At 62.0% G+C, this 54789-nt stretch carries 65 protein-coding genes (1 of these 65 running past the window's edge); 13 read left to right on the forward strand and 52 right to left on the reverse strand.

All coding sequences use genetic code 11. The features are described from left to right. The first annotated feature begins 67 nt into the window (after positions 1-67). Positions 68-1072 (forward strand): alpha/beta fold hydrolase, encoded by a 1005-nt coding sequence (locus FGS76_RS12840; RefSeq protein ID WP_138773053.1) that lies wholly within the window; start codon positions 68-70, stop codon positions 1070-1072. A 127-nt stretch (positions 1073-1199) separates the two neighbouring features. On the opposite strand, the gene FGS76_RS12845 is transcribed toward FGS76_RS12840, so the two are convergent. Further along, the gene (locus FGS76_RS12845; protein ID WP_138773054.1) at positions 1200-2504 is read right to left on the reverse strand and encodes a peptidoglycan DD-metalloendopeptidase family protein; all 1305 of its coding nucleotides are present in this window, start codon (positions 2502-2504) and stop codon (positions 1200-1202) included. Between the two features lie 104 nt (positions 2505-2608). Then, positions 2609-3508 (reverse strand): LysR family transcriptional regulator, encoded by a 900-nt coding sequence (locus FGS76_RS12850; protein ID WP_138773055.1) that lies wholly within the window; start codon positions 3506-3508, stop codon positions 2609-2611. A 99-nt stretch (positions 3509-3607) separates the two neighbouring features. Between FGS76_RS12850 and FGS76_RS12855 the strand changes: the two genes are divergently transcribed. Beyond that, a complete protein-coding gene (locus FGS76_RS12855) occupies positions 3608-5176 on the forward strand; it encodes an NADH-quinone oxidoreductase subunit L (RefSeq protein WP_138773056.1) in 1569 nt (522 codons plus the stop codon). Then, positions 5173-7581, forward strand: coding sequence for a YbcC family protein (locus tag FGS76_RS12860; protein ID WP_138773057.1), 2409 nt, complete (start codon positions 5173-5175; stop codon positions 7579-7581). The genes FGS76_RS12855 and FGS76_RS12860 overlap by 4 nt, the downstream gene beginning before the upstream one ends. Before the next feature lie 32 nt (positions 7582-7613). On the opposite strand, the gene hpxZ is transcribed toward FGS76_RS12860, so the two are convergent. The 12 genes from hpxZ to FGS76_RS12920 form a co-directional block, all read right to left on the reverse strand. Next, on the reverse strand, positions 7614-8009 hold the full coding sequence (gene hpxZ, locus FGS76_RS12865; RefSeq protein WP_138773058.1) for an oxalurate catabolism protein HpxZ: 396 nt from the start codon (positions 8007-8009) through the stop codon (positions 7614-7616). Between the two features lies 1 nt (position 8010). Beyond that, complete coding sequence (locus FGS76_RS12870) at positions 8011-8685, reverse strand: cysteine hydrolase family protein (RefSeq protein WP_138773059.1); 675 nt, start codon at positions 8683-8685, stop codon at positions 8011-8013. Next, positions 8682-10214: an ABC transporter ATP-binding protein gene (locus FGS76_RS12875; protein WP_138773060.1), complete on the reverse strand. Its 1533-nt coding sequence runs from the start codon at positions 10212-10214 to the stop codon at positions 8682-8684. The genes FGS76_RS12870 and FGS76_RS12875 overlap by 4 nt, the downstream gene beginning before the upstream one ends. A gap of 2 nt (positions 10215-10216) precedes the next feature. Next, on the reverse strand, positions 10217-10906 hold the full coding sequence (gene biuH / locus FGS76_RS12880; RefSeq protein WP_138773061.1) for a biuret amidohydrolase: 690 nt from the start codon (positions 10904-10906) through the stop codon (positions 10217-10219). Between the two features lies 1 nt (position 10907). Then, positions 10908-11912, reverse strand: coding sequence for a formamidase (locus FGS76_RS12885; protein WP_138773062.1), 1005 nt, complete (start codon positions 11910-11912; stop codon positions 10908-10910). A gap of 20 nt (positions 11913-11932) precedes the next feature. Continuing rightward, complete coding sequence (locus FGS76_RS12890) at positions 11933-12853, reverse strand: ABC transporter permease (protein ID WP_138773063.1); 921 nt, start codon at positions 12851-12853, stop codon at positions 11933-11935. Then, on the reverse strand, positions 12846-13967 hold the full coding sequence (locus FGS76_RS12895) for an ABC transporter permease (protein ID WP_138773064.1): 1122 nt from the start codon (positions 13965-13967) through the stop codon (positions 12846-12848). The genes FGS76_RS12890 and FGS76_RS12895 overlap by 8 nt, the downstream gene beginning before the upstream one ends. 24 nt (positions 13968-13991) lie before the next feature. Continuing rightward, on the reverse strand, positions 13992-15101 hold the full coding sequence (locus FGS76_RS12900; protein WP_138773065.1) for a BMP family ABC transporter substrate-binding protein: 1110 nt from the start codon (positions 15099-15101) through the stop codon (positions 13992-13994). A gap of 231 nt (positions 15102-15332) precedes the next feature. Next, entirely contained in the window at positions 15333-16091 is a 759-nt protein-coding gene (locus tag FGS76_RS12905) for an ABC transporter permease (RefSeq protein ID WP_205717254.1), read from the reverse strand. Continuing rightward, the gene (locus FGS76_RS12910; protein WP_138773066.1) at positions 16084-16911 is read right to left on the reverse strand and encodes an ABC transporter ATP-binding protein; all 828 of its coding nucleotides are present in this window, start codon (positions 16909-16911) and stop codon (positions 16084-16086) included. The genes FGS76_RS12905 and FGS76_RS12910 overlap by 8 nt, the downstream gene beginning before the upstream one ends. Beyond that, positions 16908-17981 carry a cyanuric acid amidohydrolase gene (atzD, locus tag FGS76_RS12915; RefSeq protein WP_138773067.1) on the reverse strand — a complete coding sequence of 358 codons (1074 nt, stop codon included), beginning with the start codon at positions 17979-17981 and terminating at the stop codon, positions 16908-16910. The genes FGS76_RS12910 and atzD overlap by 4 nt, the downstream gene beginning before the upstream one ends. After that, a complete protein-coding gene (locus FGS76_RS12920; RefSeq protein ID WP_170214467.1) occupies positions 17978-19036 on the reverse strand; it encodes an ABC transporter substrate-binding protein in 1059 nt (352 codons plus the stop codon). The genes atzD and FGS76_RS12920 overlap by 4 nt, the downstream gene beginning before the upstream one ends. A 151-nt stretch (positions 19037-19187) precedes the next feature. Between FGS76_RS12920 and FGS76_RS12925 the strand changes: the two genes are divergently transcribed. The 4 genes from FGS76_RS12925 (at position 19188) to FGS76_RS12940 (ending at position 26700) form a co-directional block, all read left to right on the forward strand. After that, a complete protein-coding gene (locus tag FGS76_RS12925; RefSeq protein ID WP_170214468.1) occupies positions 19188-20084 on the forward strand; it encodes a LysR family transcriptional regulator in 897 nt (298 codons plus the stop codon). Positions 20085-20524: 440 nt separating this feature from the next. Continuing rightward, positions 20525-22294 (forward strand): allophanate hydrolase, encoded by a 1770-nt coding sequence (gene atzF, locus FGS76_RS12930; protein WP_138773070.1) that lies wholly within the window; start codon positions 20525-20527, stop codon positions 22292-22294. A gap of 1 nt (position 22295) precedes the next feature. After that, positions 22296-25946, forward strand: a complete 3651-nt coding sequence (uca, locus tag FGS76_RS12935) for an urea carboxylase (RefSeq protein WP_138773071.1) — start codon at positions 22296-22298, stop codon at positions 25944-25946. Between the two features lie 16 nt (positions 25947-25962). Then, entirely contained in the window at positions 25963-26700 is a 738-nt protein-coding gene (locus FGS76_RS12940) for a GntR family transcriptional regulator (protein WP_205717260.1), read from the forward strand. 183 nt (positions 26701-26883) lie between these two features. On the opposite strand, the gene map is transcribed toward FGS76_RS12940, so the two are convergent. From map to FGS76_RS13015, 15 genes are all read right to left on the reverse strand, one after another. Next, positions 26884-27675 (reverse strand): type I methionyl aminopeptidase, encoded by a 792-nt coding sequence (gene map, locus FGS76_RS12945; protein WP_138773073.1) that lies wholly within the window; start codon positions 27673-27675, stop codon positions 26884-26886. Next, the gene (locus FGS76_RS12950) at positions 27668-27874 is read right to left on the reverse strand and encodes a ParD-like family protein (protein ID WP_138773074.1); all 207 of its coding nucleotides are present in this window, start codon (positions 27872-27874) and stop codon (positions 27668-27670) included. The genes map and FGS76_RS12950 overlap by 8 nt, the downstream gene beginning before the upstream one ends. 76 nt (positions 27875-27950) lie before the next feature. Then, entirely contained in the window at positions 27951-28247 is a 297-nt protein-coding gene (locus FGS76_RS12955) for a hypothetical protein (protein WP_138773075.1), read from the reverse strand. Between the two features lie 5 nt (positions 28248-28252). Beyond that, positions 28253-28507, reverse strand: a complete 255-nt coding sequence (locus tag FGS76_RS12960; RefSeq protein ID WP_138773076.1) for a hypothetical protein — start codon at positions 28505-28507, stop codon at positions 28253-28255. A 58-nt stretch (positions 28508-28565) separates the two neighbouring features. Continuing rightward, positions 28566-28838, reverse strand: a complete 273-nt coding sequence (locus tag FGS76_RS12965) for an Imm32 family immunity protein (RefSeq protein WP_138773077.1) — start codon at positions 28836-28838, stop codon at positions 28566-28568. Between the two features lie 60 nt (positions 28839-28898). Next, positions 28899-29270: a hypothetical protein gene (locus tag FGS76_RS12970; protein ID WP_138773078.1), complete on the reverse strand. Its 372-nt coding sequence runs from the start codon at positions 29268-29270 to the stop codon at positions 28899-28901. A gap of 104 nt (positions 29271-29374) precedes the next feature. Then, the gene (locus tag FGS76_RS12975) at positions 29375-29941 is read right to left on the reverse strand and encodes an AAA family ATPase (protein ID WP_138773079.1); all 567 of its coding nucleotides are present in this window, start codon (positions 29939-29941) and stop codon (positions 29375-29377) included. 35 nt (positions 29942-29976) lie between these two features. Next, complete coding sequence (locus tag FGS76_RS12980) at positions 29977-30405, reverse strand: NUDIX hydrolase (RefSeq protein WP_240692540.1); 429 nt, start codon at positions 30403-30405, stop codon at positions 29977-29979. 145 nt (positions 30406-30550) lie between these two features. Then, the gene (locus FGS76_RS12985) at positions 30551-31045 is read right to left on the reverse strand and encodes a YcxB family protein (protein ID WP_138773081.1); all 495 of its coding nucleotides are present in this window, start codon (positions 31043-31045) and stop codon (positions 30551-30553) included. Positions 31046-31049: 4 nt separating this feature from the next. Then, a complete protein-coding gene (locus tag FGS76_RS12990) occupies positions 31050-31538 on the reverse strand; it encodes a hypothetical protein (RefSeq protein ID WP_138773082.1) in 489 nt (162 codons plus the stop codon). A gap of 129 nt (positions 31539-31667) precedes the next feature. After that, a complete protein-coding gene (locus tag FGS76_RS12995) occupies positions 31668-32252 on the reverse strand; it encodes a hypothetical protein (RefSeq protein WP_138773083.1) in 585 nt (194 codons plus the stop codon). 69 nt (positions 32253-32321) lie between these two features. Next, positions 32322-32894: a GNAT family N-acetyltransferase gene (locus FGS76_RS13000; RefSeq protein ID WP_138773084.1), complete on the reverse strand. Its 573-nt coding sequence runs from the start codon at positions 32892-32894 to the stop codon at positions 32322-32324. After that, positions 32891-33520, reverse strand: coding sequence for a type B chloramphenicol O-acetyltransferase (gene catB / locus FGS76_RS13005; protein ID WP_138773085.1), 630 nt, complete (start codon positions 33518-33520; stop codon positions 32891-32893). Before catB ends, FGS76_RS13000 begins: the two co-directional genes overlap by 4 nt. A 57-nt stretch (positions 33521-33577) precedes the next feature. After that, the gene (locus FGS76_RS13010; protein ID WP_138773086.1) at positions 33578-33973 is read right to left on the reverse strand and encodes a VOC family protein; all 396 of its coding nucleotides are present in this window, start codon (positions 33971-33973) and stop codon (positions 33578-33580) included. 122 nt (positions 33974-34095) lie between these two features. Then, the gene (locus FGS76_RS13015) at positions 34096-34617 is read right to left on the reverse strand and encodes a DMT family transporter (RefSeq protein ID WP_138773087.1); all 522 of its coding nucleotides are present in this window, start codon (positions 34615-34617) and stop codon (positions 34096-34098) included. Positions 34618-34711: 94 nt separating this feature from the next. On the opposite strand from FGS76_RS13015, the gene FGS76_RS13020 reads away from it, so the two are divergent. After that, positions 34712-35626 carry a LysR family transcriptional regulator gene (locus FGS76_RS13020; RefSeq protein WP_138773088.1) on the forward strand — a complete coding sequence of 305 codons (915 nt, stop codon included), beginning with the start codon at positions 34712-34714 and terminating at the stop codon, positions 35624-35626. Positions 35627-35672: 46 nt separating this feature from the next. On the opposite strand, the gene FGS76_RS13025 is transcribed toward FGS76_RS13020, so the two are convergent. Further along, the gene (locus tag FGS76_RS13025) at positions 35673-36221 is read right to left on the reverse strand and encodes a hypothetical protein (RefSeq protein ID WP_138773089.1); all 549 of its coding nucleotides are present in this window, start codon (positions 36219-36221) and stop codon (positions 35673-35675) included. Positions 36222-36525: 304 nt separating this feature from the next. Then, positions 36526-36951, reverse strand: coding sequence for an N-acetyltransferase (locus FGS76_RS13030; RefSeq protein ID WP_138773090.1), 426 nt, complete (start codon positions 36949-36951; stop codon positions 36526-36528). Positions 36952-37768: 817 nt separating this feature from the next. Here FGS76_RS13030 and FGS76_RS19795 point away from each other — a divergent pair. Beyond that, positions 37769-37891 (forward strand): hypothetical protein, encoded by a 123-nt coding sequence (locus FGS76_RS19795; protein WP_276607934.1) that lies wholly within the window; start codon positions 37769-37771, stop codon positions 37889-37891. Between the two features lie 25 nt (positions 37892-37916). Here FGS76_RS19795 and FGS76_RS13035 read toward each other — a convergent pair whose 3' ends face one another. The 19 genes from FGS76_RS13035 to pdxH all read right to left on the reverse strand — a co-directional run bounded on the left by FGS76_RS13035 (position 37917) and on the right by pdxH (position 49988). Then, positions 37917-38198 carry a putative quinol monooxygenase gene (locus tag FGS76_RS13035; protein WP_138773091.1) on the reverse strand — a complete coding sequence of 94 codons (282 nt, stop codon included), beginning with the start codon at positions 38196-38198 and terminating at the stop codon, positions 37917-37919. Between the two features lie 166 nt (positions 38199-38364). Next, entirely contained in the window at positions 38365-38961 is a 597-nt protein-coding gene (locus FGS76_RS13040) for an HD-GYP domain-containing protein (RefSeq protein WP_138773092.1), read from the reverse strand. 272 nt (positions 38962-39233) lie between these two features. Continuing rightward, the gene (locus FGS76_RS13045; protein WP_138773093.1) at positions 39234-39776 is read right to left on the reverse strand and encodes a GNAT family N-acetyltransferase; all 543 of its coding nucleotides are present in this window, start codon (positions 39774-39776) and stop codon (positions 39234-39236) included. A 265-nt stretch (positions 39777-40041) separates the two neighbouring features. Then, the gene (locus FGS76_RS13050) at positions 40042-40629 is read right to left on the reverse strand and encodes a hypothetical protein (RefSeq protein ID WP_138773094.1); all 588 of its coding nucleotides are present in this window, start codon (positions 40627-40629) and stop codon (positions 40042-40044) included. Then, positions 40626-40997 (reverse strand): hypothetical protein, encoded by a 372-nt coding sequence (locus FGS76_RS13055; RefSeq protein WP_138773095.1) that lies wholly within the window; start codon positions 40995-40997, stop codon positions 40626-40628. The genes FGS76_RS13050 and FGS76_RS13055 overlap by 4 nt, the downstream gene beginning before the upstream one ends. A gap of 38 nt (positions 40998-41035) precedes the next feature. After that, complete coding sequence (locus tag FGS76_RS13060; RefSeq protein WP_138773096.1) at positions 41036-41623, reverse strand: hypothetical protein; 588 nt, start codon at positions 41621-41623, stop codon at positions 41036-41038. A 96-nt stretch (positions 41624-41719) separates the two neighbouring features. Further along, positions 41720-42037: an antibiotic biosynthesis monooxygenase family protein gene (locus tag FGS76_RS13065; protein WP_138773097.1), complete on the reverse strand. Its 318-nt coding sequence runs from the start codon at positions 42035-42037 to the stop codon at positions 41720-41722. A 92-nt stretch (positions 42038-42129) separates the two neighbouring features. After that, positions 42130-42636, reverse strand: coding sequence for a P-loop nucleotide/nucleoside kinase family protein (locus tag FGS76_RS13070; RefSeq protein ID WP_138773098.1), 507 nt, complete (start codon positions 42634-42636; stop codon positions 42130-42132). A 77-nt stretch (positions 42637-42713) separates the two neighbouring features. Beyond that, positions 42714-43331: a LysE family translocator gene (locus tag FGS76_RS13075; protein WP_138773099.1), complete on the reverse strand. Its 618-nt coding sequence runs from the start codon at positions 43329-43331 to the stop codon at positions 42714-42716. A 91-nt stretch (positions 43332-43422) separates the two neighbouring features. After that, on the reverse strand, positions 43423-43809 hold the full coding sequence (locus FGS76_RS13080; RefSeq protein ID WP_138773100.1) for a tautomerase family protein: 387 nt from the start codon (positions 43807-43809) through the stop codon (positions 43423-43425). Positions 43810-43923: 114 nt separating this feature from the next. Next, entirely contained in the window at positions 43924-44640 is a 717-nt protein-coding gene (locus tag FGS76_RS13085; RefSeq protein ID WP_138773101.1) for an SDR family NAD(P)-dependent oxidoreductase, read from the reverse strand. A gap of 96 nt (positions 44641-44736) precedes the next feature. After that, entirely contained in the window at positions 44737-45153 is a 417-nt protein-coding gene (locus FGS76_RS13090) for a hypothetical protein (protein WP_138773102.1), read from the reverse strand. A gap of 147 nt (positions 45154-45300) precedes the next feature. After that, the gene (locus FGS76_RS13095) at positions 45301-45693 is read right to left on the reverse strand and encodes an IS3 family transposase (RefSeq protein WP_170214469.1); all 393 of its coding nucleotides are present in this window, start codon (positions 45691-45693) and stop codon (positions 45301-45303) included. Then, the gene (locus FGS76_RS13100; RefSeq protein ID WP_170214470.1) at positions 45680-46072 is read right to left on the reverse strand and encodes an IS3 family transposase; all 393 of its coding nucleotides are present in this window, start codon (positions 46070-46072) and stop codon (positions 45680-45682) included. Before FGS76_RS13100 ends, FGS76_RS13095 begins: the two co-directional genes overlap by 14 nt. A gap of 27 nt (positions 46073-46099) precedes the next feature. Next, positions 46100-46468, reverse strand: a complete 369-nt coding sequence (locus FGS76_RS13105) for a transposase (RefSeq protein ID WP_240692537.1) — start codon at positions 46466-46468, stop codon at positions 46100-46102. Positions 46469-46579: 111 nt separating this feature from the next. Continuing rightward, positions 46580-47386, reverse strand: a complete 807-nt coding sequence (locus tag FGS76_RS13110) for a DUF5677 domain-containing protein (protein WP_138773105.1) — start codon at positions 47384-47386, stop codon at positions 46580-46582. Positions 47387-47428: 42 nt separating this feature from the next. Further along, on the reverse strand, positions 47429-48199 hold the full coding sequence (locus FGS76_RS13115) for an IS3 family transposase (RefSeq protein WP_138773106.1): 771 nt from the start codon (positions 48197-48199) through the stop codon (positions 47429-47431). Between the two features lie 171 nt (positions 48200-48370). Further along, the gene (locus FGS76_RS13120) at positions 48371-48877 is read right to left on the reverse strand and encodes a hypothetical protein (RefSeq protein WP_138773107.1); all 507 of its coding nucleotides are present in this window, start codon (positions 48875-48877) and stop codon (positions 48371-48373) included. 481 nt (positions 48878-49358) lie between these two features. Further along, positions 49359-49988, reverse strand: a complete 630-nt coding sequence (pdxH, locus tag FGS76_RS13125) for a pyridoxamine 5'-phosphate oxidase (protein ID WP_138773108.1) — start codon at positions 49986-49988, stop codon at positions 49359-49361. 199 nt (positions 49989-50187) lie between these two features. Between pdxH and FGS76_RS13130 the strand changes: the two genes are divergently transcribed. Next, positions 50188-50748 (forward strand): gamma-glutamylcyclotransferase, encoded by a 561-nt coding sequence (locus FGS76_RS13130; protein WP_138773158.1) that lies wholly within the window; start codon positions 50188-50190, stop codon positions 50746-50748. On the opposite strand, the gene FGS76_RS13135 is transcribed toward FGS76_RS13130, so the two are convergent. Further along, positions 50658-51752: an AraC family transcriptional regulator gene (locus FGS76_RS13135; protein ID WP_138773109.1), complete on the reverse strand. Its 1095-nt coding sequence runs from the start codon at positions 51750-51752 to the stop codon at positions 50658-50660. The two genes, FGS76_RS13130 and FGS76_RS13135, sit on opposite strands and share 91 nt — an antisense overlap. Before the next feature lie 145 nt (positions 51753-51897). Here FGS76_RS13135 and FGS76_RS13140 point away from each other — a divergent pair, with 145 nt between their 5' ends. From FGS76_RS13140 to FGS76_RS13150, 3 genes are all read left to right on the forward strand, one after another. Then, positions 51898-53097 (forward strand): alkane 1-monooxygenase, encoded by a 1200-nt coding sequence (locus tag FGS76_RS13140; protein WP_138773110.1) that lies wholly within the window; start codon positions 51898-51900, stop codon positions 53095-53097. Between the two features lie 109 nt (positions 53098-53206). Further along, positions 53207-53833 (forward strand): flavin reductase family protein, encoded by a 627-nt coding sequence (locus FGS76_RS13145; RefSeq protein WP_138773111.1) that lies wholly within the window; start codon positions 53207-53209, stop codon positions 53831-53833. Between the two features lie 5 nt (positions 53834-53838). Next, entirely contained in the window at positions 53839-54282 is a 444-nt protein-coding gene (locus FGS76_RS13150; RefSeq protein ID WP_138773112.1) for a YchJ family protein, read from the forward strand. A 208-nt stretch (positions 54283-54490) separates the two neighbouring features. On the opposite strand, the gene FGS76_RS13155 is transcribed toward FGS76_RS13150, so the two are convergent. Next, positions 54491-54789, reverse strand: partial view of a siderophore-interacting protein gene (locus FGS76_RS13155; protein ID WP_138773113.1) — the 3' portion only. It continues 517 nt past the right edge of the window; only the last 299 of its 816 coding nucleotides appear in the window; its start codon lies off the right edge, out of view; it ends in the stop codon at positions 54491-54493.

A 54789-nucleotide genomic window follows, 5' to 3' on the forward strand; every position in this document is an offset into this window, starting at 1 on the left:
GAAAATCAGGTACAGGCTTTGCATTCAATATACATGCCAGCTTGTATATATAATCCGGAGACACGGCATGACTCTGACCAAACGGCACATCTCACTGGGCGACTGGCCCCTGAGCAACGGCGGCGTACTGCGCGACGCCCGCCTGACCGCACTGCAATATGGCACGCTCAATGCCCGGCGCGACAATCTGGTGCTGATCCCCTGCTATTACGGCGGCAGCGCCCGGGGCAGCGCGCCTCTTGTTGGTGCGGGCAGCCCCCTGGCCGACGGCGATTACTGCGTGGTGCTGTTCGATCTGTTCGGCAACGGCGTCGCCGCTTCCCCCAGCAACGCCCATCCCTCTCAACGTGGTCACCGCTTCCCGATGGTGACGCTGGAAGACAACGTGGCCGCCCAGGCCGCCGCCCTGGACGCCTGGTTCGGCCCGGTGGAGATCGCCCTGGCCACCGGCTGGTCCATGGGCGGCATGCAGTCCTATCAGTGGGCCATCCGTTACCCGGAACAGGTGCGGCGGCTGCTGCCGGTGTGCGCCACCGCCCGCTGCTGGCCCCACAACCGGGTGTTCCTGGACGGCGTGCGCAGCGCCCTCAAAGCGGACGCCACCTTTAACGGCGGCGACTATTCGCAGCCACCGCAAGCCGGCCTGCGCGCCTTCGCCCGGGTCTACGCCGGCTGGGCCTACAGCCAGGCGTTCTCCCGCCGCGAGCTGTATCGGGATCTGGGGTTCGACAGCATCGAAGCGCTGCTGCGTTTTTGGGAGGAGGACCACCTGGCCCAGGACGCCAATGACCTGCTGGCGGTGCTCGCCGCCTGGGAAGCGGCGGCCCCGGGTGACGGCGACCTGGCGGCCGCCCTCGGCACGATCCGCGCCCGCACCCTGGTGATGCCGTCACGGACCGATCTCTATTTCACCGTGGAAGACGCCCGCCACGAAGCCGCCCTGATCCCCGGCGCCACCCTGGAAATCCTGGACTCGGACCTGGGCCACGCCGCCGGCGCCCCCGGCCGCGACCCCGCCAGCACCACCGCCTGGTTCAACGCCATGGCCCGCCTGCTAAAAGCGCCTTCATAACACCACACCGAGCCCCGCAAAGGGTTTTGTAGGAGCGGCTTCAGCCGCGATCAGCCTGGGAGCCATCGCGGCTAAAGCCGCTCCTACAAAACCCACCTCTTACCTTTAAGCGCCACCCGACGAGGGGTTATTGCTCCGGGTCGCGGTGGGCCACTTCGGTGCCGTCGTTGGGGTTGGCGGGGAAGTCGAAGTAGGCGGCGTACTGGTTGCGGAAGCGCATCAGCTCATCCTTGGCCAGTTGCCCCTTGGTGGGCAGCGGCACCTTCATGGCGTTCACCGGGCGGCCGTTCATGCGCAGCTCGTAGTGCAGGTGCGGGCCGGTGCTGCGGCCGGTGTTGCCGCTGAGGGCGATCACCTGGCCTTGCTGGACGGTGTCGCCGGTGTGCACGCGCACCTTGCTGAGGTGCATGTAGCGGGTCTGGTAGCCGTTGCCGTGGTCGAGCACCACATAGTTGCCGGCCAGCAGGCCACGGGTGACGCGGCGTACCACGCCGTCCGCCGGGGCTTCCACGGCGGTGCCCACGGGCATGGCGAAGTCGGTGCCGTAGTGGGGGCTGATGCGGCCGGTGACCGGGTGGTGGCGGTGCAGGTTGAACGGTGAGCTGATCCGGTAGCGGAGCTTGTCCGGGAACGGGTGGCGCCAGAAGCTGGGCAGCAGGCTGGTGCCGTCCGGTTTGTAGAACCGGTCGTCGTCGAAGCGGGCGGCGCTGGCCCGCAGGCGCGCGCCCTGGTATTCGAAGCCCATCAGTTTGGCGGAGTAGGCGCGTTCGCTGCCTTCCAGGTTTTCCACGTCCACCAGCACCGAGAAGCGGTCGCCGTGGCGGGCCTGGCGGCCCACCGGCAGCAGTTCGGCGAGCTGCGCGCTCACCGAGCCGGCGGCGCCGGCCAGGGCCGGTTGCACGGACAGCGCCGCGCCCAGGGAAGTTTTGACCACGCCGGTGATGCGCACGCGCTGGCTGCTACGGGCTTTTTCCAGCGGCCGCGCGGTGATCGAATCCTGGTCCAGATTCCATTGATAACCTTTGGCCTCGTTCTCCCACAGCCGCAGGGCCAGCAGCTTGCCATCACTGTCCGCGCGCCACTCCAGGTGCTGGCCCGGGCGCAGGCGGTTGAGCAGCTCGCCATGGTCGGCGGTCTTGATCAGGCGGTAGAGGGTGGCGGCGGGCAGCTGCCATTGCTCCTGCCACAGATGGGTCAGGTAGTCCCCGGGGGCGATGGTGTAGTGCTCCCAGGGCAGCGGCGACGGCGCCGGCTCCAGGTTATGGAAGTCAGTGTCGGAGGCCAGGCGCAGCAGTGCCTGCCCGGTCATCGGCGGCGGTTCCGGGCGCGGGTGATAGCGCCACCAGAAGGCCACGGACAGAGCGATCAATAACGGTGGCAAAAGGATGCCAAGCGGCGGCCGCTTCGGGGCTTTCGCCGAAATCTCGGGCATGGGGGTCCCCAAGACGCAGAAAAGGATCGGGCGATGTTAGAGTATTACATCCCTTCAAGGAAGCCCGACGGCCCGGAACGGTACCATGGTGCCGCTTGCGCCGGTCAGTCCAGGCTGAGAATCTTCTCCGCCGGCGTGGCCATCAGCCGGTTGAGCAGCGGATTCTGGAAGCGCCGGTCGGCGGTGATGATATAGAAATCCTCGAACAGCCCGGGCAGCGCGCAATATTCCTGCAGCGCCCCGTTCTTCAGCTCATCACGCACCACCACCGGCGGCAGCAGGGCAATGGCGCCGGTGTCCCGGGCCAGCAGACGCATCATCGCCATATCGTCCACCTCGGCGATGATGTCCGGCCAGCGCTGGAGCTGTTCGCAAAGCAGGTCGAAACCGGTGCGAATACTGCTGCTGGGCCCCGGCACCACCAGCGGGCACTGGTCCAGATCCCCGGGAAACGCGAACTGTTTGCCGCGCCCCAGCGGCGGGCCCACCAGACTGATGGACTGACGGGCGATGCGCCGGCACCGCACCGGCGCCCGGGCGTTACCCTGAATCGCCTGGTTGGAAAGAATGGCATCCAGGTCGTGTACATAGAGCCGGCGGGTCAGCTCATCCAGCGTGCCGGATTGCAGCACCAGCTCCACGTCCGGTTTGCCCATCAACGGCTGAATCAGGTTCTCCTGAAAGTTCCGCGACAGGGTGGCGACACTGCCCAGCCGCAGCACCTGCCGCTGGCTGGTCTGGCCGTCGCGCAGCATGGCCTGCATCTCGCTGCCGGCGCGGAAGATGGTGTCCGCATAGTTCATGGCCACGTGCCCGGCCTCGGTGAGCACCAGTTTACGCCCTTCCCGGGTGAACAGCGGCTGCCCCAGCTGCTCCTCCAGTTGCTTGATCTGCGCGGACAGCGACGACTGCGACACATGCAGGCGCTCGGCGGCCCGGGTCAGGTGCTGTTCCCGGGCCACCGCCCAGAAATAGTAGAGATGGTTGTAATTGAGACGGGCCATTGCTGTTCGCTTTAAGAGAACGATTTCATCTTTTATTTGTATTTTACCGAACACCGGACCGGGCGCAAGAATAGCCTCCGTCATCGCACAGGAGGATTCATGGACGCGTTCACCGGCTTGTTGGAGCCACCCTGGCTCGCATCGCTCTGGCTCCCATCATCTTGGCTCCCATGGAGCATCCCCGGTCTTTACCTGCTCGCCGCCCTGATCACCGTGCTGGCGCGCCGCACCGAGACCGGCTGGCGCCTGGCGCGCGGCGCGTCCCTGATCGCCCTGTTGGCCGCCCTTTGCGCCCCGGCCCTGCTGGTGCTCTCGTCCTCGCCGCTGACCGCGACCCGGCTTGCCGGCACCGCCGGCCTGGTGCTGGTGACCTTTCTCGGCTGGGTGATAGTGCGCTTCTCCGGCCCCTACCTGGCCGGCGAGCCCTGCCAGAAACGTTTCCTGTCCGGCGCACTGGTGACGCTGGCCGGGGCCGCCCTGGTCAGCGCCACCGACCATCTGGCGGTGCTGGCCCTGGCCTGGAGCGCCACCGGCCTGGGGCTGCATCGGCTGCTGACGCTTTACCCCCACCGGCCCGGCGCGCAACGGGCGGCCCGCAAACACTTCGTCAGCGCCCGGCTCGCCGACCTCACCATGCTGGTGGCGGTGGTGTTGATCGCCCGGGACACCGGCACGCTTTCGCTAAGCGCCCTCTCCGCCAGCGGCGGCGCGGCACCGCTCACCGCCGGCCTCACCGCCGCCGCCGTGCTGCTGGCGATCACCGCGATCATCCGCTGCGCGCAACTGCCCCTGCACGGCTGGGTACTGCAAGTGATGGAAGCACCGACCCCGGTGTCCGCGCTGCTGCATGCCGGGGTGGTCAACCTGGGCGGCCTGGTACTGATCAAGATGGCCTGGCTGATCAACACCTCGCCGGCGGCGCAATGGCTACTGCTGCTGGCCGGCGGCCTGACCACGGCGATCGCCGCGCTGGCCATGATCGCCCAGTCCAACATCAAGGTGCGGCTGGCCTGGTCCACCTGCGCGCAGATGGGCTTCATGCTGGTGGAGTGCGCCCTGGGGGCCTGGCACCTGGCGCTGCTGCATCTGCTCGGGCACTCGCTCTACAAGGCCTTCGCTTTCCTCAATGCCGGCGACCGGGTGATGCGGGCACGTCGGGCACGGCTGAGCCCGAAGGTGTCCGGCGCCCTGTCACCGCTGCTGGTGGCGGCGCTGGTGGCGGTGGCGCTGCTGGTGCCCATCCTGCACGGCCTGCAATGGCTCCAGGGCAGTTGGGCGGTGTTCGCGCTGATCAGCCTGATCGCCCTGACCCCGTTGCTGGCCGGCCTGCGCCCGGGCCGGGGCGGCGCGGCGGCGCGCACCGGCCTCACCGCCCTGGCCGTTGTCGGCCTGGGCCTGGTCTGGCACCGGGTGTTCGGCGCCCTGCTGACACCGCTGCCGGGGGATCAGGCGACCACCGCACAGATTGTCTGGATCACCGCCCTGTTCGTGGCCCTGCTGGTGCTCCAGGCCCGGCTGCGCGCGGGCCACCACGACCAGCGACTGCACCGGGCCCTGGCCAACGGGCTCTACCTGGATCAATGGATCAATCGGCTGCCCGGCCTGCACCGGTTCGGCGGGCAACGGCCAGCCACACCGGCCTGGCGGGAACAGGAGCACACCTCATGAACGTTCAGACCTGCTATCAGCACCACACCTACCAAGCCATGATCGAGGCGGCCTGCGATGCCATCGCGCCGATCTGGCCTCTGGACAGCTTTATCGCGGTGAACCCTTACTGGAGCCACCGGGACCGGCCCATGCCGGAGGTGGCCGCCCGGCTCGGCGCCTTGAGCGGCACCACCATGTTGATGCCCCCGGCCTACTACCGGCAGGCCTGGCGGTCCGGGCGCATCAACCGGGATCATCTGGAGCGGGCCATCGCCGCCACCGGCTACCAGCGCGATACCGAGGCGCTGCTGCGCAGCCTGGAAGAGCCGGCCACGGAACCGGCGGCGCTGCCCACCCTGGCGGAGCTGGCCACCGGGCGTGGCGACGGACCGGCACAACCGGTGCGCGACCAGATCAGCGCCTTCTGCGCCGCCTTCTTCGACGACGCCGAGGCCGAGTGGGGCATCGAGCACGAAGGCGGCCTGTTCGCCCAGTGGCGGGCCCACCTTCTGACCCATCCCGGCGGCGCGCCGGGCGACCTGGCCGCGTTCCGCGAACGCTTGCGGAGCCTGCCCAAGGACGCCGACCTGGTGTTGGTGCGGGTGCTCACCGAGCTGGACCTTCCGGTAGACAGGGTGGAGGCGTACCTGCTGGCCTTGCTGCTGGACATCAACGGCTGGGCCTCCTGGTGTGCCGGCGAGCGCTGGCGGGCCAGACAGGCTGGTGGCGACGACAACAATATTGTCGAGCTGCTGGCCATCCGGCTGGCCTGGGAGGCACTGTTGGATGACGGCAAGCGCGGCCCTGGCAGTCAGCATGAGCGCTGGCTCCAGCGCTGGCGGGCCCTGCCCTCCGGTGAGCAGCAGGCGTGGGAGCGGATCCAGGCGCCGTGGACCTGGCAGTACGCCCTGGAACTGGCCTATCAGGCGGGGCTGGAACAGGTGATTCAGAAGCCGGCCGCCGACAAGGCAGCCACCAAGGTACAGGCGATCTTCTGCATCGATGTGCGCTCCGAAGTGATCCGGCGGGCCCTGGAGAGCCTGGACCCGGGCATGGAAACCCGGGGCTTCGCCGGCTTCTTCGGGCTGCCGATCCAGTACCGGCCCCTGGGCACCGAGGCGCCCCGGGCCCAGCTGCCCGGGCTGCTGGCGCCGGCGCTGGAAGTGTCGGACCGGTGCGACGATTCGGTGGAAGTGGCCAAACAGCGGCGCCAGCGGCTCACCGCCGCCGCCCATTGGAAGCAATTCGAATACGCGCCCATCTCCATCTTTACCCTGGTGGAAACCCTGGGCCTGTTCTATGCCGGCAAACTGCTACGGCGCACCCTGGGCCTGGGTGACGAGCCGTCCCCGGCCCAGGCCGGCTTGGGACGGCGGCAGCGCCACAGCCTGCACCCGACGCTGAATGCGCTGTCGCCGGAAGACGGCGCCGGGCTGGCCGCCGGCATCCTCAAGGCCATGGGCCTGACCGGCCATTTCGCGGAGCTGGTGCTGCTCACCGGCCACGGCAGCCAAAGCGCCAATAACCCCCATGCGGCGGGCCTGGACTGCGGCGCCTGCTGCGGCCAGACCGGCGAGGTCAACGCCCGGGCCCTGGCCAGCCTGCTGAACGACGGGCCGGTGCGCCTGGCACTGCGCGAACACGGTATTCATGTGCCGGAGAACACCAGGTTCCTGGCGGCGCTGCACAACACCACCACCGAGGAGATCAAGCTGTTCGATACCGATCAGGTACCGGCCCCGCTACAGCCCACCCTGGACCGGCTGCGGACCACGCTGGCGGCGGCCGGTGCGCGGGCCCGGGCCGAGCGGGCACCGACCCTGGGTTTGGCTTCGCTGGAGCAAAAGCCCGCCGCGCTGCACAAGGCGATGCGCAAACGGGCCCGGGACTGGGGTCAGGTAAGACCGGAATGGGGGCTGGCCAACAACGCCGCCTTTATCGCCGCGCCGGGGCACTGGACCCGGGGCCGGGATCTGCAGGGCCGGGTGTTCCTGCACGACTACGACTGGCACCAGGACCGGGATTTCAAAACCCTGCGCCAGATCATGACCGCCCCCATGGTGGTAGCCCACTGGATCAACATGCAGTACTACGCCTCGGTGGTGGACAACCGGCGCTACGGCAGCGGCAACAAGGTGCTGCACAATGTGGTGGGCGGCCATCTGGGCGTGCTGGAGGGCAACGCCGGGGACCTGCGTATCGGCCTGCCCTGGCAGTCCCTGCACGACGGCGACAGGCTGATGCATGAGCCGCTGCGCCTGAGCGTGTGCCTGGCGGCGCCGCAATCGGCCATCGACGCCATACTGGAAAGCGAACCCACGGTGAACGACCTGGTGACCAACGGCTGGCTCCATCTGTTCCGCATCGAGGAGCAATCCCGCGCGCTGATCCGGCGCCATGCGGACGGTTGGCGGCCTCTTTAGCGGTTACCGGCGGTGGCCTGGCCGCCGCCGGTTCACAGCGTGCTCAGATCCACGCTCACATGGGCGGCCACCACCTTCCAGCCGTCGGCGAAGCGCACCCAGGTCTGCATCTGCCGGCCCACCCGGTCGGTGACGCCGTCGCGGAATTGGGTGCTCACCGTGGCGCAGTCATCGCCGAAGGTGGTGATCACCGTATTGAACAGCTTGCGGCCGGGGCCCACCGGCTGGCACTTGCGCCGGTAGCGGGCGATCTCGTCGCCGCCGTGCAGGTTTTCCGCCACGCCGTAGCGCACCGTGGCGTCGTGGTCCCAGAAGTAGCCGTCCAGCACCGCCAGGTTGTTGTCCAGCAGCGCCCGCTCGTAGTCCTCGAAGGCAGTGCGCACTTCCGCCACCACCCGGTCCCGGTTGATTTCCGGAGAAGCGTTCATATCAGAGTTCCTTGTTCTGAAAAGCCGCCGCCAGGGCGGCCAGGCCGGCCACCTGGCCGACGATGCCGCCCTGGGCCACCACCATATCCAGAGTGGCACTTTTGAAGGCGGGGAAATAACTGTCGGTGGCGTCCTCGATCAGCAGGCCGCGATAACCCCGGTCGCAGGCTTCGCGCATGCTGGTCTGCACGCACACCTCGGTGGTGACGCCGGCGAACAGCAGCGTCTCGATGCCCGCATCCCGCAGCCTCTGGTCCAGGCCGGTGGCGTAAAACATGCCCTTGCCGGGCTTGTCGATCTCCCACTCGCCGTCCAGCGGCGCCAGCTCCGGCACGATCTGGTTGCCCGGTTCGCCACGGATCAGAATGCGGCCCATGGGCCCCGGGTCGCCGATGCGCAGGCCCGGCTTGCCCTGCTGGTGCTTGGCCGGCGGGCAGTCGGACAGATCCGGGGCGTGGGATTCCCGGGTGTGGATCACGGTGAGGCCGTGGCGGCGGGCCAGGGCCAGCAGCTCCGCCACCGCCGGCACAATGGCGCGCAGCGGCGTCACATCATTGCCCAGGGCGGCGCCGAAGCCGCCCGGATCGAGAAAGTCCCGCTGCATATCGATCACCACCAGGGCGGTGCTGGCCGGTTCAAAACAATAGGGCCCGGGCCGGGCGTCCACCTGGATCATGACGCCTCCCGATGGCCGCCGCCGGCCATATGCGCGCCCAGCTCAGCCCGGTCGGCGTTGCCGGCGGCGGTCTCGAACACCAGTTCGCCGTCGTGGATCACCACGATGCGGTCCGCCAGCTCCAACAGTTCGTCCAGATCCTCGCTGAGCAGCAGCACGGCGGCGCCCCGGTTGCGGGCGTTCATCAGGCGCTGGTGGATCAGCGCCACGGAATTGAAGTCCAGACCAAACACCGGGTTGGAAACGATCAGCACCCGCACTTCGTCGGTAAGCTCCCGGGCCAACACCGCCCGCTGCACATTACCGCCGGACAGGGTACCGATGGGCCGGTCCGGGTCCGGTGGCGTGACCTGAAAGCGCTCGATCAAACCCCGCGCCTGCTCGACCATGGCCTTGCGGCTGACCCGCCAGCCCTGGCGCCGGATCGGCGCCCGGTCGAAGGTGCGCAGGGCGAGATTCTCGGCCACCGACAAATTGGCCACGCAGGCGTTGCGCAGCGGTTCCTCCGGCAAGCTGTGCACGCCCCAGGCCAGCATCTGCTTGCGGGTGGCGTGGTAGGGCTCGCCGTGCACGCGCACCGCGCCGGCTTCGCGCCTGCGCTGGCCAAGCAGGGCCTCGGTGAGTTCCCGCTGGCCATTGCCGGAGATACCGGCCACGCCAAGAATCTCGCCGGGGCGCACCCGAAAGGAAGCGCCGTGCACGGCGCGCACGCCCTTGTCGTTGTTCACCTCCAGCCCGGCCACTTCCAGGGCCGGCGCCAGCTCCTGGTCCACCGGCGGCCGTTCGCCGGCCACGGTGCGGTCATCGCTGCGGCCCATCATCCATTCCGCCAGGGCCTCCGGCGTGGTGTCCGCCACCTTGCAGCTGCCCACCAAAGCGCCCTTGCGCAGCACCGTCACGTCGTCGGCGAAGGCGGTCACTTCGCGGAATTTGTGGGTGATCATCAGCACCGACACCTGGCCGTCGTGGGCCAGGTCGCGCATCAGGCCCAGCACTTCATCGGCCTCCTGGGGAGTAAGCACCGAGGTGGGTTCGTCGAGAATGATCAGGCGCCGGTCCAGGTACAGCTGCTTGAGAATTTCCAGCTTCTGTTTTTCACCGGCGGCCAGCGCCGCCACCGGCCGGTCCGGGTCCAGCTTGAACGGCATCTTTTCCATAAAGGCGTGCAGCCGCTGGCGCTCCGCTTTCCAGTGGATGCGCGCCGGCAGATCGCCCCGCGCCAGCACCAGGTTCTCGGCCACGGTGAGCCCCGGGGCCACGGTGAAATGCTGGTAGACCATGCCGATGCCCAGGCCGTGGGCGTCCCGGGGCAGGCGCACCGCGTATTCCCGGTCGTCCACCAGGATGTTGCCGTCGTCCAGGGGTGAGTAGCCCACCAGGCCCTTCACCAGGGTACTTTTGCCGGCGCCGTTCTCGCCCAACAAGGCGTGCACGGTGCCGGCGCGCACCGTCAGCGACACCTTGTCCAGCGCGCGAAAAGTACCGAAGGTTTTACTGGCGCCGATGGTTTCCAGCTTCAGGGCACGCATGGTCACTGCGCCCCCAGGCCGGCCAGCAGAGCACCGGAATCGGACACGCTGCCGAACACCCCGCCCTGCATCTTCACCATCTTCACGGCGGCATCGTGGTTGCCCTGATCGGTGGCGCCGCAGCAGTCCTCCAGCAGCAGGCATTCGAAGCCCCGGTCGTTGGCCTCGCGCATGGTGGTGTGCACGCACACGTCGGTGGTGATGCCGGTGAGAATAATATTGTCGATGCCCCGGGTATTGAGGATCAGCTCAAGATCGGTGGCGCAGAACGAGCCCTTGCCGGGCTTGTCGATGATCACTTCGCCCTCCAGTGGCGCCAGCTCCGGAATGATCTCCCAGCCCGGTTCGCCACGCACCAGGATGCGCCCGCAGGGACCGGCGTCGCCGATGCCGGCGCCGATCCGTTGCGAGCGCCAGCGTTTGTTGGCGGGCAGGTCGGCCAGATCCGGACGGTGCCCTTCGCGGGTATGGATGATATGGAAGCCCCGTTCGCGCAGGGCCGCCAGCACCTTTTTGATCGGCTCGATGGGCGCCCGGGTCAGGGACAGGTCGTAGCCCATGCTGTCCACGTAGCCGCCCTTGCCGCAGAAGTCGGTCTGCATATCGATCACGATCAGCGCGGTGTTGTCCGGGCGCAGGTCACCGTTGTAGGGCCAGGGATAAGGATCGGCGCTGATGAATTGCTCGCTCATATCAAGGCTCTCCCGGTTTATAGGAACGTTGCGGCGGCTCGAAGCCGAAGGCGCTGCCGTCGGTGTGCTTGACCTTGTCTTCCCAGGGCAGCCGGTAGCGGCCCGCCGCCAGGTCCTGCATGTAGGTGTAGGGGCAATCGCCGGCGCCGCCTTTTACCGCCACATAACCACGGTGGCCGAACTGGTAGATGTTGTTCTCCACGCCCCAGTGCTCGCGGGCTTCGCGCACCAGGTCCGGGCGCAGCTCGCAGCAGACGATTTCGTCGGCGCGGCCACTGCCTTCCACCAGGGGCACGCCGTCGAAGTTGACGAACTGGGCTTCGCCCATGGAATCGAAGGTGCCATCGGAGCCGCACATGCAGACGCTGGCGGTCTGCATCAGGTTGGTGAAGGCGTTGGCCTGGTTGGTGATCTTCCAGGAATGGCGGATCGGCGCCGTGTAGCCGGCGGTGCGGATCATGATCTCGGCGCCCTTGTAGGCGCACTCCCGGGCCATCTCCGGGAACATGCCGTCGTGGCAGATAATCAGCGCCAGCGTTGAACCGTTGGGGCCTTCGCACACCGGAATACCCTGGTCGCCGGGTTCCCAGGGTTCCACCGGCACCCAGGGGTGCATCTTGCGGTAGTAGAGTTTCAGCTCGCCGGTGTCGTCGATGATCAGGCCGGAGTTGAACGGGTTACCGTTGGGGTTGGCTTCCATGATCGAGAAGCAGCCCCAGATTTTGTGATCAATGCAGGCCTGTTTCAGCGCCGCCACTTCCGGGCCGTCCAGGTCGCACATAATGTCCGGCGAAGTGTCCATGGACAGGCCGTGCAGGCAGTATTCCGGAAACACGATCAGATCCATCTCCGGCATGGAGCGCCGGGCCTTGCCAACCATTTCGACCACGCGCTGGGTCTGTTGCCAGAGTTCATCGCGGGTGCGCGGGTCGGGCAACGCCAGTTGCGCCAGGCCCATCACCACACCGTTGGGGGATTTGTTCAAACCAGAGAGTCCACTGGACATGGGATTACCTTCTCGTCGGGTTATCGGTTCAGGCTGAGTTCACCGGGCGCGCCGCTGAGGGTACGGTCCGGCCGGCAGGTGATCACCATCACCGCCAGGGTCAGCACATAGGGAATGGCGTTGAACAGGTAGTAGCCCCAGCCAATGCCGATGGCCTGCAGGGCCGGGCCCACGGCGCCGGCGGCACCGAACAGCAACGCCGCCCACAGGCAGTTGATCGGCTGCCAGCGGGCGAAGATCACCAGCGCCACCGCCATCAGGCCCTGGCCGCTGGACAGGCCCTCGTTCCAACTGCCGGGGTAATACAGCGACAGATAAGCGCCGCCCACGCCGGCCAGAAAGCCGCCCACGCCGGTGGCCAGGATGCGCACCCCGGCGGCGCGATAGCCGAGCGCCTGGGCGGAGTCCTGGTGGTCACCCACCAGACGCAGCACCAGGCCCCAGCGGGTACCGCGCAGGCCCCAGTGCAGCACGAAGGCCAGCGCCACGCCGATAAAGAACAGCACGTTCACATTCAGCGCCGAGCGCACCCGGGTGTCGTCGCTCCAGAAGCCGAGCGGAATGGACGGCAGCATGGGCGCGCTGGGCTGAATGAAATCCTTGCCCAGAAAGAACGCCAGGCCGGTGCCGAACAGAATCAGGGCGATGCCGAAGGCGATGTCGTTGACCCTTGGCAGCGAACAGATCACACCGTGCACCAGGCCCAGGGCGAGCCCGGACAGGCCGGCGGCCAGCACCCCCAGCCAGGGGGAGCCGGACAGATAGGACACCGCGTAGCCGGTCATGGCGCCGGTGACCAGAATGCCCTCCAGCCCCAGGTTGATGCGCCCGCCCTTCTCGGTGAGGCATTCGCCGAGACTGACGAACAGGAACGGCGTGCCCACGCGGATGGCCCCGGCCAGCAGGGCCAGCAGAAAGATCGACAGTTCCGACTCAGCCATGGCTGACCTCCGTTGTGCCGGTGCGGGACGGCGGCGCCGCGATCCAGTGACCGCGCAACCACAGACGCCAGTCCAGGGTGCGGCGGGTAAGCGCCTCCCAGGCCAGCAGGTTGATGAAAAGAATGCCCTGCAGAATCAGGGTGGTGGCATCGGGCAGGCCCAGGCGCCGTTGCAGCAAGCCGCCGCTGGCTTCCAGACCACCGAGCAGGATCGCGCAAACGATAATGCCCAGCGGGTTATGACGGGCGGCGAACGCCACCAGAATGCCGGCGGTGCCGTAGCCGGAAATCAGCGCGGTATTGGCGCTACCCTGCACGGCGCTGACTTCGTACATGCCGGCCAGGCCGGCGGCGGCGCCACCGAGCACGCAGGTGAGCAGCACCAGCCGGTCCACCGGCAGGCCGAGCATGCGTGGCGTGCGCGGGTTGCCGCCGACGATACGCAGGGAAAAGCCCACCACGCTGTAGCGTACGAACACCCAGGCCAGCACACAGGCGACCACGCCGGCCACCAGCCCCCAATGCACATAGAAGCTGTCGCTGATCACGCCGATCTGATAGCTGCCATCCAGGGGCGGCGTGGACGGTTTGTTCAAACTATTGGGATCGCGCAGCGGTCCTTCCACCAGGTGACGGAAGATCGCCAGGGCGATGTAGGAAAGCAGCAGGCTGCCGATGGTCTCGTTAACGCCGCGCTTCTGCCGCAACCAGCCGCTCAGGCCGATCCACAGGCCGCCGGCCAGCATCGCCGCCACGCCCATGGCGATCAGCATTGGCCAGGCCGGCAGCGACGGCAGCCACAGCGGCGTCACCGCCGCCGCCAGACCGCCCAGCACCAGCGCCCCTTCACCACCAATGATGATCAGGCCGGCGCGGGCCGGCAGCGCCACGCACAGCGCCGTAAGCATCAGCGGCGCGGCGCGCATCAGGGTGTTTTCCCAGGCGAACATGGAGCCGAACGCGCCTTCGAACACCAGCGGTCCGGCCTGCCAGGCGGGCTGCCCCTGAATCAGCAGAAACAGGATGAACAGCACCGCCGTGGTGAGCATCGCCAGCAGCGTGGGCAGCGCCGGCAAGGCCAGCACCGCCGCGCGCCCCAGCCAGGGCTTCAACATGACGGGCTCCGGTACCGGAGTGATTTAGATCTGACCACGCACGCCCTCCACCAGATAGTCCATGCGCTCCAGTTCCACGGCGGTTTGTTTGTAGTCGGTGCCCTCGGCGATCACCACCTGGCCCTGGTTGTTCTTCAGCGGGCCGCCGAAGATCACGTAGTCGCCGCTGAGCATTTGTGCTTTCACCGCGTCCGCGTTCTTTTTCGCTTCGGCGCTCACCGCCGGCCCATAGGGAGAGGTTTTGACGAAGCCTTCCTTGAGGCCGCCGCGCAGGAAGTTGATCATCGGCTCGCCGTTGATGGCCGCCCGCACATGCTCCTGGTAGGGCGTTACCCAGTTCCATTCGGCGCCGGTGAGGTAGCCTTCCGGTGCCAGCTTGGCCTGGCTGGCGTGGTAGCCGCAGGTCATGGCGCCACGTTTCTCGGCGGTTTCCACCAGTACCTTGGGGCCGTCCACATGGCAGGTGATCACGTCGCAGCCACTGTCGATCAGGCTGTTGGTGGCTTCCGCTTCCTTCACCGGCATGGACCAGTCACCGGTGAAAATCACCGAGGTGGTGATGTCCGGGTTCACCGAGCGGGCGCCCAAAGTGAAGGCGTTGATATTGCGCAGCACCTGGGGAATCGGCTTGGCAGCCACGAAACCGAGCTTGGCGGATTTGCTCATATGGCCGGCCACCACGCCGTTCAGGTATTGCCCTTCGTCGATATAGCCGAAGAAGCTGCCCACGTTCATGGGATGCTTGCCCTTCTCCCACAGGCCGCCGCAGTGGGCGAAGCGGGTATCGGAAAAACGCCGCGCCACTTTCAGCACGTGCGGATCGAAGTAGCCGAACGAAGTGGGGAAAATCAGGCTGGCGCCATCCTGGCGGATCATCGCTTCCATGGCCCGTTGCACGGCCACCGTTTCCGGCACGTTCTCCTGCTCCACCACGGTGACGCCCGGCATCTTCTTGACCTGGGCGGCGGCTTCCGCGTGGGACTGGTTGTAGCCGAAGTCATCGCGGGCGCCCACGTACAGGAAGCCCACGGTGATTTCCTTCTGCGCGGCGCGCAGCGGATTGAACGGCAGCGCCGCGGCGGCGCCCAGCAGGCCGGCGGCCTTGATGAAATTACGACGATTGATATCCGACATAGTGGCGCGTCCTCTAACACTGACCTTGGATGAAAGGCGCCGCCGGCGCGGCGCGAAGCTTGAGTGCACCCTGGGATGCATACTGGTATACAAGTAAGCAGCCTTCATGCCATTCACGGGAAACCCCCTTAAAACAAGGCATTCCCGCGAAATTGGCAGCTTTCATCCAGGCGCCGCGCGCACTGCTTGTGTGCAAAGCCGCGCACCATGCACCAGTGGCGCGCACCTGCCTCAGCCCCGGGATGCCCAGAAGGTCAGACGGCGCTCCAGCCACTCAAACGCCTGGTAGAGCACGATGCCCATGGCGCCCACCACCACCAGCCCGGCGAACACCAGCGGCACTTCGAAGCGGCTGCCGGCCACCATCATCATGTAGCCGACGCCGGCATTGGCGGCCACGGTCTCGGAGATCACCGAGCCCACGAACGCCAGGGTCACCGCCACTTTCAAGGCGGCGAAGAAGTACGGCAGGGTGCGCGGCAGGCCGACCTTGCGCAGCACCGTCAGGCGGCTGGCGCCCAGCGAGCGCATCAGATCGTTAAGCTCCGGTTCCACCGTGGCCAGGCCGGTGGCGATGTTGACCACGATGGGGAAGAACGAAATCAGAAAGGCGGTGAGAATCGCCGGCACCGTGCCGATGCCAAACCAGATCACCAGAATCGGCACCAGCGCCACCTTGGGAATGCTGTTGAAGGCCACCATCAGCGGGTACAAGCCGGCGTAGACCTTCTCGCTGGCGCCCACCGCCAACCCCAGCACCACGCCAAAACCCACCGCCAGCGCCAGACCCACCAGGGTGGTCATCAGCGTTTGCAATGAGTGCTGCAGGATCGGCTCCCACTGGGCGGCCAGGGTGGTGGCGATCAGCGACGGCGGCGGCAGAATAAAGGTCTTGATGGCGAAGCCATGCACCACGCCTTCCCACAGCAGGAAAGTCCCCAGGGTCACCAGCCAGGGCAGCACCCGGCGATTGAGCATCCAATCAACCATGGGCGGGCTCCTTGGCATCGGTGGTGGCGCGCCCGGCGTCGATGTCCCGGACCTCCACGATGTGGCCGCGCAGCCGTTGTACATACTCCACGAACGCCGGCTCGAAGGTGCCCTCCACGGTGCGCGGGCGCGGCAGGTCGATGTCTTCCCGGTGCACGATGCGGCCCGGCCCCTTGGAAAACACATAAACCGTGTCGGCCAGATAGACCGCCTCGCGGAGATCGTGGGTGACCAGCACGGTGGTGGGCCGGCGCTCCCGCCAGATCGACTGCACCAGGCCCCACAGATCCTCCCGGGTAAAGGCGTCCAGGGCGGCGAAGGGTTCGTCCAGCAGCAGCAGATCCGGTTCGTGGATCAGGGCGCGGCACAGGGAGGCGCGCTGCTGCATACCGCCGGACATTTCCCAGGGGTAACGATGGGCGTACTCGCCCAGGCCGAGCCGTTCCAGCAGCGCCAGGGCACGCTGCCGATATTCGGCGCGGCGGGCGCGGAAGCCGGCGGGCCCGCTCACCACTTCCAGCGGCAGCAGCACATTGTCCAGCACCGTGCGCCAGTCGAGCATGGTGCTTTTCTGGAATGCCACGCCCACCGCGCCCCGGGAAGCCCCGGGGGCGTCGCCGCCCACCACTACCCGGCCGTCGGTGGCGCTTTCCAGGCCGGCGATCAGCCGCAGCACCGAGCTTTTGCCACAGCCGCTGGGGCCCACCAGGGCGACGCTGCCGCCGCTGGGTACGCTCAGGGAAATATCCACCACCGCCGGCGTGTCGCTGCGCGGGTAACGGAGGGTGGCGTTGTCCAGTTCGATAAAGCCTTCGCTCATGATCCGCTCTCCACGATCAGCGCCAACGGCCCGCCGCCGTCCGGCCCCTGGTGCTCGGCACCACCGGACACGAACAGGGCCAGGTCGCCGGTGCGCCCGCCCAGCACCCCACCCACCAGGGCACGGGCATGGCGGGTGGCATTGATGTCGCTGTCATCCCACATGGTGTGGCGCTGCCCGCGAATGTGGCCGCTGCGCGACGGTTCCGCCTTGGCCAGCAACGCCACCAGCGAGCCATCACCCAGGGTCGCCCGGGCCCGGTCCAGGGCCTCGCCGTCCAGGGCGTCGGCCATCACGTCGTGGCCGATGCGCAGGGCCGGGTCCCAGCCCGGGGCGTTGCCCAGCACCAGGATTTCGTTGCGCATCAGCTCGATGCCGGCGGAGGTGCTGGCGCGGCCGGACCAAAGATCAAAGTCGTGGCAGATGGCGGCGTCGCTGAGCGCTGTCTGCTCCACCTCACCCAGGGCCAGAGCCACGCCCAGGGCCGAGGCGCCCCGGGAAAAGCCCATGGATTCGTAGGTGTCGCTGGTGGCCACGGTGGCGCCGCGCCGGCGTGCGTCTTCGCAGCGGGCGGCGGTGAGCAGCGGGCATTTGATCTGCACATAGTGCACATCCTCCGCCCGCTCGATGCCGGCCGTGGCCATGGCCCGGCGCACCGCCTCGGCGGTGACGCGCACCTGATCCAGCCGGCCGATCTGTTCCGGCGCAAAGCGGTCGGTGAAGGCGATGCCGGCGGCCAGCCCCGGCTGCTCCGGCGCCGGCGAGGCGGCGTCGTCCACCTCGAACACCAGCCAGTGGGGCGACAGGCCGCCCTCGGTGCCGCCGGACATCACCAAGGCGATGCGCTCGGCCACGGTGTCCTCCGGCAACTCCAGTCGCTCGGCGAAAAAGCGCTTGAGCACGGTGGTGGCGAAGGCGCGGGTGAAGTCGTTGACGCAGCCGTTGCCCTCGGTCTTGCCGAGCACCGCCACCACCCGCTCCGGGTGCAGGCGGCCTTCGGCCAGGGCCTGGTGCAGCGGCGCCAGATCGTCCGGACCGGAACAGGGGAAACGCAGAACCCGGGTTCTCATTGCGCCACGCTCCGGTCTTCCAGTGCGTCAAGAAAGGCGCCGTCGAACACCTGGTCCGGGGCCGGCGGGTTGTCCAATTCCAGGGCCTCGGCCACCACCTCAATGGAGGCGGCCAGACGCTGGGGGTCCACGGCACCCAGGCCGTTTTTCTTCACCTCTTCGGTGATCAGCTGGTTGTCGATCAGGAAACGCATGCGCTGCTGTTCCAGCTCCACGTTGATCAGGCTGTCCTTTTCGCGCAGTGCCTCGGCGGCGGCCAGCGGGTCATCAATGCTGGCCTTGAGGCCGCGATGGCTGGCGCGCACCAGGCCCTGAACCACTTCCGGCTCCTGCTCGATCATGCGCTCGGTGACGATCAGGCCGTTGCTGTACAGCGGCACGCCGTAGTCGGAGTAATAGAAGATGCGGATATCGTCCTGGTCGATGCCCAGCTTCAGCAGGTTGGGTACCGCGCTGGGCGGGAAGCCGGCGATGGCGTCCACCTTGCCCTGCACCAGCATGGCCTCGCGCAGGTTGGGCGCCACGTTCTCGAAACGAATTTTGTCGCTGTCCAGGCCGGCGGCCTCGGCGAACAGGGGGAACATGCGGTAGGCGGAATCGTTGGCCGGCGCGCCGATGGCCTTGCCTTCCAGCTGCTTCGGCGCCTCGATACCGGATTCCTTGAGGGTGATGATCGCCAGCGGCGGCCGGTTATAGATCATGTAGACCATGCGCTGGCGGTTGTCCGGGTGGCGGGCGTTGAATTCGATCAGCGTGTTGATGTCGCCGAAGCCGGCCTCGTAGCTGCCGCCGGCGATACGGGTGATCACCGCCGAGGAGCCCTCGCCGGCGTCCACCGTCACATCCAAACCCTCTTCCTCGAAATAGCCCCGCTGGGCGGCCAGCACGAACGGCGCGTTGGAGGCCTCGAAGGCCCAGTTGGCGGTGAAGCGCACCTTGCGCTCGGCCTGGGCCGCCGGTGCCAGGCACAGGGTCAGCGCCGCCAGCAGCCCCAGCAGGGCACGGAGCGGCCGGCCACGGCTGGCCCCGGGTAACAAAGCGGTTCTTGGTTGCATGCACATCTCTCCTGCTCGCGTTGCGGGTGCCCGGCCGCGGGCCTGGGCGTTCAATGCGAGGCAAGATAGAATCCGTGGAGTGCAGCCCACCAGCGTTATTTTCTGGCCATAGCGATGCCGTTTCGGCATCGCTCCCTCGATGGAGCCCGTGATGCAGAACATCCGCTTTCTTCGTTATGTGGACGCCGTGGCGCGCTGCGGCTCGATCCGCAAGGCCGCGGAACAGCTCAATGTGGTGTCGTCGGCGGTGAACCGCCGCATTCTGGATATCGAAGCGGAAATCGGCACCGACCTGTTCGAGCGGCGCGCCCGGGGCGTGCGCCTCACCGCCGCCGGCGAGCTGTTCGTGGCCTACGCCCGCAAACAGATGGCGGAGCTGGAACGCACCCTGTCGGAGATCGAGGACCTGCAAAGCGTGCGGCGTGGCGAAGTGCGCATCGCCGCCATCGAAGGCATGGCGGCGGAGCTGCTGCCCCGGGCGATCTGCGCGTTCCAGAAAACCCACCCGAAGATTCGCTTTACCACCTTTATCTGTGGCCGCGAGGAGGTGTACCAGCACCTGAAGGAATTCCGCGCCGACATCGGCCTGGTGTTCAACCCGCCGGCGGACCCGGAGATCCGCACGCTGATGGACGTGGAACAACGGCTGTGCGCCTTCGTCTCCCCGGACCATCCGCTGACCCGGCTGGATAAGGTGCGGCTGTCCGACTGCGTGGGCTATCCGCTGGCGCTGCCGGATCGCAGCCTGGGCGGGCGCGCCCTGCTGGATGAGTTCCTGGCGCGCCGTTCGCTGCGCCTGGAGCCAGCGCTGGAATCGGACTCCTTCGAGCTGATGCGCAACTTCGCGGTAAAAAGCGGCGGCGTCTGCTTTCAGATTCAGATCGGCATGCCGCCCTCGCACCTGCCCGGCGGCATGCGCGCCCTGCCCCTGGTGGACCGGGGCCTGAGCCGGGGCCGGCTGGTGCTGGGCATGGAACACTCCCGCGCCCTGCCGGTGGCCACCGCCCGCTTCGTGGAGCACCTCAAGGGCGAACTGGCCGACGCCTGACCGCCCGGAGGTAGATACCGTAGGAGCGACTGGGCGGCATTCCGCTTCAGTCGCGATCACCCGGGTGGAAACCTTTTCGCGACTAAAGTCGCTCCTACATCCCGGAAAGAACACCGCAGGGGCGGCTGGGCGGCGTTCTGCTTGTTGTAGGAGCGACTGGGCGGCATTCCGCTTCAGTCGCGATCACCCGGTGGGAAACCTCTTCGCGACTGAAGTCGCTCCTACATCCCGGAAAGAGCACCGTGGGAGCGGCTGGCCGCACAATAACGGTGCCGCGCGCCCCGTGATGAGGCAGAACACCGCCCGCGAACGCCACGGCGTTTTTTCACCAAACCACCGCCAGCGCCCATAAACACTGGCACCGCGCCGTGCCCGCGAAAAGCTGGCACCGGCCTTGCACTGATCGGCATACCTACTGGTATACAACGAGGTATGCGAACGTGCTTGGCTGGACCATCGATCAATGGCGCTCCGCCTACCGGCGTAAAAAACTGACGCCGGTTTCCGCCATGAAGGCGCTGTCCACTCTGTTGCAGGACAGCGAACGGGCTCTCTGGATTCACCTGCTCGACGAGTCCAGTCTGCTGGCCCAGGCGGAACGCCTCAGCGATCCGTCCCTGCCTCTGTACGGCGTGCCCTTCGCGGTAAAGGACAATATCGACGTGGGCAGCCTGCCCACCACCGCCGCCTGCCCGGCCTATGCCTATACCGCCAAGGAAACCGCTCCGGCGGTGCAGGCGCTGCTGGATGCCGGCGCCATCCTGGTGGGCAAGACCAACCTGGACCAGCTGGCCACCGGCCTGGTGGGCGTGCGCTCGCCCTACGGCGAAGTGCCCAACCCGTTTAATGGCGACTATGTCACCGGCGGTTCCAGCTCCGGTTCCGCCGCCGTGGTCAGCCTGGGGCTGGTGCCGTTCTCGCTGGGCACCGACACCGCCGGCTCCGGCCGGGTGCCGGCGGCGCTCACCAACATCGTCGGCCTGAAGCCCACCAAGGGCAGCATGAGCACCCGGGGCGTGGTGCCCGCCTGCCGCACCCTGGACTGCATCAGCGTGTTCGCGCTCAGCGTGGACGACGCGGAAACCGTATTCGATATCTATAAAGGCTACGACGAACAGGACGGCTACGCCCGTCACGTACCGTCCGGCGTGCCCACCGCCCTGCCGGAAAAACCACGCCTGGGCGTGCCCAAGGAAACACCCTGGTTCGGCGACGTCCAGGCCGCCGCCGCCTGGCAGCGGCAACTGGAAGAGCTGGACGCCATCGCTGAGCTGGTACCGGTGGATGCGGAGGTGCTGCACGAAGCCGCCCGCCTGCTCTACCAGGGCCCTTGGGTGGCGGAGCGCTACACCGTGGCGGAGCCGCTGCTGGACGACCCGGACGCCCTGCTGCCGGTGATCCGCGACATTATTCTGCCGGCCCGGGACATGAGCGCCGCCGACGGCTTCCGCGCCCAGTACACACTTGCCGACCTGCGCCGCCGGGCGGACCAGTTGATGGCCAGCGTCGACGCCCTGGTGGTACCCAGCACACCGGGCATCTATACCCGGGCGGCGGTGAACGCGGACCCGGTGACCCTCAACAGCCAGCTCGGCACCTGGACCAACTTCGTCAACCTGCTCGACATGTGCGCCCTGTCGCTGCCCGGCGGGCTGCGCGACGGCGACGGCCTGCCCACCGGCATCACCCTGATCGGCCCGGCCTGGTACGACAGCGCCCTGGCGGAGTTCGGCCGGCGCTGGCAGCGCCACCGCCCCTGGAAAGCCGGCGTCACCGACCAGCAACCGGCGCTGCCGGCGGCGGAGGACGACAAGGACCGGGACGACGGCACCGTCACCGTGGCGGTGGTGGGCGCCCATCTGTCCGGCATGCCGCTCAACTACCAACTCACCGAACGCAACGGCGTACTGCTGGAAACCACCCGCACCGCGCCCTGCTATCGCCTGTACGCGCTGGCCAACACCACGCCGCCCAAGCCCGGCCTGATCCGCGCCGACGACGGCGCCGCCATCGAGATCGAGCTGTGGAAACTGCCGGTCACCGAGTTCGGCAGTTTCGTGGCGCTGATCCCCGGCCCGCTGGGCATGGGCACCCTGGAAACCGAGGACGGCCGCCAGGTGAAAGGCTTCATCTGCGAAGGCTGGGCGATTGCCGACGCCAAGGACATCACCGCCCTGGGGGGCTGGAGAAATTACATCAAGGGGTTATGAAATGGCTTTGAAGAAGGTGCTGATCGCCAACCGTGGCGAGATCGCGGTGCGCATCTGCCGCACGCTCAAACAGCTGGGCATCGCGTCGGTGGCGGTGTATTCCGACGCCGACCGCAACAGCCAGCATGTGGCCGCCGCCGACGAAGCGGTGGCCCTGGGCGGCCAGACCGCGGCGGACAGCTACCTGCGCAGCGACCTGATTCTGCAAGCGGTGAAGGACACCGGCGCCGACGCGGTGATCCCCGGCTACGGCTTTCTCTCCGAGAACGCGGATTTCGCCGAGGCCTGCGCCGCCCAAGGCGCGGTGTTCGTGGGCCCGACCCCGGACCAGCTGCGCCGCTTCGGCCTCAAGCACGAGGCCCGCGCCCTGGCGGAAGCCGCCGGCGTGCCCCTGGCCCCCGGCACCGGCCTGCTGCAAAGCCTGAATGAAGCCAAACAAGCCGCCGCCGAAATCGGCTACCCGGTGATGCTCAAGAGCACCGCCGGTGGCGGCGGTATCGGCCTGAGCCGCTGTAACGATGAAGCAGAGCTGGTGGATGCGTTCGAATCCGTGAAGCGCCTGGGGGAAAGTTTCTTCTCCGACTCCGGCGTGTTCATCGAGCGGTTCGTGGCCCGCGCCCGCCATGTGGAAGTACAGATCTTCGGCGACGGCCAGGGCAAGGTACTGGCCCTGGGCGAACGGGAATGCTCCCTGCAACGGCGCAACCAGAAAGTGGTGGAAGAAACCCCGGCGCCCAACCTGCCGCAAGCTACTCGTGAAAAACTCCACGACAGCGCCGTGCGTCTGGGCCAGTCGGTGAACTATCAGTCCGCCGGCACCGTGGAATACATCTACGACGACGAGCGCGACGAATTCTATTTCCTGGAGGTGAACACCCGCCTGCAGGTGGAACACGGCGTCACCGAATCGGTGTTCGGCGTGGACCTGGTGGCCTGGATGCTGCAACTGGCCGGCGCAGAAAGCGTGCCCCTGGACCAGGACTATCAACCGGACGGCCACGCCATGGAAGTGCGCATCTACGCCGAGGACGCGCTCAAGGACTTCCAGCCCAGCCCCGGTGAACTCACCGAGGTATCTTTCCCGGACAGTATCCGCCTGGACGGCTGGGTGGACACCGGTACCGAGGTCAGCCCCCACTACGACCCGATGCTCGCCAAGGTCATCGTGCACGGCGCCGACCGCGCCGCCGCCCTGAACAACATGCGCGACGCCCTGGCCGCCACGCGACTGTCCGGCATTGCCACCAACCTGGATTACCTGCGCCAGATTCTGCGCGACCCGGCGGTGGCCGAAGGCAAAGTCTCCACCCGCTACCTGGAGACGTTCCAATACCACCCCACCGCTTTCGAAATCGTCGACCCGGGCACCTACACCACGGTGCAGGATTACCCGGGCCGCGCCGGCTATTGGGACATCGGCGTGCCGCCGTCCGGGCCCATGGACGACTACGCCTTCCGCATGGGCAACCGCATCGTCGGCAACCACGCCAGCGCCGCCGGCCTGGAAGCCACACTTGTGGGCCCCACCCTGCGCTTCCATAGCGATACGGTGATCGCCCTTACCGGCGCCGGCTGCGACGCCACCCTGGACGGCGAGCCGGTGGCCCTGTGGCAACCGCTGGCGGTAAAAGCCGGCCAGACCCTGACCACCGGCAAGGTGACCAGCGGCTGCCGCACCTACATCGCCGTGCGCAACGGCATCGACGTGCCCGACTACCTGGGCAGCAAGTCCACTTTCGTGCTCGGCCAGTTCGGCGGCCACGGCGGGCGCACTCTGCGCAAGGGCGACGTGCTTGCCATCTGCCAGCCGCAGCTGGCCGGCTGCCCGACACCGGCGCCGGAACATGAACCGGCGGCGCCGGATGCCGCGCTGATTCCGGACTACCCGCAGCAGTGGGAAATCAAGGTGCTGTATGGCCCCCATGGCGCCCCGGACTTTTTCACCGAGGAAGCCATTGAGGAGTTCTTCAGCGCCGACTGGCAGGTGCACTACAACTCCAACCGCCTGGGCATCCGCCTGGTGGGCCCGAAACCGAGCTGGACCCGCACCGATGGCGGCGAGGCCGGCCTGCATCCGTCCAACATCCATGACTGCGAATACGCCGTGGGCAGCGTCAACTTTACCGGCGACTTCCCGGTGATCCTTACCAAGGACGGCCCCAGCCTGGGCGGCTTCGTCTGCCCGGTGACCATCGCCAAGGCGGAGCTGTGGAAGGTGGGGCAACTGAAACCCGGCGACAGCATCCGCTTTGTGCCGATGGCGTTCGATGAGGCGTTGGCGTTGGAGAAGGCGCGGGATCGTGCGATTGAGATGTTGGAGGCGGAAAGCGCCGGGGGGGAGCCGGGTACCTTGGGGGGATCGCGACTGAAGTCGCTCCTACAGAAAAAAGCGACGTCGGCGACGATGTTGGCGGAGCTGGACGCCACTGATCTGGCGCCGCGTATCACCTACCGGCAGGCCGGCGACAAATATATTCTGATCGAGTACGGCGACAACGTGCTGGATCTGGACCTGCGCTTCCGCGTCCATGCCCTGATGGAAAACCTGAAGGGCGATAAGGTGGAGGGCATCCTGGAATTGTCCCCCGGCGTGCGCAGCCTGCAGGTGCACTACGATTCCCGGGTGATCCACCAGGCCGATCTGGTGAAAACCCTGCTGGACCGGGAAGCCGCCATCGGCTCCGTGGCCGACATGGTGGTCACCTCCCGGGTGCTGCACCTGCCCCTGGCGTTCGAGGACAGCGCCACCCTGGACGCGGTGAAACGCTACCAGGAAACCATCCGTGGCGAGGCCCCCTGGCTCCCCAACAACGCGGAGTTCATCCGCCGCATTAATGGGCTGGACTCGGTGGAGCGAGTCAAGGAGATCGTCTACCAGGCCAGCTACCTGGTGCTGGGCCTGGGCGACGTTTACCTGGGCGCCCCCTGCGCCGTGCCGGTGGACCCGCGCCACCGGCTGATGACTTCCAAATACAACCCGGCGCGCACCTACACCGCCGAAGGCACGGTGGGCATCGGCGGTGTCTATATGTGCATCTATGGCATGGACTCCCCCGGCGGCTACCAGCTGGTGGGTCGCACCCTGCCAATCTGGAACAAGCACCTCAAGAACCGTCAGTTCAAAACCGGCGAACCCTGGCTGCTGCGTTTCTTCGACCAGGTGCGCTACTACCCGGTGAGCGAGGACGAGCTGGCCGGCATGCGCGATGCCTTCCGCGAAGGCCGCCTGGACGTGGAAATCACCGAAGAGGAATTCTCGCTGGCGGATCACCACCGCTTCCTGAACGAGATCGAACCGGAGATGGTGGCCTTCCGCGATAACCAGCAGGCCGCCTACCAGAAGGAAGTGGCCCGCTGGCAGGACGAGGACGCGCAAATCGAATCCGCCCTGCTGGGCGGTGGCGGTGCCGACATCGGCGAGGTGGACGGCCACCTGGTCAGCGCCGAAATCAGCGGCAACGTCTGGAAGCTGCTGGTGGAAGAAGGCGCCACCGTGGAGCAAGGCCAGACCCTGGTAATCGTGGAAGCCATGAAGATGGAATTTGAAATCACCGCCAGCGCCGCCGGCAAGATCACCGGCCTGCACTGCAAGCCCGGCGCCATCATCAACGCCGGCGACCCGGTGGCGGTGATCGACACGGAAGTGGCCTGAAGGAGCCCCCATGAAGATGGTCTTGAAAAATCAGACGCGGGAAAATCTCGCCGAACGTATTTACCGCCAACTCAAGCAGGACATCTTCGACTTCCGCCTGCTACCCGGCGACCGCTTCAGCGAAAACGAAATCGCCGAACGCATGGGCGCCTCCCGCACCCCGGTGCGCGAGGCCCTGTTCCGGCTGGAACGGGAAGACTATGTGGAGGTGCTGGCGCGCAGCGGCTGGCAGGTTAAGCCCTTCGACTTTGAATACTTCGAGGAACTCTACGACGTGCGCACGGTGCTGGAATGCGCCGCCGTTCGGCGCCTGTGCGAACAGGACACCCCCTCACCACAGCTGGAAGCGCTCACTACCCTGTGGAACACGCCACAGGCGCAACGCCCAAGCCAGGTGGGGCCGGTATCCGCCCTGGACGAACGCTTCCACGAAATTCTGGTGGAAGCCGCCGGCAATCAGGAAATGGCGCGCATCCACCACGACCTCACCGAGCGGCTACGCATCATCCGCCGGCTGGACTTCACCAAACCGCCGCGCATCGACGCCACCTACCAGGAACACGCCGCCATCCTCGACGCCATCGCCCACCGCCGGGTGGAACAGGCGCAAATGATGCTCCGCGCCCACATCGAAGCCAGCCGCAACGAAGTGCGCAAGATCACCCTGCACATGCTCCACGAAGCCCGCGCCCACGGCCGCGAAACCACCCCCGCCGAGGTCCCCGGCGGCCCCGCCGGGGTCGGACCACGATAACCCACTGTTTCTTAACGATTTCGGCTCCTAAAACAGCGTCCATCGGCGGTTAGAGGAGCCGTGTTTTCCCGCGCCCACCGGCTAATCCGGCGCTCTGTTCTCGTGCCAGCAGAGCAGCCCATCCGCTTCCAGCTTGCCCAACTGCTGGGTCATGTCTTCAAACTAAGTGACCGCAGCATTCAGTCACTCGCCATCGGCTAACCGAAAGCGCTCTTCGTCCCGGAGCGTGAGCACCTCAAAGCCGTCCGCCGTTACCGCGATGGTGTGCTCCCACTGGGCGGACAGGCGTTTGTCGCGGGTGACCACGGTCCAGCCGTCGGGCAGGGTGCGAACCGCCGCCTTGCCCTGGTTGATCATCGGCTCGATGGTGAACGTCATGCCCTCGCGCAGCACGGTGCCGGTGCCGGCCTGGCCGTAATGGAGAACCTGCGGGGCCTCGTGCATTTCACGGCCGATGCCGTGGCCGCAATACTCGCGGACCACGGAATAGCCGTAGCCCTGGGCGTGGGTCTGAATCGCGTGTCCCACATCCCCCAGGGTGGCGCCGGGCCGGACCGCGCGGATGCCGGCCCACATGGCCTCATAGGTGGCGTCGACAAGCCGCCGCGCGTGGGGCGACACCTTGCCGATCAGATACATCTTGCTGGAGTCGGCGATAAAGCCGCCCTTCTCCAGGGTGATGTCCACGTTGATGATATCGCCGGACTTAAGGGTTTTCTTCGCCGACGGTACGCCGTGGCACACCACCTGATTCAACGAAGTATTGAGGGCATACTCAAAGCCGTACTGGCCCTTGCTGGCCGGGCGGGAACCAAGCTCATCGACGATGTAGCGCTCTACCCGATCATTGATTTCCAGCGTAGTCAGACCGGCCTTCATCCAGCCGTCCATGTACGCGAACACCGACGCCAGCAGGCGCCCGGACTCACGCATCAGCGCCAGCTCTTCCTCGGTCTTCAGGATCGCGTCAGCCACCGGCCACCCGCCGGATATCCACCTCAGCCAGTTTCAACTGTTCGCGCACGATCTCGGAAAAGGACAACTCAGGGTTGGCCTCCGCCAGCATGCCGATCTTGATCCAGAACTCGGCCTGGGCGTTGATGGAACGCACCATCACCGAACTGGCCTTGCGGATCTCCTCGTGGAGTTCGTCGCTGATCTTTACGATACCCATGGCTCAACCTGAATATACGAAACGTATATGAATCATATATTCAAAGGGGACCAAGGAGCAACGTGGAATCGGTGAATCAGGAACGGTCACAACGTTCGGATTCTTCAATCGCCTGTTCAAGCAAGTCGATCATCTTCCGCGCCTCGCTGGTCGACATAAAGAAAGGTGCGGTTTGATACGTTATCGGAGCAGTAAACACCATATTCAAGCGTATAGCGGGAAGCCTCGGCTGGCCGCGAAGCCGAAAAGCCTCGATCCGCATCCTGCTCTTGATCAGAGGCGGCGATGACATGCAATCATTGACCGTCCCCACCTGTTTCAAGATGGTTCCCTCGAAGGTGGTTTTCCTGAACCATTTGATAAACCGATTCATAGCGCCTACTCCCTGATTTCCAACCCATGGCCTTCGGCCAGTGGCTGAAGCGCTTCCTGGTCGCCGTGGATTTCCCACTCCAACCAATTGCTCCACTCCAGCACCAATTCGAGGCTGTCTTTTCGGAGGGTATAGCTGTCGAAGTCGATGCCCTTGTCGAAGGCCAGCGGCGGGTATTGCTTAACCTGCTTCCAGCCGTCGCGCTTGAGTGCCATCAACAGCTCGTTGCCACGCTCGGTATCCAGGTGTATTACTTTCATTTGCTACCGCCGCGCCTCCATGTGCCCCTGGAAAGACGACGTCACAAGGTGCCCCCGGCTAACGATAAGGTCTGCCGCCTTCTTTAGTGGGCCAACCATAAATCTTGACGTGGTTTACAAGCCGGTCTTTTTCCGACTGTTGCTCCGAAGATAGTTGGTAGCCACCCCACTCTTCGGTGAAATAATGATCGTGGGGGAAGTCACCGGACTTGGCGCGCTCAGCAAGCTTAAGCAGTTCTTTCGCCAGGAACGCCAGGCCCTCGGGATCCCCATGGATCGAGACCTGTTCGCTGCTCTCGTCGATTTCGAACGTCAGCAAGTAATCCATCATCTTCGCACTCCCCCCCAAATGGAACCGTCCTGAGCAACGCCAGACCGCGCGGCCCTGTTTCTAACCCCGGTACAACAGGTACAGCCGCTTGATCTCCCTACCGCTGCACTCCAGGACCACCACCTGATCGTCGTTGAATCTGACTTCGGCGATATTGCGCTTCTTCGAGTAGAACGAGCCGGCGACGGCGAGGACGATGGCGATGATCACGCCGATCAAGTTGAACAGCAGCCCCAGCAGCACACTGAAAAGCAGCAGGCCGATAATAAATCCGACCACGCCGAACTTTCTTTCCTTGACCACACGGCCGGATACTGACGCCAACTGACCCGCGCGGTAGGTCACTTTGTTCGCCCCATTGATCACCAGCGTGTCATTGTTGCCAATAGAGGCCGAGCCGCGCACCCCAAAATTGCCACCAACTATTTTCATTTTTCTCCCCAAGCTACCCTTGGCGGCCAGGCCGTTCTTTTAAGGCTTGACCAAATCCGATTTTCAGGCAAAACGCCCGGGGCAGATTAAAGACGTGACCGGCTTCACAAGTCAACACCTGCAAACCCGGCTCGAGTGGAATCCGGTCCGGTGATTTTTTGAATAAAGGCGATGCGGTTCGCCACGGAAACCCGGGGTACTTCCACTGTCCGGTAGCCCCACTGCGTGTACCAACGGCTCATTCCCTGGAACACTTCCACCGCCTGCTCGAAGCTCTGGTCCCGCTCCGCGTCGGTGCCGTAGATGTCTTCCCAGGGGGGCAGGAGGAACACGGTGTTGTTATAGGGAAAGCGCCGGACCAGAGCGGCCACTTCCTCCCGAGTAATGGCGCACGCCTGATCAAGCATATAAAGCGCGTCCGGCACACCGCGATCAAAGAAGGTGACGCCGTCATGGGCCTGGGCCACCCGGTACTGCTCCATGTCCGAGGCCAGGATTTCCCGGGCGAAGGCCGCCGGCTCCGGCCGGGGCGGCAGCCCTTGGCCCAGCCGGGTGCGGATGATCCGCCGGGCCGCCTCGGGAGCCACCCGGACCCCCTGCTGCGCCAGCGCGTCCAGCAGGGTGGTCTTGCCGCCGCCGGGCCCTCCGGTGATTACGAAGGCTCGGTTCATGCTTGCTCTCCATGTTGGTGCTTTGGCGGGGAGATCTATGGTGCAGGCTTATCCTTGATGATATCCGCCAGCAGATCGGCCAGGTTCTCGGGTTTGAAGGTCTCGGGCCCCGCGGTGCGCATTGCCTCCAGCGACCACCACTTCCATCGCTGGATGGTGGCCTTTTCCTCGTCGGTCCAATCCGCCGCGAACACCCGGGCGGCCTCGGGGCAGCGCACCAGGTAATAGCGCTCACGCCACAGCGCCGGCTGCGAGCGGGCAACCGCGAACACCGCCTCGCGCTCCATCACCAGCGGTCCAATTTCCTCGCGCAGACCGGTCTCTTCGTATAGCTCCCGGCTGGCCGCCTGCAGGTAGGACTCACCCGGCTTCAGCTCGCCGCCTGCCGTGGCCCAGAAAGCCGATGAGGTATGCTCATCCCGGTATTGAAACAACAACAGGTCATTCTGCTCGTTCAAGAGCATCAACCTGGAGCAGTAACGAACTTCCATTACTCACGACCTCTAACGGATAAAAAAATCTGGCCGCCCCATGAGCACTGGAGCTCAGCAGGACAGCCTTCTCAAACAGGGGGTATCGGGGAGAGACCAGGCCACAGCGGATTGATAGCTACCTGATTTCTGGCGCGTTCTTCTTCAGCGCCTCGAGGAGCCGGGGAATGTCGAGGCCACGGTCGCGAAGGGACTTCGGCACCACGTAGTAGAGCTTCGGCATGATAAGAATGAGTATGTACTTGTCATTCTGCCGCCATTTATGAACCGAGTCCCAGCGGACCAGTGCCGTGCCGTCCGGAGAAGAAACCTCCACGCCTTCTTCCTTCAGTTCGATCGCGAACTCAGCCTGAATGGCCTTATATTTGTCGTAGTGCCGGCCCAACATAATCGGCGTGATGAACAGCATCATCACCGCGAACAGCAATAACCACCCCACCGCGCCGCCGACAATGGCACCGACCAAAGAGGGAGGCGCAAAAGCAGCCGTAATGGCCAGGACAATAAAAATCAAAGCGCACACGACCACCAACTTCAGCGTGGGCCGGGAGTGCAATCGGCCCGCCGCTATGTAGTCCTTCCTGGAAACCCGATAAACCACCCGTTCAGACATTTCTTCAGCACCTCACCCGGTCCATAATGTGTTTCTTCACCTCATCAAAGTCCGCCATGTTCGGCAACACAGACGAGACGATGGTGAACTTTCCCTTACGGTGGAAAATATTGAGGAAAACGGTGCCCTTGACCGCTTGCACCGAGACTTTCTCAACATCGTTAAACGGCACGGTGATTATTTTTTTGCTGATACCGCTCTTGGGCGCTCTGACGTATTCATCAGTGAGCACCAACTCTGCCTTTGACTGCACGCTCTTAATGGCCAACAGCACACCCAGCGCCGAAAAGGCCACGAACAGCACGGTTATCAACCAGTAGAAAACCGTGGCGCCGGTTGTCGACATCTCGACAATCCCGTTAAGGACCAGGCCGCTGTCGTTCTGGTAGGAAAAATAGCCCATGAATCCGGCGAAGACACCGAAAAACAGCACGACGAAAATGGACGAAAACAGCCTGGGTTTGTAGGGGTAACGTTTTTCAATCACGTCCATATCAAAACTTCCGGGGTCGGACCACCACAACCCATTGATTTTATTCCACCTTCTGCTTAAAAAGCGCCTCTCTGAGAGGTTGGAAGGCTCTTTTTGCAGGCGAAAACCCACACGCCCACCGATATCGCGCTAAGGCCCGCACCGCCACTGGCCCGGCCAGGTCCGTTGCGCGCCATCGGCCCGGTCATAGGTCAAGGTGGCCGGCCGTGGCGGTGACTCGCCGCCTTCGGTGGGCTTACCGGTGACCTGGACTTGAACCGTCTTGCCTTTGCCATTAAAGGTCGGGGAGTCCGTGATACCGTCGAAGCCACCCGGCGCGGAGACGGGCTCCACATAGCCGGCCACCTTGACCACGCCCCGGGCCGGCTCCGACGACGCCACATTGCCCATGGCGATCAACAGCACCTGCCCATCCTCGGTGGTGAACTGGCATCCCAGTTCGCCGGGCAGCTCCGCCTGGCGCATGTCTTGCTCGGTCAGGGCATTCAGCGTAATCGCCGAACCGTCACCGCCCGTGGTCTCGGAGGCGGCCGCCTGTTCCGGGGTTGTCGCGTCCGCCGCGCCCTCCTCGGAGGAAGGCTGGGTCGATGAGGGATTCGCCGGCTCCGAACCGCCCTCCGAGGACGGATCCGAGCAACCGGCAATCAAGGTGATGGCCAGAGCAGCGGCCGACAGAGCGCCGGAAAGTCCGGCTGTACGCAGGGAAAACGGCATAAGGGTTCCTCCTTGAAAAAAGCGAATCGCCGTACTGTATAGGGATTTGCCCGGCACATTTCCACCGACTCAGTCGAGGCGTTCGCAATTTTTCGACCAATCCCGCCGGGACAGGCTGTACAGGCAGTGCCGACGCAATAGGCTGGTTTCAGGCAGCGCCGGGTGATCGAAGTCCCTGCCGGTATCCGTCATCCCGATTCTTTCCATAACGGCGCGGGAGCGGCGGTTTTCAAGCACGGCAAAGGACACGATCTCTTCCAACTCGAGTTGCTCGAAGCCCACCTGCAACGACGCTTCGGCCGCTTCCGTGGCATAACCATTGCCCCAGTAGGGCCGAGCCAACCGCCATAGGACCTCTACGCAGGGGGAGAACGGCAAATCATGGCGGGGGATATGAAGGCCGGCGATGCCGATCAACGCCCCACTCTCCAGCAGCTCGACGGCCCATATCCCCCAGCCCCTCTCCGCGATAAGTTGCTCGCATGTCCGCGCCATCAGGTCACTCTCGGAGCGCTCCAGAGTGCCCGGGAAGAACCTCATCACTTCCGGGTCAGCACACATACCGGCAAAGGCACTCAGGTCACGCTCGGCCCACTGGCGGAGATGCAAACGCGGGGTGACAGGCTGAATGATCTGGCTCACCGGAATCCCTTCCAGCAACGATACAAGCCGGCAATATCAGACGAACACAGCAGCGGCATGGCTTCCTTGATGTGATCCAGCGGCCAGTCCCACCACGCCATCTCCAGAAGCATGGCGATTTCCTGCTCGGAGAAGCGCTTCCTGAGTGGCTTCGCCGGGTTGCCACCGACGATGGTATAGGGCTCCACGTCCTTGACCACCAAAGCGCGGCTGCCGATCACCGCGCCATGGCCGACCTGGACGCCGGGCATGATCATGGCCTCCGAGCCGATCCACACATCGCTGCCGATCACCGTGTCGCCGGCCCGCTGGAAAGCATCCGTGGATGCCGCGAACGCCGGCTCCTCCTGCATATAGAAGAACGGGAAAGAGGTTGCCCAGTCATATCGGTGGCCCTGATTGCCGGCCATGATAAAAGCCGCCCCGGACCCGATGGAGCAAAAACTGCCGACGATCAGCTGGTCCACGTCATCCCGGTCCGGCAAAAGATAACGGGCGCAATCGTCGAATGAATGGCCATGGTAATAGCCGGAATAGTAGCTGTACCGCCCGACCTTGATGTTGGGGTTCTGGACCTGGTCGGAAAGAAACTTGCCCTTGAAAGGGCTTTCGAAATAGTTATTCATGACACTCACAAAACAATAATCTGCCCGGATACTGCAGGCCCATCCGGCGCCCGCCCGCTACTCCGGCCGATGGCAGACGGCTTCGATATTGTTGCCGTCCGGATCAATCACAAAGGCCCCATAGTAGTTCTCATGGTAGGAGGGACGCAGACCCGGCTTACCATTGTCCACGCCGCCCTTTGCCATTACCTCCTTATAGAAGTCATCCACCTGCCGGCGGGACCCGGCGGCGAACGCCAGGTGCCTTGGCGTCCAGGCTTCCCGGGTTTCGATGACCCAGTAAGATGGCTTGCCATTGATTCCGAAACCGCATCGCCTCTGGGTGGGGAAATCCTGGTTCCATTCCGCCACGAATTCAACTTGGAGCGAATAGCCCAACGCCGAAAACGCCGCCTCATAGAATGCCTTGGTGGCCGGGTAATCCGTGGCATAGGTACAGATATGATCAAACACACACTCTCTCCTTGCTCTTAACCCTGAATCGAGACCGCCACAGCCCCTGGCAGCAGTGACAGGGGCTAAGCCGCTCGGCAAAGGCGCACGTCCATGGTCGCCGCCGGGGCCATTGTACCGGTTCAGCGCGGCTTGGGAGGGGCAGCCATCGCCTCGGCGGCAGCCCGGGCCGGCGGCGTGACCGAGGAAAACCACTGCACGGTCAGCATGCCCGTGAGCACCAGCGCGACACCCACCAGCCGGCCGACTCCGATTTCTCTCACCGGCAGGTTCATCCAGCCGAAGTAGTCCAGCAGCAACGAGGCGATCAACTGCCCGGCGACCACGCACACAATAAAGCTGGTGGCCCCCACCCTCGGCACCAGTATCAACGCGGCCGACACATAGACCGCGCCGGTGATGCCGCCGAACCACACCCACACCGGCAACCGCCCCAGCTCCCCCACGGCGGGCAGCGGCACCCGCATCGCCAGGAGGATGGGAACCACAATAAGCATGCTGACGGCCAACGACACCAGGGTGGCCCAAAGCGGGTGACCCAGCGCGCGGCCCAGTTCAGCATTACTGCCAGCCTGAAGCGGCACCAGCGCGCCGGCCACCACCGCCACGGCGCCAAGCACCAGCCCGGTCATGGATAAGTTCATAGCGAGACTCCCGATAGGACCTGAAGAGGCTCTCATCTTTCATGATTCTAATAGCGAATTGAAATCACACTTTTTATTCCATACTATTCGCCACATGAATACTCTGAGGCGTATTGATCTCAACCTGCTGGTCACGCTGCACGCGTTGTTGATGGAAAAACACGTGTCCCGGGCGGCGCTGCGCCTGCACAAAAGCCAACCGGCGGTCAGCCATGCATTGGCCAGCCTGCGGCGGATCTTTGACGACCCCTTGCTGGTGCGCCGGGCCGGCGGGCTCGAACTCACGTCCCGGGCCTCCGAACTGCTCCCGCCACTGACGGAAGCGCTGGACCGGCTCGGTGCTCTGATAGAGCAACCCGCCTTTGACCCCGCCGCCGCACAACGGGTGTTCAAGCTCGCCATGTCGGACTACGGAGCCCGTGCGATTCTGCCCGGCCTGGCGCCGCTGTTAAGGAGGCAGGCTCCGGGGATTGATCTTCAAGTCCGCCAGGGTAGCCGAGCGTCGATGCTCGCTGACGTCGACGAAGGCGATATCGACATGGCCTTTGGCGTTTTCCCCCAGGAACTGCCCACCGAAATACGCACCCACACCCTCTTTATCGAGCACTTCACCTGTGTGGCCGACAAAAAGACGTTGCCGGAAAGCGGCGACCTCGATAAAACCCAATGGCTTGCCCGACCCCATGTTCTTGTGGCCATGCAAAGCACGGAAAACAACGAAATAGAGAAGGCACTGAGCCGCGCGGGCGTCAGCCGCCGGGTGGCGCTGGCCCTGCCCCACTGGGGCGTCGCTACCCAGGTAGTAGCGGACACGGACTTTATCCTGACGGCGGCGCGCCACAGCTTTGATCTGTTTCTGGATGACCCGCGGCTTCAGTTCTTTACGCCACCGTTCCCCATTGACCCCTTTGAGTTCAACATGATCTGGCATTCCCGACGGGAGAGCGACCCGGGCCACAACTGGCTGCGGCAAACGATCATTGGCCTGCTTCAGGACGCCGGCCCGTAAGCCCTGGCATCACCCCGCCGCCCCCGCCCGGGCCAGCTACCCGCGGTTATACGCCCCGCAAAATACTCTGCAACATGTCATACCCGGCGCCGATGGCCTTGCCTTTCTCGGGTAAGGATTCAACGAAAGCCCGGTTCGCGGAAAGCCGCGCCCTGAATTCATCATGAACGATTGAAGCATCATAAAACGGGCCGCGACGGTCCGCGTTGACGCCACAGTAAAAGCAGATCACCGCCATCGCCTCGAACGCAATGTCGGGATTATCACAGCCGGCCATATCCACGAGGATATCCTGCGCGTGATGACCTTGCTGAGGGCAGAGAATCGTGGCCAGACACCCCTGCCAAAGCTGACCTCTGCTGCGCCACGCTTCTTTCAGGGCTTGCCAGTCGCCGGCTTCGAATTGAGCCAGGAGCTCCTCGGCATCTTCGGCCTCGCCGCCATCGCACCAGTCCTGGGAGTCGTAATCCTTGCCGTCCAGAAAATGATCGAAATCGTCGAATGTGGTGGACCCCATCTCCGCCCCTATCGGCCACCCAGGCCGAACAATCGTTTGAGAAAGCCACCCGACCGCTTCGGCTTCGGAACCGGCCATTCTTCAGTTCCGAAGCCGGCCTCCGTCAGATAGGCCGACCAGACATCAACCCCAAGCTGCGCGGAAAGAGCATCGATCACTTCGAGAGCCCGACGCTCAACGCCCTTGGCTTTCTCAGCGAACACCTCAAACGGCACCGCTATGTTGTCGTACTCGTCGCCGTCGTCAGGGTCGGATTGCCTTATATGGAGATCGTCACCGATACGAACCGCCTGTATTTGCCAGCCCTGATCCCCATCTTCAAAGGGCTTCTCCGGGTCATTGTTCAGCCAGGAAGGCGACGACCTGGTACCGGCGCACCTTGCTAAGAACGATGCTCCATAATCAGCTCCGAATGACCGGTGTGCTCGTCAATCTGCTCTTGGAGCACCGAAAATCCGTTGTTCCGATAGAAGCGGATGCTGGCCGCATTCTCTTTGTACACGGTCAGCTTCAATTTTGCTCGCCTGCTCTTCGCATCATCAAGCAAGACCGAACCAACCCCTTTGCCCTGCGAACCCGGCGCCACAAAGATCGCCGCCAGGGTGTTTTCGTACAGGCTGTAGAACCCGACCACAACTCCCTCATCTTCATAGACAAAGGTCTCAGACGCGGGGATGTATACATTACGCATCTCCCCCATCTTGGATTGCCAAAACGCCGGTTCGATGAAGTGATGGGCTTCGATTGAAGCAGCTAGCCAGATTGCCAGCACCTGATCAATATCGGCGGGCCGATAATCGCGAATCATGTCTTATTCTCATCGGATATTAAAAGAACGTTTAAGCGAGGAAGCGCTAGCACTGCCATAGGAACTTGGCGGAATCACTGCCGTCACAGTTGGAACAAGTACGCCACCCCACCGCCGCCGAAATTCATCTCGGTCCTCCAGTCCGGCCCCTGCTCCAGCTGAGCCAGCTGAGCCAGAAATTCCATGGCCCTGCCGCACCTATCGCAATCGGGAACCTCTTCAGCCTGGAGCCATAAGGGCTCCCCGAAGAGCTGGCGGAATGCCCACGTCTCCGAGAACCACGCCGCCCTGCAGCTCCTGCAACGCCAGGTCATCCGGGCGCCTGTCGGCCACAGCGGCAAGCTCCCAGGCACGCCTTCATGGCACTTAAAGCTCGCGCTCATTAATGGTTGGCAACGGAATAAATGCTGGCGCGTTGGACCTTAATTTTATAACGCAGCTAAGATAGCGCCAGAAAACCGGTTAACACTTTCTTAACCGCGCCATTTTATTCAAATTATCAATGGCGAACCTTGACTTAATTTCTATTATTTCCTTTGGCCCAGTGCAATACCTATAGGTCGGGCATGATCTGCCCGGAGCGGGATCCCAGAATCGCTCATCGTGAAAAATTATCCAGTGTCTATAACGCTTATCATCCGGCCAGGGCACGTAAAGCAATGCCGAAATGCCTTTTTTTAAATGCTTTCTGCAGAAAAAACTGACCTCCAACGACGACAAAAACCTCTTAATTTGATCCCGCGTAACGTTATCATCATCTATATTCTTGCATCGCTTATTAGACATTAATTTATATGTTTCTTTGTAGGACTTCCCGATGACATTTGCCATGCAGGCGATCCCACACCCTGAATCTGATGAAGGCTGCTTAATCATTTTTCCACCCAAAACAACACTGAACTTTACAACAACTGATAACCCCGAAGCGACGGCGAAATGAGAAGGCCAATCGGGTCTCTTTTGGATTATTCACACTCCTTCACTTCATAGTGCCTTTCCACACCAGAGGTGACTCTAACCCATTCGGACGACTGAACGCGGCGCTGGTGGGCATCAAATGAGGCCCGATCAACAAACTCTTCGGACACGCAAAAGACATTCTTATTGTCCGGCTTCTGTGTCACCTCGAAGCGTAAACAGCCCGCCTCCTCAAGGGTCAACCGGATGTGATTGGGAAGCTCCGCCAGGACGGCGGCAAGGTCCACGTCGAGGACAACGATATGGCCCTCAAGAATGATCCTGGCCACGGGCTAACTACGTGGCTCGACGTTCATTGAACGACATTCTTCTCGAAACGGGTGGACTATCTTGAAGACCCCGTCGACCCGAGGGGCGGTGGTGCTCTCCGGCCTGAAGTGACCGTAACCCAGTGGCGTAACTCCCCGTTTCAGCAGCATCTTTTAGCCTTGAAAATTATCTGGCGCGGCAGGAGCTGTTCTCAATCACAGCTGAAAACAACGAAAACATATCGGGATCAAGCTTAGTGCCGGCTTCCTCGCTCAGGATGCTCATGGTCTCGTCGTGTGACCTGGCGCTATGGTAAGGCCTACCGGTGGTCATCGCATCATAGGCATCGACGACCAGGAGAATTCGGCAAGCCCTTGGAATCTGCGTACCCGCCAGCCCGTCAGGGTATCCGCTCCCATCAAACGACTCATGGTGATGCCTGACGATGGATGCCACCTCGGCCGCGTTCGGCAGCAATACAGCCTTGACGATGCGCTCCCCGATGGTCGAATGAGTTTTCATCTCCTCCCATTCTTCCGGTGTAAGCCCCCCTGGCTTCAACAGCACCCTGTCACGTACCCCAATCTTGCCCACATCATGCAATTGGCTGGCAATACGCAGGGCATCCAATGAAGAGGCGCTCAGTTTGGCTGCCTCGCCCATTGCCAGCGCCAACCTGTGGACCCGGTCGCAATGACCTCTGGTATAGGTATCGCGTGCGCACAAAGCGGTGATAAGCGCGGGACAGGGATTTTGCCAATCCGGCATGTTGGTGGAAGACATCGCCCCCCCCTTCTGGTGACGCCCAACATGTAATGAAACGCTGGCTCCAGTACCCAATGGGTGGCCAGCCCGTGATCACATTGCTGTTTGCGATATAGGCAAATAAAAGCATAAATTCAAGCAGGCCACAAACCCCACGACTTCGCCGCTCCCGCTTCCTGGTAAGCACATTGGCGATGGGCGGCGTCCGAACTTAGTGCTCCGATTCGTATTGCCATAGATGGCCGCCGTATCGCACCATCTTGCAGTCTTCAAGGAGGGAACTCGATCCCTTATTTTCGATATCCCACCCACTCTTTAAGCAAAATGGCGTACTGCCTGGTATCAACGAAGACAGGGCGCCCATCACTGTCGTTCTCGAATGAAACGAACTCTTTAAAGGTCCCTTCGTGTCGCATTCCTAATTTCTCACAAAGACGCTGTGACGCGACGTTATCGTCTTCCACGTAGGCAAAGAGGCGGCGGGTAGACTTCGCCGCGAACAAATACTGGAACAAGGTTTGCGCGGCCTCGGTGGCCAGCCCTGCGCCGCCAAACCGGGCATTGAAGTTCCACCCGACGGAGAACGTATCCGGCTCATCCCCGGCATGCGCAAACAGGTCACCGATCAGCTGGCCGGTATCCTTCAGACACACTGCGACATAGTCATCGCTGCTGCTACGCTTCCTGACATCCTTAAGCGCGGCGGCCATGTCCTCAAGTCTTTGTGAAAAGAAGCAGCTCACCCGAGGCTCATGCAGGTACTCGAACAGGCCTGCGGCGTCTTCCGCCGCGAAGTTTCTAAGCAACAGCCGATCAGTCTCAATCGCTTTCATAAACTATCCACAAGTGCTGGCACCGAAACCGCCGAGTGTACCCCCGTTTGAGGCAGGGGCCTCTATCCGGGACGTGGATCCGTGTGCGCACCTTCCGGGGCTTCTGTAGGAGCGGCTTCAGCCGCGATCAACCCCGACGTCATCTTCATCGCCACTGAACCAGAAACCACCCAGTCGCTCCGACCCAGAGGGCCCGGAAGGGCTCGCCCCCTGAGCCACTCCCCGGCTGACGCGTAGTTTCCCGCCAAGGTGCGATGAACCTTTTTCATGAGCACGGGCTGGGCGTCAACACCGGTGTATCAACGCGCAATTCGTGCTCAGGCCCCTGCTCTAATTGAGACGGGGATTCTGGCGAAACCCATATTGGTTTATCCCATACCCAACATGAAGGTATTTCAACGGCCTTCCCTTTAGTGTCCACGTCCAGCAACCTTGCCTTTACCACCCAACATTGACCAGCAGAGCCATATGGATACTTAATAACCTTGGTAATTTCCAGCTTCGTTCCGGGCTCAAGAGTTTTGACAAGTTCGACATCCTTATTTTTACGACGAAGACTCTGACCCTCCGTGCTCAAAAACAAATATGACCACGTAAACTTCATTACGCGCTCTTTATCCGAGCCACTAACTTTTAAAAGCTCACCTTCTTCCGTGAATTCATAGCATTTACCAACGATACCGCCAACCACATCTGTCTTTGAAACATCTACAGCGGCACACCCAGATAAAAAAGCGAGCAAGACCAATACCGAAATTTTCATGGATTTCTCATAAAGCCCGCATTTACGGCTGGTTTGGTTCGCACCGGAAAACCGGCCCAACAACACGCGCTTATTTGGCAGAGTGCTCACTCCGTAATCTCCCAATGCTCCGCAAACCGAGCTTTTGCCACTTGATACATGCCCTGCCACTCTTTGCATCCCTCATGGCAGTGAACCGCAATAGAGATCTTCCCCATTTCCGGCGCGCCCAACAGAACCAGTTTCAGCCCATCCACCCTTTCCGCAACGGCAATGGTTGTCGCTGTGCCACTTGGGAACTTGCGAGAGCCGTCTTCGGACGTCAAATTATTTTCGATAGCCAATTCATTCAACACCTCACGCGCCTTAATCAAATTCTCTTTTGACGCAGGAAAGGAGAATGTTACTTGAGGGCTGGATGACTCAGCTGAGCAGCCGAATATGACTGCCAGCGCTAATACCAGGAATATATTTCGCATACTCTATTTTCCGGCTCACGCCTGTTTTCAGGCGCATTTCAGTCGCCTGCAACACTTTTTTCGCCCCGGCCTTCAGCAAGGTCCACCCCGCCAAATTCGGCAACGATACTTGGCGACCACAATCGCCAAGCGATCCATCCGAACAAGGTCGACATGCCAAGCGCGAATAAGGCTGCCACCACCCTCATTAGCGTCATCATAAATTCGAAATTAGATTGAAAATCCGGCGCAGCGTCCGGTGCAATGGGCATTTGCGACATGACTATTTGCTGAAGAACCAGCCCTCCAAGATTCCAAAACACTCCGAGAAGCATGAGCGCGACGAACGCGATGCGAGCCCAATTTTTCCTTTTAAGGAGGCCGATGGAAGACGCAAGAGTGCCCAGGCATACAACCAGAAATGCTGCGAATATGAGCTCAATGTGCCCAAGAATGAACATTGCAGCGGCTGGCATTTGCTCCACGGCTTGACCTGACATGTGTTGCCTCATCTCATCCATTGGCATTGCGAAGTGCAACATCAAGTTCTGAAGAAGCGAAACCAATGAGGCGAAACCACTCAGCACAATAAAGATCCACGCAACCACGGTTACAAAGTTGGAGCGGGGAGTGCTTGCGATAGACATTGATATTTTCCTCGGAAGGGCTAACGCCGATGATAAGCGGCGCCCGGCTAGGGAGTCCGGTGGAAGCCGCAGGCCGGAACGAACTTAATTGACTGGTCAAATGCCATACTCACGCTCTACCCGCGCAACACGAACTCGAAAGCTTGAGTACCATTTTTTATGGCCAAGTCTCTGGGCTTCTTTATGCTCTGCGTTCTTTTTCCAATTAGTAATGGACTCCAGGCTCTCCCAGTAAGAAACGGTGATACCTAAACCCTCGCGCACGGACTCCATACCCAAGAAGCCCGGTTGACTTTCAGCCAACTCGACCATGCGGTCTGCCATTGCCCCGTAGCCATTGTCTCCCTCGGTGCGATGGCTACTAAAAATCACCGCGTAATACGGCGGATCAGGAGTTTTTGCTATCTCTGACATAGTCCCCTCTAGACATTTAACGCAAAGCTCTGGGGCGGCTGGAGCGAAGCGTAAACCGTCCCAGCCACGATAGTGGTGACAACAGCCCCTTGTTATGTTTCATTGCTAGCACTAAGTAATTTACTAAGCTCATGCTTAGATTGTTCTGGTGTTTTTCCTGCCGTATCCAAAAAAATATCAGCCGAATACCACAATTGATATTCCCTTGAAATTACGCTTCCCCAGTCAGGAGGTACAAGATTTGGAATATCCGATTTTCGGCTTTCAACTCTGCTTCGATGTTCTGATTTATTTGAGCAGATAATTTCTATTTCCGTATAGGGCGCCTCAGCTTTTTTAGCGATGCTTACCCATGCTTGCCGAGACTCCGCAACTGGATTAGTAGAGTCAGCGACTACTGAAAGACCGTTTCGCAAATTGTCCAATGCTATAGAAAACGCAATTTTATAGCCTTCATCGTAAAGGTTTTTAAAGCCTGCATTACGTAATTCTTGTTCAATGGTGTCAATACGAATGTAAACCGCGCCTATAGACGACGCCAAGAATTTGGAAAGTTCGCTCTTGCCTGTTGCCGGAAGGCCGCCGAATATATACAGCATCGAAATTTCCACATTTCACCTGAAACATAACGCGAAAACGAAGCGGCGCGTCTCACGGGTCTGCCTTCCGTGACTTGTTATACCCGATCACTAAAAGCCAACTTAAGTCCGAGCGCAGCAAAACTTGTAGCGAAAATTCTCTGCATGACAGTGCCGGCTCTTTTTGACCTAACAATATAATCGCTAAAAATGCCTGAAAGAAGACCGTACACAATAAACACAGCAAAAGTCATAAGCATAAAAAAAAGCCCAAGAACCATCATACTAACTAGAACGCTATCGGTTGTGCTAGGGATAAACTGTGGTAGAAAAGCCAGAAAGAATATAGAAAGTTTAGGGTTTAAGATATTGATCAAAAACCCTTTTACAATAGTGTCAGTGTATCGCGTAGCTGACTTATTATCTTTCAAAGAGAGTGGACCCGAAGATCGCCACATTTGCCATGCAAGATAAAGTAAGTATGCAGCACCAGCATATTTTACAACCTGAAACGCGAGCGCACTGGTATGAAATATAGCGGCAAGACCCAAAGCGCTTGCTAAAAATGCAGGTACGATACCGAGGGTGCAGCCGAATGCAGCAAATATACTGGCACGTTTACCTACGAAGAGCCCTGTTGCGACGGTATACAAAACCCCAGTTCCTGGAATTAGAACCACCACTAGGGAGGTGAGTAAAAACTCTATAGAAATCATCTCAAGTTTCCCTTTCCGTTAAAGGGTATAACGCCAGTGGTACTGGGTGGCAACGGAGCTCAGCGTAGTTGGCATTCCATTGACCACATTGTTACACATTGATCGAGTACTTGAGGTCGCGCGCCTCATCTCCAGTCATGCCACGAAAGCCCCAACAGTGGGGTGGCTGCTCCTTGATCGTGACCTCAACATCCACGGGCGATATGCCAACCTCGGACTCAATCTTGCTGAATAGCTCCTTGATCAAAGCTTTTTGGGTCTCGGAAGCTCTACCCTCCATCATATTGATCTCGATGGCAGTGTATGCGGGCGTCCTACCACCGGGGTAATAAAAATCCTCAGATTCCATAGGGATAAAGCGATGAGCCCGCTTGTCTTCAGGCATACCGAGTACGGACTGCATACATCCGTGAATGACCTCAGAGAGCTGAGCCTTGACCGGATTAAGGTGTTCTTTGATTCCATAGATAACTACCACGGTTCCTCCTGCAATGTGTAACGCCCGCAGCACGCGCGGCTTTGTAGTGAAGGCAAGCCGCAGCGGAAAAGCCGCCGCTGTGACTGCGATTGTTAGGCTTCTGCTGAATAGACGTCAAAACCGTTCATCATATATAGCAGGCAGCACAAGTTCACGGACGTAAGATGCGCTAGACATGTTAATGAGGGTATTTACAACGTTGACTACGTCGTGAACGGGTACAAGTTGTCCGTTACCTCGGAGAGCGGCTTCATCCAATGGCACAGAAAGAGCATCGTCTGTGTTGAGGTAGCCAAGCTGCAAACAAGTAACCGCTAAACCGTCCTTTCGGAAACCCTCTCTCAATGCGTCACCAATACCTGTCAGGGCAAACTTTGACGCGCCAAACGTAACTTCCGGACGTCCACTCTGGCGAAGCCCGGATGTTGAACCAGTAAGAATCAATCGAGGATTAGTGGAATTGAGAAGTTTGGGAATAAGCCTTTTTAGCAGCAGTATGGTTCCAGTGATGTTGATATTCACCATCCCAACAATGCTCTCATCAGAATCATCAAGAAACTTGTACTCATCCGTAAAAGCCGTCTCTTCCCAGACTCCCAGATTGTATATCAGCACATCCAGCTCCGGGGGAGTTTGCCGCTCAATCTCTAAGGCTGCCTCCAGAGGGGTTCCTAGGTCCGCTTCGATCCAATCAAGACTAACGAAATCAGGCAGCTTAAGCTCTTTCGGACGCAGGCGTGAAACACCAACAACATTATCACCAGCCGTGCATAACCCTTCTACAAAAGCTCGACCCAGGCCTTTACTCGCCCCAACGACCATTAACTTCATGAACCAACCCTCCTTTTTGCCTAACGCCCGCAGCACGCGCGGCTTTGTAATGGAGGCGCAGCCGCAATGGAGAAGCTGTCGCTGTGCCTGCGATTGTTAGCCATGTAGAGCTCCCTCAAATATTGCCTGGATCTCAGAAGTCGCATTTTTCAGTGTGTCCAAACGCGTCGTTTGATTGACCGCTGGAGAATAGGCACTCCAAATCTCGCTCTTTAGCTCTGAAAACCTTTCCCGGCTCCTACCTGTCAGATACAACCTAACGATATGCTCCTGGCTATTAATCTCATAAAAACATTCAGAAATAGCCATGTCTTTGTCTTCTTGATCAAGGCTCGTATCGTAGAGAATATCTACAGCCGCTTTGCGAAACTGGTTCAAATGGCTTATGAACCCAGCAAACGCGATGCTTCGCTGTTGCCGAAGCCACTTTTCATATTCTGTTCGGCGAGTCAGAAAGGCGCCTAGAAAACCGCCCGCCACGGAAAAAAAACCTGCCACGATGGCAACATTCAACCCAATGTCTTCCCCACAGTACATTATCTATACTCCACTTAGGTCGATTAGCAGTGCTGGCTAACGCTGCGGACGCGCGCTCGTGATCTGCTACCACTTTCGTGGGCACTTTCAGGCACACGCACCGAAGTATTCCTCCGGCCTTTTTTACCCGATCCCTGAGTGGAGCCGATCGCGATTGTAGAAGTCGATGTACTCCACGATTCTTGTCACTGCTTCGATTTCATTAGCGAATCGGCGCTGATGCACCAGTTCTGTTTTCAGTGTATGGAAGAAGGATTCCACGGTCGCATTGTCCAGTAGATTCCCCTTCCAGCTCATGCTCCGGCGCATGCCGGCCTGCTCGACCAGACCCCGATACTCATAAGCGGCATACTCGATGCCCTGGTCGGAGTGGAGCACACAGCCCGGCTGCGGGCATTGTCGTGACAGCGCCATGCGAAGCGCACTCTTGGTCAGCTCCGCATTGTCGAGCGACTGAACGCCCCCCCACGCGACGGCTGAACAGATCCGCGACCACGGCATGTTAAAGCCAGCCACTCGGCGCCCTGATGTAGGTAAAATCCCCGGCCCAGGGCTGCCCTTCGCCCGAGGGCGGCGCGTCCTCGGCCAGTACGTTGCTTGCCGAAGTATAGAAAGCATGTCCACCCGGGTTCCACACATAAAGCCCCTTGGTGGAGGCATGAACGCCGGCTTCTTTCATCAGCCTGGACACCCGCCGGATGCTGCAGGACAGGCCACTCTGGCGGAGTTGCTGATGCACCCGCCGGGCGCCATAGGCCCGGCGGAAGCCCTGGTTAAGCTCGACAATCGCGCCCATCAGCAACTTGTCATGGCGTCGGTGATCGCTCTCGGCACGACTTAGCCGCTGCGGGAGACGCCGAGCAGACTGCATGGCGGTGCACGTCACGGTGGCCACGGTTCTTCTCAACCAGCTCATAGAGCCTTACTTTTTCCACTGGAAGAACCGCTCGGCCTTTTTTAGCAAATCAATCTCGTCATCGCTCTGGGCCAGTTGCCGCTCCAGCTTTTTGATCCGTCTCTCCGCAGCGGCCAATTTCTCTTCGGCCACCTTGGTCGGATCTGCTCGGGTCGGCCGCCGCTCAGGGGAAGGCTTTTCCGTTTTCATGCTTTTATTCTCCCTGAGCTCGCCCCGCCTGGCCTCCATCTGCCAGCGATAGAGCATCACCGGATGGATACCCAATGACTCTGCTACATCCTTGGACTTAACGTCAGGGTGATTAGCCAACGTACCGGCTTGAATCTTGAAAGCCAGGATATAACGATCATATTTTCTCTTCTTGGTCTGTCCCACTCTGCACCTCTCTCACGAACAGAAAACTCTGTCCACAAAAGTGGTTACAGATAACGGCGTATCCGTTGTGACGAAGGAGCAACGGATGCGACGTCGCTTTGCCCGCGATTGTTAGGCGCCACTTGGCTCGCAAAGACCTTGCCCGTGAGACATCTCGGCCAGTTTCAAAAGCGAGTCTTGGTAAGGGGCTCCGCCCACCTCCATAACCGATCTTATTTCGCTTATACAGTCCCACACGACCCTCCGCCATTTGAATGAGCTGTAGTTCATGGCGTCTTGTAGGATCATGGACGCGGTCAGTAGCGTATTTGATATTACAGTTATATTAGAGGGAAACCTCGGTGCTGGCTCCAAACCCGTTATGGTAAAAAAGTCTTGCTGGCCGTCGTTTGCCATAGGATGAACATGCGTGGAGGCGTAATCATAGCCGTATTTATACAGAAACTGCATTCCCATGTCTTTTGCTACTGCTGCAGCTTTTGGTCGCTTCCAAACCGGCTTGCTTTTCTCGAGAGCCCTTATTCGCTCCTTTTGTTTCTCGGATAGGTTGTATACCCAGCCCACGGCTTGGCCTTTGAATAGCTCGTCACTTTTCACCCGGTTCTGGGCTTTGTACTGCTCATAAAACGACCAGCCATCAAAAACTTCAAACTCATTTTTTTCTCCGAGGCTATGCAGATGAAACATCCTATCTACAAGGACTCGATGTATAGCCCACGCACTTTGATAATCCTGATTGTCCCATAGCAAAAAAACGCTTTTGAGGGTTCTAGCGGATCGGGCAACGAAGTTTCTAATGATAATGTTTTTCGTATCGCATTCATGTCGCGCGAAAGCGAAAAGAAGCATTCCGCTGACAATGTAAAGAGCGTCCGCTGCAGCGCGGTATACTTCAACCGGTTGATGTTCTTCCGACATGCCGATCTCGTTGCTGGTCCTACCCATAAAAAGTAGACACTGTTATGCGCATCTGCGCTCAAATTCTGCCGGACCGATATTGCCGAGGGCAGAGTGTCTCCGTTTGCAGTTATAAAAGATTTCAATGTATTCGAAGGTACCGGATTGAACCGCTTCAATGGAACCAAATTGCTCGGCATAGATCAGCTCGACCTTGAGCCGACTGTAGAATAATTCCATTACCGCATTATCCCACCAGTTACCATGCCGGCTCATGCTGGGCAAACAGTCGCGCGAGCGAATCATGTCCAGGTACTTCACAGAGCGGAACTGGACGCCGCGATCCGAGTGGATGATCAACCCGGGCTGAACATCCCGGGTTGCGAAGGCCATGCTGAGCGCGTCCATTGCGAGCTTCTCCGTCATCGAAGTGTCGAGCTTCCACCCTACGATGGTCCTGGAATAGAGATCCATTACCGTGGCCAGGTACAGCCAGCGCCCATTGACCCTGATATAGGTAATATCCATTACCCACTCCTGGCTCGGGCCCTCTGCACGGAAGCGGCGACGCAGGAGGTTGTCTTCGACGTTGATCATCGTCGGACTGGCCGGACGATAATGAAAGCCTTTGCCATTGCGAGCTCGAATGCCGCGTAATCGCATGATATTGGCCACAAAGTTCTTCGAGTAAGGCAGCCCCGCCGCCTTCAGTTCCAACGCCAACCTGGGCGCGCCGTAGCGCGCCTTGAACTCGCCGAACAAATCGATCACCTTGTTCTCGACCCTCTCCCTGCGAAATTCCTGGGTATATACATGGCGTTGTTTCTTGACCATGACACACCTCCGTGTAGGGGCGTCCCTAACTATAAAAGGTGTCTACTCCTTGTGGGTAACTCGGTCATCTAACGCCTAAGCTCAGTTGCCGCCGGAGCAGCCAAAGGCTGCTGAGGGAACCCAAAGCGTGCCAGCGCTTTGTGCTGTCAACTGCAGCGACTTGCTGGGTGCTTAGTCATGCAAATTAAATATTTTTCGGAACTCAACTTCCGCTGAAGAACGCTTGCCTACGCCGCTTCGTATGACGCCTTTAATGCTCCATTTCGGCTTCTGTGTGCCTTTGACATTCTGGAGCTCAGTATTCGCGGCGACTCCGGCTTGAATGAGAAAATCTTCGATCTCAGTAATTTGCGTCTTATTTGTCACGCCTTGCTGGTTAGGATGAACCACGAAATACATCAAGGGCGTCCCTTTAGCGTAGTTGCTGAACCCGTTCTGATATTTGTGGCGATTGCTCGGATTGAACGTCTCTTGCTTGAAGCTCACGCTAGCTTGCCCGATATAAACGGGCGTAAGGCCGCCACCACTTCGAATTACAAAAACATAACAACCGCGTTCAGCTGCCAAGTGCGAAGCTTTGCTTCCGTCGTTCCAGAAATTATCGAAAACAAGCTGCCGCCCCCCTTTTCGGTTTTCCCACTCGATTTCGTGCGGGCCGTCAACTGTAAAGCTAGTCATGCATATTCCTCACCCAACCGGCATTAGGACGCCGTCTCGAATATCCAATGAACGCGCAGGCGTTATATCACGTTATAGTTTTTGGCTTCGCCGAATAAAACCAGAAAACTCAACAGGTTACAAACCTGCCGCGTTGTCTGTCCCTGTTCGCTTGATTTCTTCAGTTCCGAATTACCATGACTCCGTTTATATAAACAGCCCCAAGAGGGTGGCCATGCATACGGATAGTGGGAGGCGCCCAGGGCTCCGTGATCAGTTTCGCGATGCCATTCGAGTGGGCCATTACAGCCCGCAGGGGCGAATCGCCGGCTGCTGGTTTGAAATGGAGAGGTGATCGTTGGTTTAGAGGCTGATCGCGGCTGAAGCCGCTCCTACAGGGGCGTGTAGGAGCGTGTAGGAGCGTGTAGGGACGTGTAGGGGCGTGTGGGGGCGTGGTGTGCGTGATCGGGCGGGCGAGCGGGGCCGTCGGGAGGGGAACGCCTCAGGGGGCGAGGCGTTCTCGGGTCCAGGTGGTGCCTTGTTTGAGGTAGCGGAAGCGGTCGTGGAGGCGGCTGGGGCGGCCGTGCCAGAACTGGATTTCTTCCGGGGTGATGCGGTAGCCGCCCCAGGTTTCGGGCATGGGGATGGGGTCGCCTTCCGGGTGTTGTTGGGCGAGGTTGGCCATGTCCGCTTCCAGTTGTTCGCGGGTGGTGGGGCGGCTTTGTGGGGAGATAGCGGCGCTGAGCTGGCTGTCGCGGGGGCGGCTGGCGAAGTATTCCCGGGCTTGTTGGGCGGGGAGTTTTTCGGCGCGGCCGTTGACGATGAGCTGGCGGTCGAAGGGGCCCCAGAACATGACGAAGGAGACGTTGGGGTTGGCGGCGATGTCGTCGCCTTTACGGCTGTCGTGGTGGGTAAAGAAGACGAAGCCGCCGTCCTCGATGCCTTTGAGCAGGACCACCCGGCTGGAGGGGCGGCCGTGGCCGGAGACGGTGGCCAGGGTCATGGCGTTGGCCAGGGGCAGGCCGGCGTCGATGGCTTCATCGACCCAACGGCGGGCCTGCTCGACCGGGTCCGCCAGCAGGTCGGCTTCGGTGAGGCCGGGGGCGTGGTATTCCTGGCGTACGTCTTTCATGGGGGCCCTTGTGCGTTTGTTCGTGGTTTGGGGATTGTAGCTGAAATAGTAGGGGGGGGGTTGGTTGTTTGGGGTCAAGGGTGGAAGGGTGCGTGCTGGGGGATCGCGGCTGAAGCCGCTCCTACGGGGGGGGTTGGTGGCGCGCTGAGTGGATGATCCGGTGGCGGCGGGTTGGGGCGGGATTCGTTATCCTGGGCGGATGTCATTCAATACCATCGAGATTAACAAGCAGCGGCAGGATTTGAGCGGACGCGAGAGCGTCTGGTTGTTCGGCTATGGGTCGCTGATTTTCAAGGCGGATTTTCCTTATCTGGAGCGGCGGCCGGCGAGCATTCGCGGGTGGGCGCGGCGGTTCTGGCAGGGGTCCCACGATCATCGCGGTACGCCGGAGGCGCCGGGGCGGGTGCTGACGCTGGTGGAGAGCCCGGGGACGGTGTGCGCGGGCATGGCCTATCGGGTGGCGCCGGCGGTGTTCGATCATCTGGATGTGCGGGAGAAGAACGGCTATTTGCGGTTTTCCACCGCGATGACGTTCGCCGATGGCGGGCACGAGGAGGGCCTGGTGTACATCGCCACGGAGGACAACGCGGCGTTTTTGGGGCCGGCGCCGGAGGCGGCGATCGCGCGGCAGATCGCGGTGAGCCATGGGCCCAGTGGGCCGAATCGGGATTATCTGTTGAACCTGGCCGAGGCGTTGCGGGAGTTGGGGGCGGAGGATGAGCATGTGTTTGCGTTGGAGCGGTTTTTGTTGGCGCTTTGACGCATTTGCCGGGGCGTGACGCCAAACCAGCGTTGGAAGGTGCGGCTGAAGTTGGAGGGGTCCTGGTAGCCGAGCCGTTCGGCGATGCGTTCCACCGGCACCGTGGTTTCCAGCAGGTACCAGGCGGCCAGTTCGCCGCGCACGTCGTCCAGCAGTTCCTGGTAGCGAGTGCCTTCGGTTTTGAGCTTGCGGATCAGGGTGCGAGGGGACATGGCGAAGCGGTCGGCCATCTGTTCCAGGGTGGGGTAGTCGCCGTCGCCGTCCAGCAGCTCGATGCCGATGCGCTGGCTGAGCGGGCCGCCGCTTTGCAGTTGCTTAAGCTGGTGCTCGCAGTCCCGCAGGGCGGTGCGGTGCAGGCCCGGGTCGGCGGTGAGGCAGGGGGTGTCGAGCACCGCCTTGGGCAGGGTGATGGTGAGGTGCTCGGCGCCGAAGGTCACCGGGCAGCTCAGCCGTTCGCTGTAACGGTCCGCCCAGGGTGGCGCCGGGAAAGGCACCTGAATGCGGGCGTCACGCAGGCGCCGGGAGGTGACCGTGTCCACCAGTTGGAAGTAGGTGCCCAGGATCGAGCCGGTGTTGAATTCCCGCATGTCGCCCAGGTCCACCTTTTCGTGGAGGGTGAGCCGCCCTTCCCGTTCGTCCTCCTCGAAGCTGAGCTCCACCAATTGGAAGCGCACCTCCACGAAGCGGGCCACCACCTTGAGCACGGCGCGCAGATCCGGCGCCGAGACCACCGCGTAGCCCAGGGGACCATGGGCGGAGACCGAGGTGGCGGCGCCGATTTCCAGGCCCAGCCAGGGGGTGCCGGTGAGCGCCACGGCGCGCCGTTCCAGGCGTGATACCTGTTCCAGGCTCAGGTAGCGGTGCTCGCCAAGCAGTTGTTCCCATTGCAGCCGGGTGCCTTCGAAAATAGCCTCGTTGCTGAAGCCCTTCTCATGCAAATAGGCACACAGCAGCCTGGGGTAGACTGGGTGGATGGCGGGGCGCAGACGATCTGTGTCGGCCATGGGGCTGTCCTGTTCGCCGGTTGACGCGTTGGGCTGTCACTTTATGACGATTTATTGCCACCTTACTCGGTGCTTCGCAAGGTCCGGAGGAGACATTCTGTTTCCATGGATCAATCCAACGACGAATAACAATAGCGAGGCCACTATGAGTAAGGCAGGCGTGTTCACCGGACCCTCCGGTGTCGTGTACCGGGACCGCAAGCGCAAGCTGTGGTTTACCTCCATCTTCGTGCCGGCCATCGTGTTCGTCGGCCCGGCGTTGTATTTCGCCACCGGCAACGCCTGGACGCTTTGGATTCCGCTGGTGTTCTACTACCTGACGGTGCCGGTGCTGGACATGATCATCGGCGAGGATCTGAGTAACCCGCCGGAGGAGATCGTCCCGCAGCTGGAGGAAGATCCTTACTACCGCTGGGTGACCTACGCCCTGGTGCCGCTGATTTGGGGCGCCTGGTTCTTCGGGGCCTGGTTCGTGGGCACCCAGGACCTGCCCTGGTATGGCGTGCTGGCGATGATCTATCTGATCGGTGGCACCTGTGGCGTGGGCATCAACCTGGGCCATGAAATGGGCCACAAGAAGGGCAAGGGCGAGCGCTGGATGGCCAAGTTCGTGCTGGCTCCGTGCGCCTACGGCCACTTCTTTATCGAACACAACAAGGGCCACCATAAGGACGTGGCCACGCCGGAGGACCCGGCTTCCTCGCGCATGGGCGAGAGCATCTGGAAGTTCGTGGTGCGGGAAATCCCCGGCGCGGCCAAGCGCGCCTGGCGCCTGGAAAAAGAGCGCCTGGAGGCGCAGGGCAAATCGGTGTGGTCCCTGGAGAACGAGATCATCCAGCCGGCGATCATCACCGCCGTGGCCTGGGGTACGGTGCTGGCGATCTTCGGCATTGGCCTGCTGCCCTATATTCTGGCCACCGCCTTCTGGGGCGCGTTCCAGCTGACCTCCGCCAACTACATCGAGCACTACGGTCTGCTGCGCCACAAAACCGCCAGCGGCCGCTACGAGCGCACCCAGCCGCACCACAGCTGGAACAGCAACCACATGTTCTCCAACTGGGCCACCTTCCACCTGCAGCGCCATTCGGATCACCATGCCCACCCCACCCGGCGCTACCAGAGCCTGCGCCACTTCGAGAACCTGCCGACCCTGCCCAACGGCTACTTCGGCATGTTCTTTATCAGCTACTTTCCGCCGCTCTGGTACAAGGTGATGGACAAGCGTCTGCTGGAGCACGCCGGCTATGACGCGCGCAATATCAACTTCGACCCGGCCCGCCGGGAGGAGCTGATTCGTAAGTACGGCATCCAGTATGGGGATGCGCCGGCGAAGGTGGCTGCCTGAGAGCCGCATTTCGCGACTGAAGTCGCTCCTACAGCGCTTGGTGCCGTAGGAGCGGCTTTAGCCGCGATCCAGCTTGTGGCACCAACCCCGCCGCCAGTAACATGGCCGGATGAGCGACGACATCCATTTCTACCAACCCTCCGCCGGCCACGGCCTGCCCCACGATCCTTTCAACGCCCTGGTGGCGCCCCGCCCGATCGGCTGGATTTCCTCGCAGAGCCCGGACGGCGTGCTCAACCTGGCGCCCTACAGTTTCTTCAATGCCTTCAACTACCGGCCGCCCATCGTTGGCTTCGCCAGCATCGGTTACAAGGACAGCGTGCGGAATATCGAGGCGACGGGAGAGTTCGGCTGGAACCTGGCCACCCGCCCCCTGGCGGAGGCCATGAACCAGAGCTGCGCGGCGGTGGCGCCGGAGGTGAACGAGTTCGAGCTGAGTGGTCTGACGCCGGAGCCGTCGCGGATTATCAACGTGCCCCGGGTGAAGGAAACCCCGGTGTCCTTCGAGTGCCGCCTCAGCCAGGTGCTGCGCCTGACCGGCGCCGACGGCGCCGAAACCGACACCTGGCTGGTGCTGGGCGAGGTGGTGGGGGTGCACATCGCCCGACATCTGCTCAAGGACGGCATCTACGATACCGCCGCCGCCGAGCCGATCCTGCGCGCCGGCGGCCCAGCGGATTATTTCACCGTCAACGAGACGACCCGCTTCCAGATGTACCGGCCGAAGACACGATAACCGCCATGACGACCTGCCCCTGCCAATCCGACCTCCCCTACGAGGACTGCTGCGCGCCGCTGCATCGCGGTGAGCCGGCGGCCACGCCGGAGGCACTGATGCGCTCGCGCTACAGTGCCTTCGTGCGCAACGATACGACCTATGTGGCCGAAAGCTGGCACCCGGACACCCGCCCCACCGGGCTGATGCTGGATGACGGCGACCATTGGCTTGAACTCAAGGTGCTGGACAGCGACGCCGACGGCGACCGGGGGCGGGTGCATTTCCGCGCTCTGCGGCGCAACGGCAAGGGCTTTTCGGTGCTGGAGGAAAACTCACGGTTCCTGCGTGAGGGCGGCCACTGGTTTTATCTGGATGGCGACAGCAAGGTGAGCAATCTGAAGCCGGGGCGCAACGATCCCTGCCCCTGCGGCAGCGGCAAGAAATTCAAGAAGTGCTGCGCGGCCTGACGCGGGCATCCGTCTCTAGACCCAGTAACGGCAAGGCATCACTGAACCCTGGTTGATCGCGGCTAAAGCCGCTCCTACGCCGGGATTCGGTGGAAATCGGGGAAAAAAGAGCGGGCCGTCCGTGACCCAAGGGGGGTAAGAATGGACCGCGACATGTCTGTATCGCGGGGTTCAGTATCGCCCGCCCGGCGCCGGCCCGGTAGCCGGTTCACACAGGTTCCTTGCCCGATTCTGCCGGTGGCCCCGCCTTCTCTTTCCGCTTTTCGAGCTGGTGGCGGTCCTCGGTCAGGCCGATTTGCCAGTAGCCGCTGGCGTAGAGGCGGTGGCGCTCCACCTGGCGTTCCTCGGTGAAGTAGCGGCGCAGGGCGCGCACGGCGCCGCTTTCGCCGGCCACCCAGACCGCCGGCGAGCCGTCCAGCCAGGGCAGCGCCAGCACCGTGTCCACCAGGCCCAAGGCCGGTTGTTCCGGGTTCGGGTGGACCCGCCATGTGACCTGGATGCCATCCG

The organism is Alloalcanivorax gelatiniphagus (assembly GCF_005938655.1).
Classification (GTDB): Bacteria; Pseudomonadota; Gammaproteobacteria; order Pseudomonadales; family Alcanivoracaceae; genus Alloalcanivorax; species Alloalcanivorax gelatiniphagus.

What these genes read in the sequence shown, in the direction of transcription:
- atzD (WP_138773067.1), bottom strand. Translation starts at nt 17,981, where the DNA reads ATGAGAACCCGGGTTCTGCGTTTCCCCTGTTCCGGTCCGGACGATCTG.
- hpxZ (WP_138773058.1), bottom strand. Translation starts at nt 8,009, where the DNA reads ATGAACGCTTCTCCGGAAATCAACCGGGACCGGGTGGTGGCGGAAGTG.
- FGS76_RS12950 (WP_138773074.1), bottom strand. Translation starts at nt 27,874, where the DNA reads ATGGGTATCGTAAAGATCAGCGACGAACTCCACGAGGAGATCCGCAAG.
- FGS76_RS12995 (WP_138773083.1), bottom strand. Translation starts at nt 32,252, where the DNA reads ATGCCGTTTTCCCTGCGTACAGCCGGACTTTCCGGCGCTCTGTCGGCC.
- FGS76_RS12990 (WP_138773082.1), bottom strand. Translation starts at nt 31,538, where the DNA reads ATGGACGTGATTGAAAAACGTTACCCCTACAAACCCAGGCTGTTTTCG.
- FGS76_RS19795 (WP_276607934.1), top strand. Translation starts at nt 37,769, where the DNA reads ATGACATTTGCCATGCAGGCGATCCCACACCCTGAATCTGATGAAGGC.
- FGS76_RS12890 (WP_138773063.1), bottom strand. Translation starts at nt 12,853, where the DNA reads ATGGCTGAGTCGGAACTGTCGATCTTTCTGCTGGCCCTGCTGGCCGGG.
- FGS76_RS12885 (WP_138773062.1), bottom strand. Translation starts at nt 11,912, where the DNA reads ATGTCCAGTGGACTCTCTGGTTTGAACAAATCCCCCAACGGTGTGGTG.
- FGS76_RS13060 (WP_138773096.1), bottom strand. Translation starts at nt 41,623, where the DNA reads ATGTCTATCGCAAGCACTCCCCGCTCCAACTTTGTAACCGTGGTTGCG.
- biuH (WP_138773061.1), bottom strand. Translation starts at nt 10,906, where the DNA reads ATGAGCGAGCAATTCATCAGCGCCGATCCTTATCCCTGGCCCTACAAC.
- FGS76_RS13040 (WP_138773092.1), bottom strand. Translation starts at nt 38,961, where the DNA reads ATGTCTTCCACCAACATGCCGGATTGGCAAAATCCCTGTCCCGCGCTT.
- uca (WP_138773071.1), top strand. Translation starts at nt 22,296, where the DNA reads ATGGCTTTGAAGAAGGTGCTGATCGCCAACCGTGGCGAGATCGCGGTG.
- FGS76_RS13065 (WP_138773097.1), bottom strand. Translation starts at nt 42,037, where the DNA reads ATGTCAGAGATAGCAAAAACTCCTGATCCGCCGTATTACGCGGTGATT.
- FGS76_RS13045 (WP_138773093.1), bottom strand. Translation starts at nt 39,776, where the DNA reads ATGAAAGCGATTGAGACTGATCGGCTGTTGCTTAGAAACTTCGCGGCG.
- FGS76_RS12970 (WP_138773078.1), bottom strand. Translation starts at nt 29,270, where the DNA reads ATGAAAATAGTTGGTGGCAATTTTGGGGTGCGCGGCTCGGCCTCTATT.
- FGS76_RS13015 (WP_138773087.1), bottom strand. Translation starts at nt 34,617, where the DNA reads ATGAACTTATCCATGACCGGGCTGGTGCTTGGCGCCGTGGCGGTGGTG.
- FGS76_RS12840 (WP_138773053.1), top strand. Translation starts at nt 68, where the DNA reads ATGACTCTGACCAAACGGCACATCTCACTGGGCGACTGGCCCCTGAGC.
- FGS76_RS13070 (WP_138773098.1), bottom strand. Translation starts at nt 42,636, where the DNA reads ATGCTGTATATATTCGGCGGCCTTCCGGCAACAGGCAAGAGCGAACTT.
- FGS76_RS13140 (WP_138773110.1), top strand. Translation starts at nt 51,898, where the DNA reads ATGAGTAAGGCAGGCGTGTTCACCGGACCCTCCGGTGTCGTGTACCGG.
- FGS76_RS12905 (WP_205717254.1), bottom strand. Translation starts at nt 16,091, where the DNA reads ATGGTTGATTGGATGCTCAATCGCCGGGTGCTGCCCTGGCTGGTGACC.
- FGS76_RS12910 (WP_138773066.1), bottom strand. Translation starts at nt 16,911, where the DNA reads ATGAGCGAAGGCTTTATCGAACTGGACAACGCCACCCTCCGTTACCCG.
- FGS76_RS13120 (WP_138773107.1), bottom strand. Translation starts at nt 48,877, where the DNA reads ATGACTAGCTTTACAGTTGACGGCCCGCACGAAATCGAGTGGGAAAAC.
- FGS76_RS12845 (WP_138773054.1), bottom strand. Translation starts at nt 2,504, where the DNA reads ATGCCCGAGATTTCGGCGAAAGCCCCGAAGCGGCCGCCGCTTGGCATC.
- FGS76_RS13075 (WP_138773099.1), bottom strand. Translation starts at nt 43,331, where the DNA reads ATGATTTCTATAGAGTTTTTACTCACCTCCCTAGTGGTGGTTCTAATT.
- FGS76_RS13150 (WP_138773112.1), top strand. Translation starts at nt 53,839, where the DNA reads ATGACGACCTGCCCCTGCCAATCCGACCTCCCCTACGAGGACTGCTGC.
- FGS76_RS13085 (WP_138773101.1), bottom strand. Translation starts at nt 44,640, where the DNA reads ATGAAGTTAATGGTCGTTGGGGCGAGTAAAGGCCTGGGTCGAGCTTTT.
- FGS76_RS13110 (WP_138773105.1), bottom strand. Translation starts at nt 47,386, where the DNA reads ATGTCGGAAGAACATCAACCGGTTGAAGTATACCGCGCTGCAGCGGAC.
- FGS76_RS13115 (WP_138773106.1), bottom strand. Translation starts at nt 48,199, where the DNA reads ATGGTCAAGAAACAACGCCATGTATATACCCAGGAATTTCGCAGGGAG.
- FGS76_RS12900 (WP_138773065.1), bottom strand. Translation starts at nt 15,101, where the DNA reads ATGTCGGATATCAATCGTCGTAATTTCATCAAGGCCGCCGGCCTGCTG.
- FGS76_RS13030 (WP_138773090.1), bottom strand. Translation starts at nt 36,951, where the DNA reads ATGATTCGCGATTATCGGCCCGCCGATATTGATCAGGTGCTGGCAATC.
- FGS76_RS12965 (WP_138773077.1), bottom strand. Translation starts at nt 28,838, where the DNA reads ATGATGGATTACTTGCTGACGTTCGAAATCGACGAGAGCAGCGAACAG.
- FGS76_RS12895 (WP_138773064.1), bottom strand. Translation starts at nt 13,967, where the DNA reads ATGTTGAAGCCCTGGCTGGGGCGCGCGGCGGTGCTGGCCTTGCCGGCG.
- pdxH (WP_138773108.1), bottom strand. Translation starts at nt 49,988, where the DNA reads ATGAAAGACGTACGCCAGGAATACCACGCCCCCGGCCTCACCGAAGCC.
- FGS76_RS12855 (WP_138773056.1), top strand. Translation starts at nt 3,608, where the DNA reads ATGGACGCGTTCACCGGCTTGTTGGAGCCACCCTGGCTCGCATCGCTC.
- FGS76_RS12975 (WP_138773079.1), bottom strand. Translation starts at nt 29,941, where the DNA reads ATGAACCGAGCCTTCGTAATCACCGGAGGGCCCGGCGGCGGCAAGACC.
- FGS76_RS13025 (WP_138773089.1), bottom strand. Translation starts at nt 36,221, where the DNA reads ATGGCCGGTTCCGAAGCCGAAGCGGTCGGGTGGCTTTCTCAAACGATT.
- FGS76_RS12960 (WP_138773076.1), bottom strand. Translation starts at nt 28,507, where the DNA reads ATGAAAGTAATACACCTGGATACCGAGCGTGGCAACGAGCTGTTGATG.
- FGS76_RS13145 (WP_138773111.1), top strand. Translation starts at nt 53,207, where the DNA reads ATGAGCGACGACATCCATTTCTACCAACCCTCCGCCGGCCACGGCCTG.
- FGS76_RS12860 (WP_138773057.1), top strand. Translation starts at nt 5,173, where the DNA reads ATGAACGTTCAGACCTGCTATCAGCACCACACCTACCAAGCCATGATC.
- FGS76_RS13130 (WP_138773158.1), top strand. Translation starts at nt 50,188, where the DNA reads ATGTCATTCAATACCATCGAGATTAACAAGCAGCGGCAGGATTTGAGC.
- FGS76_RS13135 (WP_138773109.1), bottom strand. Translation starts at nt 51,752, where the DNA reads ATGGCCGACACAGATCGTCTGCGCCCCGCCATCCACCCAGTCTACCCC.
- FGS76_RS13055 (WP_138773095.1), bottom strand. Translation starts at nt 40,997, where the DNA reads ATGCGAAATATATTCCTGGTATTAGCGCTGGCAGTCATATTCGGCTGC.
- catB (WP_138773085.1), bottom strand. Translation starts at nt 33,520, where the DNA reads ATGAATAACTATTTCGAAAGCCCTTTCAAGGGCAAGTTTCTTTCCGAC.
- FGS76_RS12940 (WP_205717260.1), top strand. Translation starts at nt 25,963, where the DNA reads ATGGTCTTGAAAAATCAGACGCGGGAAAATCTCGCCGAACGTATTTAC.
- FGS76_RS12870 (WP_138773059.1), bottom strand. Translation starts at nt 8,685, where the DNA reads ATGATCCAGGTGGACGCCCGGCCCGGGCCCTATTGTTTTGAACCGGCC.
- FGS76_RS12985 (WP_138773081.1), bottom strand. Translation starts at nt 31,045, where the DNA reads ATGTCTGAACGGGTGGTTTATCGGGTTTCCAGGAAGGACTACATAGCG.
- FGS76_RS12955 (WP_138773075.1), bottom strand. Translation starts at nt 28,247, where the DNA reads ATGAATCGGTTTATCAAATGGTTCAGGAAAACCACCTTCGAGGGAACC.
- FGS76_RS12980 (WP_240692540.1), bottom strand. Translation starts at nt 30,405, where the DNA reads ATGCTCTTGAACGAGCAGAATGACCTGTTGTTGTTTCAATACCGGGAT.
- FGS76_RS12925 (WP_170214468.1), top strand. Translation starts at nt 19,188, where the DNA reads ATGCAGAACATCCGCTTTCTTCGTTATGTGGACGCCGTGGCGCGCTGC.
- FGS76_RS12875 (WP_138773060.1), bottom strand. Translation starts at nt 10,214, where the DNA reads ATGCGTGCCCTGAAGCTGGAAACCATCGGCGCCAGTAAAACCTTCGGT.
- FGS76_RS12850 (WP_138773055.1), bottom strand. Translation starts at nt 3,508, where the DNA reads ATGGCCCGTCTCAATTACAACCATCTCTACTATTTCTGGGCGGTGGCC.
- FGS76_RS12920 (WP_170214467.1), bottom strand. Translation starts at nt 19,036, where the DNA reads ATGCAACCAAGAACCGCTTTGTTACCCGGGGCCAGCCGTGGCCGGCCG.
- FGS76_RS13020 (WP_138773088.1), top strand. Translation starts at nt 34,712, where the DNA reads ATGAATACTCTGAGGCGTATTGATCTCAACCTGCTGGTCACGCTGCAC.